Origin of the sequence: Streptomyces sp. SudanB25_2051, assembly GCF_964272635.1 — a bacterium.
GTDB lineage: Bacteria > Actinomycetota > Actinomycetes > Streptomycetales > Streptomycetaceae > Streptomyces.
Genome location: NZ_OZ186787.1, coordinates 4,306,566 through 4,363,356, shown reverse-complemented (window position 1 = coordinate 4,363,356; position 56,791 = coordinate 4,306,566). Strand labels below are relative to the sequence as shown.

49 protein-coding genes and 3 pseudogenes (1 of these 52 running past the window's edge) are annotated in these 56,791 nt (G+C 72.8%); 19 read left to right on the top strand and 33 right to left on the bottom strand.

Translation table 11 applies throughout. The annotated features are described in order from the left end of the window. Positions 1-18: the 5' portion of a zf-HC2 domain-containing protein gene (locus ACSUPT_RS19770; protein WP_399216889.1), read on the bottom strand. 861 nt of this gene lie to the left of the window's left edge; the window shows 18 of its 879 coding nt (coding positions 1-18); its start codon is at positions 16-18; the stop codon falls past the left edge of the window. Continuing rightward, on the bottom strand, positions 15-806 hold the full coding sequence (gene sigE / locus ACSUPT_RS19765; protein ID WP_351965684.1) for an RNA polymerase sigma factor SigE: 792 nt from the start codon (positions 804-806) through the stop codon (positions 15-17). The genes ACSUPT_RS19770 and sigE overlap by 4 nt, the downstream gene beginning before the upstream one ends. A gap of 273 nt (positions 807-1,079) precedes the next feature. Here sigE and ACSUPT_RS19760 point away from each other — a divergent pair, with 273 nt between their 5' ends. Next, entirely contained in the window at positions 1,080-1,616 is a 537-nt protein-coding gene (locus ACSUPT_RS19760; protein WP_028963846.1) for an O-methyltransferase, read from the top strand. Between the two features lie 245 nt (positions 1,617-1,861). Here the strand turns inward: ACSUPT_RS19760 and ACSUPT_RS19755 are convergent, their stop codons facing one another. Further along, positions 1,862-2,029 carry a DUF3117 domain-containing protein gene (locus tag ACSUPT_RS19755; protein ID WP_010474836.1) on the bottom strand — a complete coding sequence of 56 codons (168 nt, stop codon included), beginning with the start codon at positions 2,027-2,029 and terminating at the stop codon, positions 1,862-1,864. A gap of 312 nt (positions 2,030-2,341) precedes the next feature. Here ACSUPT_RS19755 and ACSUPT_RS19750 point away from each other — a divergent pair, with 312 nt between their 5' ends. Then, positions 2,342-3,124, top strand: coding sequence for an enoyl-CoA hydratase/isomerase family protein (locus ACSUPT_RS19750; RefSeq protein WP_351965683.1), 783 nt, complete (start codon positions 2,342-2,344; stop codon positions 3,122-3,124). On the opposite strand, the gene ACSUPT_RS19745 is transcribed toward ACSUPT_RS19750, so the two are convergent. Next, positions 3,121-3,723, bottom strand: a complete 603-nt coding sequence (locus ACSUPT_RS19745) for a DNA-3-methyladenine glycosylase I (RefSeq protein WP_436945131.1) — start codon at positions 3,721-3,723, stop codon at positions 3,121-3,123. The two genes, ACSUPT_RS19750 and ACSUPT_RS19745, sit on opposite strands and share 4 nt — an antisense overlap. Next, positions 3,720-4,214: a DivIVA domain-containing protein gene (locus tag ACSUPT_RS19740; RefSeq protein ID WP_436945129.1), complete on the bottom strand. Its 495-nt coding sequence runs from the start codon at positions 4,212-4,214 to the stop codon at positions 3,720-3,722. Before ACSUPT_RS19740 ends, ACSUPT_RS19745 begins: the two co-directional genes overlap by 4 nt. Positions 4,215-4,351: 137 nt before the next feature. Here ACSUPT_RS19740 and folP point away from each other — a divergent pair, with 137 nt between their 5' ends. Further along, the gene (folP, locus tag ACSUPT_RS19735; RefSeq protein ID WP_361656778.1) at positions 4,352-5,212 is read left to right on the top strand and encodes a dihydropteroate synthase; all 861 of its coding nucleotides are present in this window, start codon (positions 4,352-4,354) and stop codon (positions 5,210-5,212) included. Positions 5,213-5,398: 186 nt separating this feature from the next. On the opposite strand, the gene ACSUPT_RS19730 is transcribed toward folP, so the two are convergent. Both ACSUPT_RS19730 and dapE read right to left on the bottom strand, forming a co-directional pair. Continuing rightward, the gene (locus tag ACSUPT_RS19730) at positions 5,399-6,154 is read right to left on the bottom strand and encodes a TIGR00730 family Rossman fold protein (protein WP_351965680.1); all 756 of its coding nucleotides are present in this window, start codon (positions 6,152-6,154) and stop codon (positions 5,399-5,401) included. 79 nt (positions 6,155-6,233) lie between these two features. Beyond that, a complete protein-coding gene (gene dapE, locus ACSUPT_RS19725; RefSeq protein WP_361656784.1) occupies positions 6,234-7,337 on the bottom strand; it encodes a succinyl-diaminopimelate desuccinylase in 1,104 nt (367 codons plus the stop codon). Between the two features lie 38 nt (positions 7,338-7,375). Between dapE and ACSUPT_RS19720 the strand changes: the two genes are divergently transcribed. Then, a complete protein-coding gene (locus ACSUPT_RS19720) occupies positions 7,376-8,407 on the top strand; it encodes a hypothetical protein (protein WP_351965678.1) in 1,032 nt (343 codons plus the stop codon). A gap of 442 nt (positions 8,408-8,849) precedes the next feature. After that, positions 8,850-9,263 (top strand): ATP-binding protein, encoded by a 414-nt coding sequence (locus ACSUPT_RS19715; RefSeq protein WP_351965677.1) that lies wholly within the window; start codon positions 8,850-8,852, stop codon positions 9,261-9,263. Positions 9,264-9,370: 107 nt separating this feature from the next. Here the strand turns inward: ACSUPT_RS19715 and ACSUPT_RS19710 are convergent, their stop codons facing one another. Further along, on the bottom strand, positions 9,371-10,465 hold the full coding sequence (locus tag ACSUPT_RS19710; RefSeq protein ID WP_365729439.1) for a bifunctional succinyldiaminopimelate transaminase/glutamate-prephenate aminotransferase: 1,095 nt from the start codon (positions 10,463-10,465) through the stop codon (positions 9,371-9,373). 111 nt (positions 10,466-10,576) lie between these two features. Beyond that, a complete protein-coding gene (fdxA, locus tag ACSUPT_RS19705; RefSeq protein WP_010474859.1) occupies positions 10,577-10,897 on the bottom strand; it encodes a ferredoxin in 321 nt (106 codons plus the stop codon). Between the two features lie 114 nt (positions 10,898-11,011). Here fdxA and ACSUPT_RS19700 point away from each other — a divergent pair, with 114 nt between their 5' ends. Continuing rightward, a complete protein-coding gene (locus ACSUPT_RS19700) occupies positions 11,012-12,007 on the top strand; it encodes a GNAT family N-acetyltransferase (RefSeq protein ID WP_404144471.1) in 996 nt (331 codons plus the stop codon). A 16-nt stretch (positions 12,008-12,023) separates the two neighbouring features. Continuing rightward, positions 12,024-12,860 carry a transglutaminase family protein gene (locus tag ACSUPT_RS19695; RefSeq protein WP_436945127.1) on the top strand — a complete coding sequence of 279 codons (837 nt, stop codon included), beginning with the start codon at positions 12,024-12,026 and terminating at the stop codon, positions 12,858-12,860. Positions 12,861-12,929: 69 nt separating this feature from the next. Here ACSUPT_RS19695 and ACSUPT_RS19690 read toward each other — a convergent pair whose 3' ends face one another. From ACSUPT_RS19690 to ACSUPT_RS19675, 4 genes are all read right to left on the bottom strand, one after another. Next, entirely contained in the window at positions 12,930-15,068 is a 2,139-nt protein-coding gene (locus ACSUPT_RS19690) for a hypothetical protein (RefSeq protein ID WP_436945126.1), read from the bottom strand. Between the two features lie 127 nt (positions 15,069-15,195). Continuing rightward, positions 15,196-15,582: a DUF6113 family protein gene (locus tag ACSUPT_RS19685; protein WP_436945125.1), complete on the bottom strand. Its 387-nt coding sequence runs from the start codon at positions 15,580-15,582 to the stop codon at positions 15,196-15,198. Next, complete coding sequence (gene mshB, locus ACSUPT_RS19680; RefSeq protein WP_351965671.1) at positions 15,579-16,469, bottom strand: N-acetyl-1-D-myo-inositol-2-amino-2-deoxy-alpha-D-glucopyranoside deacetylase; 891 nt, start codon at positions 16,467-16,469, stop codon at positions 15,579-15,581. The genes ACSUPT_RS19685 and mshB overlap by 4 nt, the downstream gene beginning before the upstream one ends. Positions 16,470-16,543: 74 nt before the next feature. Further along, positions 16,544-16,738: a hypothetical protein gene (locus ACSUPT_RS19675; RefSeq protein WP_351965670.1), complete on the bottom strand. Its 195-nt coding sequence runs from the start codon at positions 16,736-16,738 to the stop codon at positions 16,544-16,546. 156 nt (positions 16,739-16,894) lie between these two features. Between ACSUPT_RS19675 and ACSUPT_RS19670 the strand changes: the two genes are divergently transcribed. Further along, complete coding sequence (locus tag ACSUPT_RS19670; protein WP_436945122.1) at positions 16,895-19,123, top strand: prolyl oligopeptidase family serine peptidase; 2,229 nt, start codon at positions 16,895-16,897, stop codon at positions 19,121-19,123. Positions 19,124-19,290: 167 nt separating this feature from the next. On the opposite strand, the gene ACSUPT_RS19665 is transcribed toward ACSUPT_RS19670, so the two are convergent. The 12 genes from ACSUPT_RS19665 to ACSUPT_RS19610 all read right to left on the bottom strand — a co-directional run bounded on the left by ACSUPT_RS19665 (position 19,291) and on the right by ACSUPT_RS19610 (position 36,951). After that, positions 19,291-20,358, bottom strand: a complete 1,068-nt coding sequence (locus ACSUPT_RS19665) for an ABC transporter ATP-binding protein (RefSeq protein ID WP_365726359.1) — start codon at positions 20,356-20,358, stop codon at positions 19,291-19,293. Then, positions 20,345-21,340: an ABC transporter ATP-binding protein gene (locus ACSUPT_RS19660; RefSeq protein ID WP_351965667.1), complete on the bottom strand. Its 996-nt coding sequence runs from the start codon at positions 21,338-21,340 to the stop codon at positions 20,345-20,347. The genes ACSUPT_RS19665 and ACSUPT_RS19660 overlap by 14 nt, the downstream gene beginning before the upstream one ends. A 12-nt stretch (positions 21,341-21,352) precedes the next feature. Next, positions 21,353-22,408: an ABC transporter permease gene (locus tag ACSUPT_RS19655; RefSeq protein WP_399216896.1), complete on the bottom strand. Its 1,056-nt coding sequence runs from the start codon at positions 22,406-22,408 to the stop codon at positions 21,353-21,355. Next, the gene (locus ACSUPT_RS19650; RefSeq protein WP_351965666.1) at positions 22,401-23,324 is read right to left on the bottom strand and encodes an ABC transporter permease; all 924 of its coding nucleotides are present in this window, start codon (positions 23,322-23,324) and stop codon (positions 22,401-22,403) included. Before ACSUPT_RS19650 ends, ACSUPT_RS19655 begins: the two co-directional genes overlap by 8 nt. Before the next feature lie 31 nt (positions 23,325-23,355). Then, a complete protein-coding gene (locus tag ACSUPT_RS19645) occupies positions 23,356-24,984 on the bottom strand; it encodes a peptide ABC transporter substrate-binding protein (RefSeq protein WP_351965665.1) in 1,629 nt (542 codons plus the stop codon). Between the two features lie 187 nt (positions 24,985-25,171). Continuing rightward, positions 25,172-26,275, bottom strand: coding sequence for an ABC transporter ATP-binding protein (locus ACSUPT_RS19640; protein ID WP_351965664.1), 1,104 nt, complete (start codon positions 26,273-26,275; stop codon positions 25,172-25,174). A gap of 14 nt (positions 26,276-26,289) precedes the next feature. Beyond that, positions 26,290-27,351, bottom strand: a complete 1,062-nt coding sequence (locus ACSUPT_RS19635) for an ABC transporter ATP-binding protein (protein ID WP_351965663.1) — start codon at positions 27,349-27,351, stop codon at positions 26,290-26,292. Between the two features lie 10 nt (positions 27,352-27,361). Continuing rightward, entirely contained in the window at positions 27,362-28,339 is a 978-nt protein-coding gene (locus ACSUPT_RS19630) for an ABC transporter permease (protein ID WP_351965662.1), read from the bottom strand. A 104-nt stretch (positions 28,340-28,443) separates the two neighbouring features. Continuing rightward, the gene (locus tag ACSUPT_RS19625; RefSeq protein WP_351965661.1) at positions 28,444-30,243 is read right to left on the bottom strand and encodes an ABC transporter substrate-binding protein; all 1,800 of its coding nucleotides are present in this window, start codon (positions 30,241-30,243) and stop codon (positions 28,444-28,446) included. A 98-nt stretch (positions 30,244-30,341) separates the two neighbouring features. Beyond that, positions 30,342-31,385: an ABC transporter permease gene (locus ACSUPT_RS19620; RefSeq protein WP_351965660.1), complete on the bottom strand. Its 1,044-nt coding sequence runs from the start codon at positions 31,383-31,385 to the stop codon at positions 30,342-30,344. Between the two features lie 1,024 nt (positions 31,386-32,409). Further along, a complete protein-coding gene (gene typA / locus ACSUPT_RS19615) occupies positions 32,410-34,317 on the bottom strand; it encodes a translational GTPase TypA (RefSeq protein ID WP_351965659.1) in 1,908 nt (635 codons plus the stop codon). A gap of 192 nt (positions 34,318-34,509) precedes the next feature. Continuing rightward, a complete protein-coding gene (locus ACSUPT_RS19610; protein ID WP_436945120.1) occupies positions 34,510-36,951 on the bottom strand; it encodes an ABC transporter family substrate-binding protein in 2,442 nt (813 codons plus the stop codon). Positions 36,952-37,199: 248 nt separating this feature from the next. Between ACSUPT_RS19610 and ACSUPT_RS19605 the strand changes: the two genes are divergently transcribed. After that, positions 37,200-39,506 carry a TPM domain-containing protein gene (locus ACSUPT_RS19605; protein WP_436945118.1) on the top strand — a complete coding sequence of 769 codons (2,307 nt, stop codon included), beginning with the start codon at positions 37,200-37,202 and terminating at the stop codon, positions 39,504-39,506. Positions 39,507-39,658: 152 nt separating this feature from the next. Further along, the gene (locus ACSUPT_RS19600) at positions 39,659-40,372 is read left to right on the top strand and encodes a PspA/IM30 family protein (RefSeq protein WP_436945117.1); all 714 of its coding nucleotides are present in this window, start codon (positions 39,659-39,661) and stop codon (positions 40,370-40,372) included. Positions 40,373-40,471: 99 nt separating this feature from the next. Here the strand turns inward: ACSUPT_RS19600 and ACSUPT_RS19595 are convergent, their stop codons facing one another. The 7 genes and pseudogenes from ACSUPT_RS19595 to ACSUPT_RS19565 form a co-directional block, all read right to left on the bottom strand. Next, positions 40,472-43,012, bottom strand: coding sequence for a SpoIIE family protein phosphatase (locus tag ACSUPT_RS19595; RefSeq protein WP_351965655.1), 2,541 nt, complete (start codon positions 43,010-43,012; stop codon positions 40,472-40,474). A 146-nt stretch (positions 43,013-43,158) separates the two neighbouring features. Beyond that, positions 43,159-43,587: an ATP-binding protein gene (locus ACSUPT_RS19590; protein WP_436945116.1), complete on the bottom strand. Its 429-nt coding sequence runs from the start codon at positions 43,585-43,587 to the stop codon at positions 43,159-43,161. A gap of 377 nt (positions 43,588-43,964) precedes the next feature. Next, positions 43,965-44,357: pseudogene (locus tag ACSUPT_RS19585) on the bottom strand ((deoxy)nucleoside triphosphate pyrophosphohydrolase); the annotation flags it as partial. Positions 44,358-44,384: 27 nt separating this feature from the next. Continuing rightward, a complete protein-coding gene (locus ACSUPT_RS19580) occupies positions 44,385-44,564 on the bottom strand; it encodes an SPOR domain-containing protein (RefSeq protein ID WP_351965653.1) in 180 nt (59 codons plus the stop codon). A gap of 319 nt (positions 44,565-44,883) precedes the next feature. Continuing rightward, positions 44,884-45,639 (bottom strand): GntR family transcriptional regulator, encoded by a 756-nt coding sequence (locus ACSUPT_RS19575; RefSeq protein WP_436945113.1) that lies wholly within the window; start codon positions 45,637-45,639, stop codon positions 44,884-44,886. Between the two features lie 307 nt (positions 45,640-45,946). After that, positions 45,947-47,038 carry a DUF4190 domain-containing protein gene (locus tag ACSUPT_RS19570; RefSeq protein ID WP_436945111.1) on the bottom strand — a complete coding sequence of 364 codons (1,092 nt, stop codon included), beginning with the start codon at positions 47,036-47,038 and terminating at the stop codon, positions 45,947-45,949. 322 nt (positions 47,039-47,360) lie between these two features. Next, on the bottom strand, positions 47,361-48,938 hold the full coding sequence (locus ACSUPT_RS19565) for a S8 family peptidase (RefSeq protein WP_351965650.1): 1,578 nt from the start codon (positions 48,936-48,938) through the stop codon (positions 47,361-47,363). Positions 48,939-49,143: 205 nt separating this feature from the next. Between ACSUPT_RS19565 and ACSUPT_RS19560 the strand changes: the two are divergent. The 8 genes and pseudogenes from ACSUPT_RS19560 (at position 49,144) to ACSUPT_RS19525 (ending at position 54,205) form a co-directional block, all read left to right on the top strand. Further along, positions 49,144-50,128 (top strand): annotated as a pseudogene (locus ACSUPT_RS19560) (pyridoxal-phosphate dependent enzyme). Positions 50,129-50,292: 164 nt separating this feature from the next. Beyond that, positions 50,293-50,553: a hypothetical protein gene (locus tag ACSUPT_RS19555; protein ID WP_351965756.1), complete on the top strand. Its 261-nt coding sequence runs from the start codon at positions 50,293-50,295 to the stop codon at positions 50,551-50,553. A 2-nt stretch (positions 50,554-50,555) separates the two neighbouring features. Then, on the top strand, positions 50,556-51,026 hold the full coding sequence (locus tag ACSUPT_RS19550; protein ID WP_436945110.1) for a hypothetical protein: 471 nt from the start codon (positions 50,556-50,558) through the stop codon (positions 51,024-51,026). 301 nt (positions 51,027-51,327) lie between these two features. Then, positions 51,328-52,308 (top strand): hypothetical protein, encoded by a 981-nt coding sequence (locus tag ACSUPT_RS19545; RefSeq protein ID WP_403499980.1) that lies wholly within the window; start codon positions 51,328-51,330, stop codon positions 52,306-52,308. 377 nt (positions 52,309-52,685) lie between these two features. Next, positions 52,686-52,895 (top strand): prevent-host-death protein, encoded by a 210-nt coding sequence (locus tag ACSUPT_RS19540; protein WP_403499983.1) that lies wholly within the window; start codon positions 52,686-52,688, stop codon positions 52,893-52,895. Then, positions 52,888-53,150 (top strand): annotated as a pseudogene (locus tag ACSUPT_RS19535) (type II toxin-antitoxin system RelE family toxin). The gene ACSUPT_RS19540 and the pseudogene ACSUPT_RS19535 overlap by 8 nt, the downstream one beginning before the upstream one ends. Positions 53,151-53,561: 411 nt before the next feature. Next, the gene (locus ACSUPT_RS19530) at positions 53,562-53,813 is read left to right on the top strand and encodes a hypothetical protein (RefSeq protein ID WP_018845686.1); all 252 of its coding nucleotides are present in this window, start codon (positions 53,562-53,564) and stop codon (positions 53,811-53,813) included. Continuing rightward, entirely contained in the window at positions 53,813-54,205 is a 393-nt protein-coding gene (locus ACSUPT_RS19525) for a DNA-binding protein (protein ID WP_403499985.1), read from the top strand. The genes ACSUPT_RS19530 and ACSUPT_RS19525 overlap by 1 nt, the downstream gene beginning before the upstream one ends. A gap of 132 nt (positions 54,206-54,337) precedes the next feature. Here the strand turns inward: ACSUPT_RS19525 and ychF are convergent, their stop codons facing one another. Beyond that, a complete protein-coding gene (gene ychF, locus ACSUPT_RS19520) occupies positions 54,338-55,426 on the bottom strand; it encodes a redox-regulated ATPase YchF (RefSeq protein WP_351965647.1) in 1,089 nt (362 codons plus the stop codon). Positions 55,427-56,264: 838 nt separating this feature from the next. Here ychF and ACSUPT_RS19515 point away from each other — a divergent pair. Then, positions 56,265-56,750: a DUF6542 domain-containing protein gene (locus ACSUPT_RS19515; protein WP_399217113.1), complete on the top strand. Its 486-nt coding sequence runs from the start codon at positions 56,265-56,267 to the stop codon at positions 56,748-56,750. Positions 56,751-56,791 lie beyond the last annotated feature (41 nt).

Sequence of the window (56,791 nt, the reverse complement as noted above, 5' to 3'; positions counted from 1 at the left end):
CGGACGTGTGCCACTCACGCGGCTCCGCCCTCCGCCCCCACGGCGACGAACGCGCGCTCGGGCCGTGCGATGACGCGCTGCGCTCCGGCCCGCGCCTCGGGCGAGCGGTGCTTGAGCGCCTTGCGCAGATGCGACCGGCCGCGGTGGATGCGGCTGCGGACCGTGCCGAGCTTCACGCCGAGCGTCGCGGCGATCTCCTCGTACGACAGGCCCTCGATGTCGCAGAGCACGACGGCGGCGCGGAACTCCGGCGCCAGCGTGTCCAGCGCCTGCTGCACGTCCGCGTCGAAGTGCGTGTCGTGGAAGGCCTGCTGGGGCGACGGCTCGCGGCTGGGCAGCCGCTCGGCCGCGTCCTCGCCGAGCGCGTCGAAGCGGATGCGCTGCTTGCGCCGCACCATGTCCAGGAACAGGTTCGTGGTGATGCGGTGCAGCCAGCCCTCGAACGTGCCGGGGGTGTAGGTCGACAGCGAGCGGAAGACGCGGACGAAGACCTCCTGGGTGAGGTCCTCGGCGTCGTGCTGGTTGCCCGTCAGACGGTAGGCGAGGCGGTACACGCGGCCGCTGTGCGTGCTGACGATCTCCTCCCAGGTCGGGGGAGCCCACGCCTGCGATTCCGCATCCGATGCGAAGGTCGCCGTCGTGGCTGCGGTCTCGGTGGCGGCATGGGTGCTGTCAGCGGTGTCGGTCACGGATTTCGGCTCACCCGCCGACCTGAGGAAGCGCCGCAAACGCGCTCCTCTCCGATCCACAGGCGCAGCCGCACCTCCCCTGTCGGCTCTGGTGGTGTCCAGTGGAGCCCCTACCATAGCCACCTCGCCCGTTAGCTCCGGATAAGAATCTTTACGAGAATTTGGGACCGACTTCGGGTCTTGGGTCCGCCCGGCCGCCCCCACCCCTTCCCAACGCCTGGTCCCATCTGCGGGTTCCCGACCGCGAGCGACTACAGTCACCGTTGCCAACTACGGGAACAGGAGAGGGTCATTACCGCCAACCGGCAGACGAGCTGGGCCTTCGCCGACGCCTTCGCGGCCGAGGACGACGCTCTGCGCTGGGCCCGGGACCGGGCCCGGGAGGCAGGGGTGCCCTCGGTGTCCCCCGGCACCGGTGCCGCACTGCGGATGCTCGCCGCCACGGCGGACGCCAAGGCCGTCGCGGAGATCGGCACGGGCACCGGCGTCTCCGGGATCTACCTCCTGCTGGGCATGCGGCCGGACGGGGTGCTCACCACCGTGGACCCGGAGCCGGACCGGCAGCAGTTCGCCAAGCAGGCGTTCCGCGCGGCGGGCTTCGCCGGGAACCGGGCCCGCTTCATCCCCGGCCGGGCGCTGGACGTGCTGCCGAGGCTGGCGGACGGCGGATACGACGTGGTCTTCTGCGACGGCGACCGCACCGAGTACCTGGCGTACCTCGACGAATCGTTGCGGCTGCTGCGGCCGGGCGGCCTGGTGTGCTTCGAGGGCGTCTTCGCGGACGGCCGGACGGTCGACTCGGGCGTCCAGCCGGTGGAGGTGCTGACGCTGCGCGAGCTGCTGCGGACGGTCCGGGAGAGCGACGCGCTGGTGCCGTCGCTGCTGCCGGTGGGCGACGGGCTGCTCTGCGCCGTACGCCGGGGCTGAACCTCCCGGTGGCGCGGAGCGGAGTCCACGCGGGCGTCAGGCGCGACGGGGCGGGCCGAACGGGGCCGGGAGGTCCACGCGTGTGCGGGAGGCCGGTCGGGAGCCGCGCGCCCGCCGGGCGGGCACCCGCCGCGGCGCCCGCGCCCGGGACCGGAGCCCTCGGGGACGTACGGCCCCTGCGAGCGAAAGCCCCGGCGCGGTGCGGGCACCGGCCGGGGCGATCGGGAAAACGTGGGGCGTAAGCGTCAGCTCGTGACCTTCTTCAGCTCCTCGCCGAGGGCTACGGCCTCGTCCGGGGTCAGCTCGACGACAAGCCGACCGCCGCCTTCGAGCGGAACGCGCATGACGATGCCCCGCCCCTCCTTGGTCACCTCGAGCGGGCCGTCGCCCGTCCGCGGCTTCATGGCCGCCATGCTCGTTCCCCTTCCTGAAACCAGCTCATCGTTCAGCCGATGGCCCTCGGGAAAGGGCGCGGACCGGCGTCGAACACATTGCTTCCAGGTCATTATCCCGCATGGCGACACCCGATGACCAACATCGGGCCGGACAGCTTGGGCAACGTGATCTCGCAAAACCCCTCATTTCGGCGATCCTCCTGCCATACTTCGCCGCTGCCGCGTCCCGCGCGGGCGCCCGTCGTTTGACGCAGGTCACATGCCGGAGCCCGATGATCTCCGCCATGCTGGGCGGGACACGACCGCCGGAGCCGCAAAGGGGACCCTGCCATGGCCGACACCGTGCTGTACGAGGTGAACGACGGACTCGCCACCGTCACCATCAACCGGCCGGACGCGATGAACGCGATGAACACCGAGGCGAAGGTCGCCCTGCGGGACGCCCTGCAGGCCGCCGGCGCCGATCCGGCCGTGCGCGCGGTGCTGCTGACGGCGACGGGCCGGGCCTTCTGCGTGGGCCAGGACCTCAAGGAGCATGTGCGGTCGCTGACCGGCGAGGACGCCATGCGGACCGTACGGGAGCACTACAACCCGATCGTCCGGGCGATCACCGGCATGCCCAAGCCCGTGGTGGCCGGGGTGAACGGGGTCGCGGCGGGTGCCGGCTTCGGCTTCGCGCTGGCGGCGGACTACCGGGTCGTCGCGGACACGGCGTCGTTCAACACCTCGTTCGCCGGGGTGGCGCTCAGCGCCGACTCGGGCCTCTCCTGGACGCTGCCCCGCCTGATCGGCGCCAGCCGGGCCGCCGACCTGATGATGTTCCCGCGCTCCCTGTCGGCTAGCGAGGCGTACGAGCTGGGCCTGGTGAACAAGCTCGTACCGGCCGCCGACCTGGCCGCCGAGGCGCTGAGGACCGCGCGAGCCCTGGCGGAGGGGCCGACGCTGGCGTACGCGTCGATCAAGGAGGCCATGGCGTACGGCGCCGGGCACACCCTGGAGGAGTCGCTGGTCAAGGAGGACGAGCTGCAGACGCGTGCGGGCGCCTCCGAGGACCACCGGATCGCGGTGGAGGCGTTCCTCGCCAAGGAGAAGCCGAAGTACGTCGGCCGCTAGGAGGCGGGGACGGCCGGGCGCGTGGTGCGGGCGACGCAGTCCGCGAGGTGGTCGTCGACCAGGCCGCACGCCTGCATCAGCGCGTATGCCGTGGTGGGGCCGACGAAGCGGATGCCGCGCTGCTTCAGGGCCTTCGCCAGGGCCGTCGACTCCGGCGTGACCGCGGGGACGTCCGCGAGGGTGCGGGGCACCGGGCGGGTCGCCGGGTCCGGGGCGTGGGACCAGATCAGCCGGTCCAGCTCCCCGGGTTCCCACCCGGCGAGGACCCGCGCGTTGGCGAGCGTCGCGTCGATCTTGGCCCGGTTGCGGATGATGCCCTCGTCGGCGAGGAGCCGCTCCCTGTCGGTGTCCGTGAACGCGGCGACGGCCGCGATCCGGAAGTCCGCGAAGGCCCGCCGGAAGCCCTCCCGGCGGCGCAGGATCGTGATCCACGACAGACCGGACTGGAACGCCTCCAGGCAGAGCCGTTCGAACAGGGCGTCGTCACCGTGGACGGGGCGGCCCCACTCGCCGTCGTGGTACGGCAAGTAGTCGGGGGTCGACACGCCCCACGGGCAGCGCGGCGCGCCGTCCGGTCCGGGCACGGCCCCGCCGGTCACCGGTGCCCCTCCCCGTCCCGCGCGTCGCCGCCGTCCCGTACGCCGCCGTCCTGGCGCGTCCCGCGGTCGCCGTGACCGGCGCTGTCGCCGGGCGCGGCCGTGTCGTCGTACGCGGTGGTGCCGGGCGCGGCCGTGTCCTCGTACGCCGTCGCGTCGTCGTACGCGGGCGGCTCGGGGGCCGGGTGCTTGGCGAAGAGGTCCGTGCGGCCGGACGCGGTGGCCTGGGCGCCGGCCAGCGCGGACTCCAGCTCCGCGATGCGGGCGTCCCGCTCGGCCAGTTCGGCGGCCAGCCGGTCCAGCACGTCGTCGACGTCGGTCATCCGGTAGCCGCGCGGGGCGAGCGGCAGCCGCAGCGTCTCCACGTCGGCGCGGGTGACGGGCCGGGTGAGCGGCAGCGGGTCGGCCAGGTGCTCGGGCGGCGCCTCGGGCAGCACCTCGTTCTCCGGGCCGCCGACCACCGCTAGGGTCACCGCGGCCACGACGACGACCATGGCTACAGCCAAGAACCAGAACACAGTGCGCCTCTCCCGGGGCCGGAAACATGGAGCGTAGAACGTCCGGTGCCGATCGTGCCATGCGGTCGCTGCGGTTAGGGTCGCAGGGACGTTACGCGAGGAGGACTTACGGGATGCTGCGCCTGGGACGACGCGAATTCGACGCGCACGAGCCGGTGGTCATGGCGATCGTGAACAGGACCCCGGACTCCTTCTACGACCAGGGGGCCACGTTCCGCGACGAGCCCGCGCTGGAGCGGGTGGAGCAGGCCGTGGCCGAGGGCGCGGCGATCATCGACATCGGCGGGGTGAAGGCGGGGCCCGGCGAGGAGGTCGACGCCGACGAGGAGGCGCGGCGCACGGTCGGCTTCGTGGCCGAGGTGCGGCGCCGCCACCCCGACGTGGTGATCAGCGTGGACACCTGGCGGCACGAGGTCGGCGAGGCCGTGTGCGAGGCCGGCGCGGACCTGCTGAACGACGCGTGGGGCGGTGTGGACCCCAAGCTCGCGGAGGTCGCCGCCCGGTACCGGGTGGGTCTGGTGTGCACCCACGCGGGCGGCGCCGAGCCGCGCACCCGGCCGCACCGGGTCACGTACGACGACGTGATGGCGGACATCCTGCGCGTCACGGTCGGGCTGGCCGAGCGGGCGGTGGAGCTGGGCGTGCCGCGCGAGTCGGTGCTGATCGACCCGGGTCACGACTTCGGGAAGAACACCCGGCACTCGCTGGAGGCGACGCGGCGGCTCGGGGAGATGGTGGAGACGGGGTGGCCGGTGCTGGTGTCCCTGTCGAACAAGGACTTCGTGGGCGAGACGCTGGACCGGCCGGTGAAGGAGCGGGTCCTCGGGACGCTGGCGACGACGGCGGTGTCGGCGTGGCTGGGCGCCCAGGTGTACCGGGTGCACGAGGTCGCGGAGACGCGGCAGGTGCTGGACATGGTGGCGAGCATCGCCGGGCACCGGGAGCCGGCGGTGGCCCGGCGCGGGCTGGCGTGAGCCGTCCCGCCGCACGGCCCGCGCGCACCGGCGCCTGCCGGTCCGGATCGCGACCCACGCGGCGCGAGCCGGCCGGCCGGGGCCCGCGGGGCCGGCGGTGACCGGTCCGGTCGCGTCGGCCCCCTGACCGCCGCGCCCGCCGGGAGGCGGAAGCCCGGGCGGGCGCCTCCCGGCGGGCGCGGGGGTTCAGCGGCCGGCTTCCTTGCTGACCAGGGCGACGGCCTCGTCCACGTCGTCCGTGACGTGGAACAGCATCAGGTCCCGCTCGGCGGCCTTGCCCTGCGCGATGACGGTGTCGCGCAGCCAGTCGACGAGGCCGGACCAGTACTCCGTGCCGAACAGGACGATCGGGAAGCGGGTGACCTTGCGCGTCTGGACGAGGGTCAGCGCCTCGAACAGCTCGTCGAGCGTCCCGAGGCCGCCGGGCAGGACGACGAAGCCCTGCGCGTACTTGACGAACATCGTCTTCCGCACGAAGAAGTAGCGGAAGTTGATGCCGATGTCGACGTGCGGGTTGATCCCCTGCTCGAACGGCAGCTCGATGCCGAGGCCGACGGAGATGCCCTTCGCCTCGCGCGCGCCCTTGTTCGCGGCCTCCATGGCGCCCGGCCCGCCGCCCGTGATGACGGCGAAGCCCGCCTCGACGAGCGCCCGGCCGAGCTTCACGCCCGCCTCGTACTCGGGGGTGCCGGCCGGGGTGCGGGCCGAGCCGAAGACGCTGATCGCGCTGGGCAGTTCGGCCAGCGCGCCGAAGCCCTCGACGAACTCGGACTGGATGCGCATGACCCGCCAGGGGTCGGTGTGGACCCAGTCCGAGTCGCCCGCCGTGTCCAGGAGCCGCTGATCGGCCGTGCCGGGCTGGACCTGATCCCTGCGGCGGAGCACCGGCCCCAGCCGCTGCTCCGCCAGTGCTCGCAGTCCCTCGGCCTCGGGCTTCCCCATGATCTGCTCCCTCCGCTGAACATCGTTTGCCAGGGTCAGCGTAGGGCGGGAAATGTGAAGAGTGGCGAAATTGTGGTCGTCAGGCAGTGAGCCAGTCGTACAGGCGCCGCTCGCAGTGGGTGATCCGCTCGGTCACGACGTGCTCGTCCCGCTTGTGCGCGAAGATCGGGTTGCCGGGCCCGTAGTTGACGGCGGGCACGCCCAGGGCGCTGAAGCGGGAGACGTCGGTCCAGCCGAACTTGGGCTTGGCCGTGCCGCCGACGGCCTCCATGAACGCCGCCGCGGCCGGGTGGGACAGACCGGGCAGGGCGCCGCCGGAGTGGTCGTCCACCACGAACTCGTCCACACCGCAGTCGGCGAACACCTCCCGTACGTGCTTCTCCGCCTCCTCCGGGGTGCGGTCGGGGGCGTAGCGGAAGTTCACGACGACGGTGCACTCGTCGGGGATGACGTTGGTGGCGACGCCGCCCGTGATGCCGACGGCGTTGAGGCCCTCGTGGTACTCCAGGCCGTCGATGACGGGGCGGCGCGGTTCGTACGAGGCGAGGCGGGCGAGCACGGGGGCGGCGGCGTGAATGGCGTTGGAGCCCATCCAGGAGCGGGCGGAGTGGGCGCGCTCACCACGCAGGGTGAGGCTGACGCGCAGGGTGCCCTGGCAGCCGCCCTCGACCTCGCCGTCGGACGGCTCCAGCAGGACGGCGAAGTCGCCCGCGAGCCAGTCGGGGTGGGCGGCGGCCACATGTCCGAGACCGTTGAGGTGTGCGGCGACCTCCTCGTTGTCGTAGAAGACGAACGTGAGGTCGCGGTTGGGCTCCGGCACGGTGGCGGCGATGCGGAGCTGGACGGCGACGCCGGACTTCATGTCGGACGTGCCGCAGCCCCACAGGACGCCGTTCTCGTCCAGCCGGGAGGGGACGTTGTCGGCGATCGGGACGGTGTCGATGTGCCCGGCGAGGACCACCCGCTCGGCGCGGCCGAGGTGGGTGCGGGCGACGACGTTGTTGCCGTACCGGTCGACGGTGAGGTGCGGGAGGGCGCGCAGGGCCTCCTCGATGGCGTCCGCGAGGGGCTTCTCGGTGCCGCTGACCGACGGGAAGTCGACCAGGGCGGCGGTCAGTGCCGGACCGTCCAGCGTCAGGTCCAGAGCGGTGTGGAGGGGCGCTTCGGGCAGGGAGTCGGGCATGTGACGACCCTATCCCGGCCCCTAGTACGGTTGTCCGCGTGTCCGAGTCCGCCGCTCCTGCTTCCCGTCCCCGCCGCGGCCGCCGTGTCCGGGTCGCGGCGTCGTTCGCCGTCCTGCTGGCCGTCGCCGGTTATGTGGCGATGCGGTACGAGTCGGGCGGCGGCGGCACCCCGACCTGCGTGGTGGGCAGCGGAAGCCACACGTACACCCTCTCGCCCGAGCAGGCGGCGAACGCCGCGACGATCTCCGCCGTGGGCACCACCCGGAAGATGCCCGAGCGGGCCGTGACGATCGCGCTGGCGACCGCGCTCCAGGAGTCGGCGCTGCGCAACATCGACTACGGCGACCGCGACTCGCTGGGCCTGTTCCAGCAGCGGCCGTCGCAGGGCTGGGGCACGCCGGAGCAGATCATGGACCCGGTGTACTCGGCCGGCATCTTCTACGACCGGCTGGCCGAGGTGCCGGGGTACTCGCGGCTGCCGCTGACGGTGGCCGCGCAGCGGGTGCAGCGCAGCGGCTTCCCGCAGGCGTACGCGAAGCACGAGCCGGACGCGGCGCTGCTGGCGGCGGCGCTGACGGGCCGCTCGGCGGCGTCGCTCACCTGCGCGCCGATACGCGGGGCGAAGCCGGGCGACCCGGAGCGGGTGCGCGGCGAGCTGGTGCGGGCGTTCGGCCCGGCCGTGCTGGGCGGGGCGCCCGGGGCCGGCGCGGCGGACGGGCCCGAGGACGGCAAGGGCGGCGGCACGGGGCCCGGCGGTACGGCACCGGGCGGCGCGGGCGGTACGGCTTCGGCGCGGCCGGAGGGCGGGGGCGACCCCCGCACGGTGCGGCTGCCGGTGCCCGCGCAGGTGGACTCCTCCGGGCCGGAGGGCGGCGCGGCGGACGGCGGGTCGCGGCGCGGCTGGGAGCTGGCGCAGTGGGCGGTGGCCCAGGCGCAGGCGCTGCGCGTCACCGAGGTCGCGTACGCGGGCCGGGTGTGGAGCGCCCGCGAGGCGGACGAGGGCTGGCGCGAGGACGGTTCGGGCGGGCGGCCGGACACGGCCGAGGTCGTCATCCGCGTCGCGGAGTAGGCGCGCCGGGCCCCGGAGCGGGGGCGGCCCCCGGCCCGCCGGGCGTGGGCGCCCGCGCCCCGGGCCGCCGGAGCGTGACGGCGCATCGTAGCCGTCGCTTATCACAGCGTAATCACGGCGCACCCGGACGCCATTCGCTCAGCCGTCCGGCCGTTCGCCCGACCGGGCCGCTTGGGCCCCGCCGGAACCCCCGGCGGCCAGGGGCTCCACGCGGCACCGGCGGGTCGGGCGATCACCCGGCGGGGACTGCGGAGGGACGATTCTGCGGACGCTCGCCCGGCACTTTGTTTGCCCGGTTTTGGGCGGTGCCGATCATTGGGCGCATTGCCAACTCTTTACCCGGCGTCACCGCAACCTCCCCCCGCCTCCCAGCGGTTGTCACAGCGTCCGATCGTCGGACAGGCATCACAGCCACACGACACTTCCCCGTCGAAGGAGCATCATGTCCCTCCCCCTGACCCGCCGGATCGCCAGTGCCGCGCTGCTCACCGCAGCGGGAGCGGCCTCCGTGGTCGGTGCGGCCGGCTCCGCGAGCGCCGTGGACCTCCCCCAGACCAGCGACCTCGCCGGCGGCGTCACCGCCCTCGACACCGCGCAGGTCACGGACACGGTCGGCGCCGCATCGGAGAACGCCACGGGCCTCGCGGGCGGTGCGGGCGGCGAGACCGTGGAGAAGGCCGTACCGGTCGCCGGCAAGACCCTCGGCCGCGCGGCCGACCAGGCCACGCCGACCGCCAAGAAGGCCGTCGGCGAGGTCGCGCGCGGCGCGGGCCAGGCCGTCGGCGACACCGCCAAGAAGGGCCTGCCCGGCGACGGTCTCCTCGGCGGCCTGCCGGTCTCCACGCCGCTCGGCTGACCCCCGCTCCCCCGGTACGGCGAGGGCCCGGATCGCACCGCGCGATCCGGGCCCTTCCCGTGTCCGTGCGCCCGTGCCCGGCGGCGGCACCCGCCCCGGGCCGGCCGTCAGCCCAGGCGCTTGACCGCGGCCGAGACCCGCTCGTCCGTCGCGGTGAACGCGACCCGCACGAAGCGGTCCCCGGCCGTCCCGTAGAAGTCGCCCGGCGCGACCAGCACGCCCAGCTCCGCCAGGTACCCGACGGTGTCCCAGCAGGGCTCGTCGCGGGTCGCCCACAGGTAGAGGCTCGCCTCGCTGTGCTCGATGCGGAAGCCGTGCGCCACCAGTGCCGTCCGCAGCGCGTCGCGCCGCCGCGCGTACCGCTCGCGCTGCTCGCGCACATGGGCGTCGTCGCCCAGCGCGGCGACCGTCGCGGCCTGCACCGGGGCGGCCGTCATCATGCCGCCGTGCTTGCGGATCTGGAGCAGCTCGCCCAGCACGGCCGCGTCGCCCGCGATGAACGCGGCGCGGTAGCCCGCCAGGTTGGACCGCTTGGACAGCGAGTGGACGGCGACGATCCCGTCGTACGAGCCGCCGCACACGTCCTCGTGGAGCACGGACACCGGGTCGGCCTCCCAGCCGAGCTCCAGGTAGCACTCGTCGCTGAAGAGCAGCACGCCGTGCTCGCGCGCCCAGGCGACGATCCGGATCAGCTCGTCCTTGGCGAGGACGCGGCCCGTCGGGTTGGACGGGGAGTTGAGCCACAGCAGCCGCAGGCCCGCCGGGTCCAGCTCCGTCGGGTCGTCGTACACGACCGGGGTCGCGCCGGCGAGGCGGGCGCCGACCTCGTACGTCGGGTAGGCCAGGCGCGGGTAGGCGACCTTGTCGCCGGGGCCGAGGCCCAGCTGCGTGGGCAGCCAGGCGACCAGCTCCTTGGAGCCGACGACCGGCAGGACGTTCGGATGGGCGATGCCCCGGGCGCCCAGCCGGCGCTCGCACCAGCCGGTGAGGGCGTCGCGGAGGGCGGCCGTCCCCCACACCGTGGGGTAGCCGGGCGAGTCGGCCGCCTCGACCAGGGCCCGGCGGATCAGCTCGGGTACGGGGTCCACCGGGGTGCCGACCGACAGGTCGACGATGCCGTCGGGGTGGGCCGCTGCCGTCTTCTTGTAGGGCTCCAGCTTGTCCCAGGGGAAGACGGGAAGGCGGGAGGAGACTGCGGACACGGTGCTCACTTTCTCGTGGATGCGGCGCCTGACGGGCCCGCCGCGGGCACGAACGACGCGGTCCCGTACGGCTGGAGGGCCGTACGGGACCGACGACGATGGATCAAGCGATCAGCCGTTCTGCGGCGGCAGGGCGGCGATGAAGGGGTGGTCGCGCTCGATCAGACCGAGCTTGGAGGCCCCACCCGGCGAGCCGAGCTCGTCGAAGAACTCGACGTTCGCCTTGTAGTAGTCCTTCCACTCCTCCGGGGTGTCGTCCTCGTAGAAGATCGCCTCGACCGGGCAGACCGGCTCACAGGCCCCGCAGTCGACGCATTCGTCCGGGTGGATGTACAAGGACCGCTGGCCCTCGTAGATGCAGTCGACGGGGCACTCCTCGATGCACGCCTTGTCCTTCACGTCGACACAAGGCTGCGCGATGACGTAGGTCACGCTGTCGTTCCTCCTTGGTAGGGCTGGCTCTGCGCGGGAGCGCGGCGTCGTCGATGCCCGCACCTAGTATCTCCGTTCTTGGAGACGAACCGAACAGGAGGGGCGGACAGAGCTGTGGAGTTCACTGCGGGCGGACGCCTGGAAGTCCAGATCACACCCTCTGACGTGGGCAAACGGGTGTCTGTCCGCCGCCTGGGCGATCCGGGTTCCCAGGCGGAGACGTTCACGGACACGGTCGGCGTTCTCACATCCTGGGCAGAAGGTGTGCTGCTGATCACACGACGGACCGGTGAGACGGTGCGGATCGCCGAGTCGTCGCTGGTCGCGGGCAAGGTCGTCCCGGCCGCCCCGGCCCGCAGGCGCGGCCCCGCGGCGGGCTTCGAGGAGCTGGCGCGGGCCCAGGCGCGGGCCTGGCAGCCGGTGGAGAGCGAACCGCTCGGAGGGTGGACACTGCGCGCCGCGCACGGATTCACCCGGAGGGCCAACTCCGCCCTGGCGCTCGGCGACCCCGGCATGCCCCTCGACGACGCGCTCGCCCGGGTCCGCGACTGGTACGCCGCGCGCGGCCTTCCCCCGTACGTGCAGGCGGCGACCGGCGCGGAGGGCACCCAGGAGGCGCTGTGCGCGGCGCTGGAGGAGCGGGGCTGGCGGCGCGAGGTGTCGGCGGAGGTGCGGATCGGGGGCCTCGCGGCCGTCGCGGACCTGGCCGCCGGGACGGGCCGCGTGACGCTGTCCCGTACGCCGGACGAGGCATGGCTGCGGCGGTACCAGCGGGTGGGCGAACCGGGCCCGCATGTGCTGAGCGTCCTGTCCGCGGGGCCCTCGGTGTGGTTCGCCTCGATAGCCGGCGAGGGTGAGGTGCCGGTGGCGATCGGCCGCTGTGTGGTCGACGCACGGTGGGCGGGGTTCATGGCGGTGGAGGTCGACCCGGCGCACCGGCGGCAGGGGCTCGCCCGGGCGGTGATGGCCGCGCTGGCCGGCCGCGCGCTGGAGGAGGGCGCGTCGGCGGCCTGGCTGCAGGTGGAGACCGACAACGACGCGGCCCGCGCCCTGTACGAGGGCATGGGCTTCGCGGTCCACCACCGCTACCACCACTTCCGCGTCTCCTGAGGGGTACCCGAGGCGTATGCACGAGGACACCGCACCCGACCCGTGGCGGACCCGGTTCGCCGAGGCGGCCCGCGAGGAGCGGCCCGACCTGGCGGAGCTGTGCCTGCTGATCGGCGCCGTCGCCGAACCGGGGCTGGACCAGGCCGCGATGGACGCCGCGGAGATCGAGCTGGACCGGCTGGCCGGCCTCCTGCCGTACGGGCCGAAGACGCCGCGGGGCTGGGCGGAGGCGCTGGCCTCGCTGCTCGGCGGGCGGTACGACTTCCACGGGACGCCGGGCGACTACCGGCGCCTGGAGTCGTCGCTGCTCCACCAGGTGCTGCGGCGCCGCCGGGGGCTGCCGATCCTGCTGTCCGTGGTGTGGATGGAGGTGGCGCGGCGGGCGGGCGCGCCGGTGTACGGGGTGGCGCTGCCGGGGCACTTCGTCGTCGGGTTCGGGGACCCGGGCGAGCGGGTGCTGGCGGACCCGTTCGCGGGGGGCCGGCCGATGACCGAGGCGGACACGGAGCTGCTGGTGGCGGGCGCCACCGGGGAGCCGCTGCGGCCCTCGATGCTGCTGCCGGCGGACCCGCTGGAGATGGTGCTGCGCATCCTCAACAACATCCGCGCCTGGGCGGCCGGCCGGCCCGAGCGCTCCGACGTGGCGCTGTGGGCGGTGGAGCTGGCGCTGCTGCTGCCCGCCCACCCGGCGCGGCTGTGCTACGAGCGCGCGCAACTCCTCGTGGAGCGCGGGGAGTTCCTGGCGGGGGCCGCGGAGATCGAGCGTTACGCGGACGTGGTCGCCGCGGTGGAGCCGACCACCGCCGCCACCCTGCGCGCCCGCGCCCGGGCGGCCCGCGCCCGGCTCAACTGACGCGCGACGCGAGGAGGGCCGCTCCCGCCGCGGCGGGGGCGGCCCTCCTCGTGTCCGGGGGCGGAACGGTCAACCCTGCGGGTCCAGTTCGATGGTGACGGTGCGCTCGGCCTCCGTCTTGCCGACGAGGGCCTTGTGCATCGCCGCCGCCACGTCGTCGGCGGACAGCTGGTGCTTCTTGCCGTCCCCCTTGGTGATCATGACGCCGTCGAAGGTGCCGTCGAGGAGGCGGTTGATGGCCTCCTTGTCGTAGTACGGCTCCAGGCGGTTGCCGACCGCCTTCATCGACAGGATCTGCGGCAGGGACCGCTGCGGGCCGAACTGGATCTGCTTGCCGCCCGCCTTGATGGTGATCAGGCCGGACATCGCGGGCTCGGCGAACTCCCGCATGGCCCGGTCGATCTCGGCCTGCTGGATCATCGGCTCGCGGGTGGCGACGGGCAGCTCCACGACGTTCGGCCGGCCGGTCTCGACCTGGGCGCGGTAGGCGTCCCTGACGAAGAGCATCGAACGCCGCACGTCGATCACCGTGCCGGCCTTGCCCGGTACGGGGACGGCCTTGCCGGGCTCGAACTTGACCGTGCCCTCGGTGACCGCTCCGGAGCCGCCGCCCAGACCGGACAGGGCGACCCCCAGCTTCTCCTCGTCCACCGGGATCACCGGCTGGGCGACCCGCTCGGCGCCGAACAGGGAGCCGATCACGGTCACCGGGTTGTAGTCGCTGCCGGCGGCGGCGCGCACGGTCGCCTGGCTGTCCAGGGAGAGGCCGGCCTTGTCGGGGGCGAGGGTGCGGCTGCGCCCGCCGACCTCCAGCTGGAGCGGCCGCGCGGCGCGGGGGCCCAGCGCGGCGTCCAGCTTCTGGACGGCCTCCTCCTTGGTGGAGCCGCCGATGTCCACTCCGAGCACGGTGGTGCCCTTGGGGACGTCCGCCTGGTTGAGGAGCAGCCCGGCGCCGTAGGCGACGCTGGCGGCGACGACCACGCCGACGGCGAGGAGGACCAGCTTGGAGCGGCCCTTCTTGGCGGGGGCCGGCGCGGCGCGGGTGGCCGGCGGCGGGGTGGGCGCGGGCGCCTCGGGAGCGGGCTCGTCCAGCGCCGGCGGGTACGCGTCGAACGTGTCGTCGTACCCGTCGGGCCGTCCGGCCGCGCGGGCGGGGCCGGACATCGGGAACGGCGACGGCGCGGGCGCGTCGAGATCGTCCTGCGAGACGACGGGGATGCCGCTGGTGAGCGTGTCGCCCGAGACCTGGCCGGGCGGCGGGCCGGGGTGCGGCTCGGGGGCCGGGTGGGGCTTCTGCGGGGTGAGGATCGCGGTGTCGTCGGACATGCCGCCGCCCGGCGCGGGCGCCGGTCCGGTCCGGGGGGCCGTGGCGGCGGCACCTCCGGTGGCGCGCAGCGCGGCGGTGCCGAAGGCGGGTCCCGACGTGGGGCCGGTGGGGCCGGTGGGACCCGAGGGGCCGGGGGAGCCGCCGGGGCCGGTCGGGCCCGTGAGGTCGGCCAGGGCGGAGATGCCCGAGGTGGCGGGGGAGCCCGAGGCGCCGGGGCCGCCGGGCGCGTCGGAGAAGTGGGGCATGCCGGGGGCACCGGCGCCGTCCCGGGGCCGGGTCTGCGGACCGCCGGGCGCGCCATCGCCGGAGGCGGCGGACGTCGCGGCGTATCCGGCGCCGTTGCCGCCCGCGCCCGGGGCAGGGCCGGTGGCCGCGCCGGTCACCGGGGACCCGTCGGTGCCCGCGCCGGGCGCGGCGGCCGGGCCGGGACCGGCGGCCGGGCCCGCGTCGGGCGCTGCCGGACCCTCGGCGGTGGCATCGGCGGGCGCGGCGGTGGGCGCCTTGCGCGGTGCGAACCAGTCGCTGGTGGGCTTCTCCCGTACGGCGGCGCCCGGCGCCGGGTCGTCCATGTCCGGGCGGGGCGTCTGGGCCGTCCGCTCGGCGGGGCTCTCCTGCTCCGGCTCGTCGGCGGGAGCGTCCTGGCCGCCGCCGTTCACCGGCTTGCGCACGACGACCGGCGGGATGGGCCGCGACCCCGGAATGTTGATCCGGATGCGGGTGGTCAGGGTCGTCTCGGTCTTCTTCTCCTCCGGCTGCGCGGGCGCGCCGGCCCCGGAGGCGTCCTGGTACTGGGGCGACCCGTACGGCGGGGTTCCCGAGGGGTACGCGGCTCCGCCACGTCCCTGGGGCCCGGAGGACGAAGTGTCAGTTTCACGACTCAAAGCAGGATCTCCCGGTTGGCTCCGCCGCCCGCTCTCACACCCACGGGCGCCCGGCGGCGCGCACCACCATACTGGCCACGGTCACCGCGCCACCCCCTGCCAGGGGAACATCACCGGGCAATGCGACTCAAGTTCGGGCACGTCCACCGTCAAGTGGCCCGCCCCGCCCGTGCTGTTGCGGCAGCAGCGAGAGGGTGGCGCACATCACAGCGATCGCCATCCCGCCGAGGACGAACACCAGATCGGTCATACCGCCCCACAGGACCTTGTCGCCCTCGCCGCGCCCGAAGCCGATCGCCACGACGGCGGCCAGCCAGCCCGCTCCGGACGACAGGACGCCCGCCTGCCCTCCGACGGCGCGCAGGCCCCCGTAGAAGAGGGCGGCCGTCGCCAGCAGGGCCAGCAGCAGCCCGGCGGGGAGCCACGCGGCCTGGAACAGCGCCCCGGCCAGCCCGACGAGGACGCCCAGCACGACGAGGACCGCGTGGGTGAGGGCCTTCACCACCGTGCTCATACCGCGACCCCCGCGAACAGGTCGGTCTCCCGCTCCCCCGCCGGAGCGCCCGACGCACCGCGCGCCAGCTGGTAGAACTCACGCTCGAAGAGGGGCTGTCCGAGGTCGTTGGACAGGGCGAAGAACCGGTCCCGCACCACGATCTGGGTGGCGTGCGCGCGCATGGCCGCTGCCTTGCGGCCGGCGTACGCGGTGCCGTCGATCTCGGCGGTGACCAGCTCGTCGTCCACCACGCCCGGTACGTCCCCGATGTCGGCGATGCCGGGGAAGGCGACGTCGGTCGCGGCGCGCAGGGCGGCGAAGCCGTCCTCGGCAACCGAGCGGGGCACCCGGTTCCAGTAGATCTTCGCGATGGTGTGCGGGGCGCCCAGGCCGGGCGCGTACGCGGGGTCGGCCGCCAGGTCGGCGGCGCGCATGGCCACGCGGTGGGCCTGGATGTGGTCGGGGTGGCCGTATCCGCCGTCGGGGTCGTAGGTCACCAGGACCTGGGGGCGGACCTCCCGGACGACCTCCACCAGGTGCGCGGCGGCGGCGTCCACGGGGGTGCTCCAGAAGGCCCCCTCGCGGTCGTTCTGCGGGAGGCCCATCATTCCGGAGTCGCGGAAGCGGCCGGGGCCGCCGAGGAAGCGGTGGTCGGTGACGCCCAGCTCCCGCATGGCGGCGGCGAGTTCGCCGACGCGGTGGGGTCCGAGCCGGTCCTCGCGGTCGGGCGCGAGATGGGCGAGGCCGGGCGGGATGACCTCGCCCTCCTCGCCCCGTGTGCAGGTCACCAGGGTGACCAGGGCGCCCTCGGCCGCGTACCTGGCCATGGTGGCGCCGTTGTTGATCGACTCGTCGTCGGGGTGCGCGTGCACCAGGAGCAGACGACGGGCGGGGAGATCCGTCATACGGACACCCTACGAGGTCCGCTCCCGGAGCCGGTTCTCCACGGCCGCGGCGGGGCGGCCCGCTGACCGGGGGCCTAGAACTTCAGGTTGCCGATCATGCCCGCCACGCTGGTGGTCAGCTGGCTGACGGTGGGGGCGATGGAGGAGCTCGCGATGTAGAAGCCCAGGAGCATGCAGACGATGGCGTGCCCGGCCTTCAGCCCCGCTTTCCGGATGAGCAGGAAGACGACGATCGCCAGCAGCACCACCGCCGAAATCGAGAGTGCCACGGCGGTTCACCTCCATACATGTCGGTCGGGAACGGGCAGCGCGCATGTGCCAGGAGGTTCATACCCACCTTGCGCTACGGATCATAACTTTCCGTTCCCTCGCATCGATCGGTGCACGGCAGCATTGGGGGGCGCACAGCCGCTAGTTTCGGTCACATGACCTCGCGACAGCAGCGCAACTTCCCCCGCCAGTACGCCCGTACGCGGCGCTTCACCCTGGGCGCACCACGGTCGTTCACCGTGGCGCCCGACGGCTCGCGGCTCGTCTTCCTGCGCTCCCCCTCGGGGGCCGACCCGGTCAACCGGCTGTACGTGATGGACCTGGACGGGGACGGGCCGGCCCGTGAGCGGATCGCCGCCGATCCGGCGCTCCTGCTGGGGGGTTCGCAGGAGGACCTGTCGCCCGAGGAGCGCACGCGGCGGGAGCGCGGCCGCGAGATGGCGGGCGGTGTCGTGGGCTATGCCACGGACGCGGCCGTCGAGTTGGCGGCCTTCGCCCTCTCGGGGCGGTTGTTCGTGGCGGAGTTGCGCGCCGGGACGGCGCAGGAGGTGGCGGTGTCGGGCCCGGTGGTGGACCCGCGGCCCTCGCCGGACGGGCGCCTCGTGGCGTACGTGGCGCGGGGCGCGCTGCGGGTGGTGCCCGTGGAGGGCGGCGACGGCGCCGACCGGGCGGTCGCCGAGCCCGAGGGCGAGGACGTGGCGTACGGGCTCGCGGAGCACGCGGCGGCCGAGTCGATGCACCGCTCGCGGGGCTTCTGGTGGTCGCCGGAGTCGGACCGGCTGCTGGTGGCGCGGGTGGACGACGGGCCGGTGCGGCGGTGGTGGATCTCCGACCCGGCGCACCCCGACCGGGAGCCGCGGCGGGTGGCGTACCCGGTGGCCGGGACGGAGAACGCGGACGTGCGGCTGTTCCTGGTCGGCGTGGACGGCGCGGGGCGCACGGAGGTCGTCTGGGACCGGGAGCGGTTCCCGTACCTGGCGCGGGTGCACTGGTCGTCGGCGGGTGCGCCGCTGCTGCTGGTGCAGGCCCGCGACCAGCGCACTCAGCACTATCTGGCGGTGGACGCGGAGTCCGGCGCGACGCGCCTGGTGCGGGCCGAGGAGGACGGGCGGTGGCTCGAACTGATCCCGGGCGCGCCGGCGTGGGCGGCGGACGGGCGGCTCGTGCGCGTCTCGGACGAGGGCGGGGCGCGCGTCGTGGTCGTGGGCGACCGCCCGCTCACGGACGGCGCGTTGCACATTCGGGGCGTACTGGACGTGGGGGACGGTGACGTACTGGTTTCGGCCTCGGCGGGTGAGGCGGCCACCGATCCGGAAATTGGCGCGATCCATGTGTACCGGGTGAGCGGGTCGGGTGTGGAGCGGATCTCCGAGGGGCCCGGTGTGCACACGGCGGTGCGCGGCGGTCCGGTGACCGTGCTGGCGTCGGCGGTGCCGGACCGGCCGGGGGCGCGGGTGCGGGTGCTGCGGGACGGGAAGCGGGTGGCCGAGGTCGCCTCGTACGCCGAGACGCCGGTCCTCTCGCCGCGCGTCGCGCTCACCGTGTCGGGGCCGCGGCGGGTGCCGTGCGCGGTGCTGCTGCCGCGCGGGTACGAGGAGGGGGACGGGCCGCTTCCGGTGCTGATGGACCCGTACGGCGGCCCGCACGGGCAGCGGGTGGTGGCCGCGCACGACCCGTATCTGACGTCCCAGTGGTTCGCGGACCAGGGGTTCGCGGTGGTCGTGGCGGACGGGCGGGGCACGCCGGGCCGGTCGCCCGACTGGGAGAAGGCCGTGGCGGCGGGGCTCGCGCCGGTGCTGGACGACCAGATCGAGGCGCTCCGGGGGCTCGCCGAACGCTTCCCGCTGGACCTGGGGCGGGTGGCGATCCGGGGCTGGTCGTTCGGCGGCTGGCTGGCCGGGTTCGCGGTGCTGCGGCGCCCCGACGTGTTCCACGCGGCCGTGGTGGGCGCACCGGTGACGGACCAGCGGCTGTACGACACGCACTGGGCCGAGCGGTACTTCGGCGGGCGCCCGCAGGATGTGCCCGACGCCTACCGGGCGAGCTCGCTGGTGTGGGACGACGGGCTGGTGGAGGCGCGGGAGCCGGCCAGGCCCATGATGATCATCCACGGCCTGATGGACGACAACGTGGTCGTCGCACACGCCCTCCGGCTGTCCTCGGCGCTGCTGGCGGCGGGCCGCCCCCATGAGGTGCTGCCGCTGACGGGCGCCACCCATATGCCCACGCAGGAGGCGGTCATGGAAAACCTGCTGCGGCTTCAGCTCGACTTCCTGCGGCGCTCCCTGGGCCTGGAGCGGTCGGCGGGCCCGGAGACCTCACCTGGTGCGGGCCCGGACACCTCAGCCGGTGCGGGCCCGGACACCTCACCCGGTGCGGCGTAGCCGCAGCGGGGCGACCGGCCGGGGCCGTGTGGTCCCGGCCGGTCCACGGCACCCGCACGGCCGTACGCCCTTCAGGGTGGCGTGTCCGTATATCGGGACGGGGTCGGCTCGGTGTCCTGCTTGTTAAGCGCCCCCGGGCGGCGGGCCGGGGCGGCGGGCAGCCCGCGTCACACCGCCGTCGCCCCGCTCGGGGGCGGCGGCTGCTCCCCCGGTACGACATGGATCTCCTCCGCGAAATGGCACGCCGAGTCGTGCCGGGCCGGGCTGTCGACGTCCCGGAACACCGCCGGCACGGCCAGCAGCGGCACCTCCAGGGCGCACCGCTCGCGCGCCTTCCAGCAGCGGGTGCGGAAGCGGCAGCCGGAGGGCGGGTTCGCCGGGGACGGCACGTCGCCGGAGAGCAGGATGCGCTCACGGTGCTCCCGCGCCTCCGGGTCCGGTACGGGCACCGCGGACAGCAGGGCCTGGGTGTACGGGTGGGTGGGGTGGTCGTAGATCTCCCGGTCGGTGCCGGTCTCCACGATCCGGCCGAGGTACATGACGCCGATCCGGTCGGAGATGTGGCGCACGATCGACAGGTCGTGCGCGATGAAGACGTACGACAGGCCGAACTCGTCCTGGAGCCGCTCCAGCAGGTTGACGACCTGCGCCTGGACGGAGACGTCGAGCGCGGAGACCGGCTCGTCGGCGACGATCACGCGCGGCTGGAGGGCGAGGCCGCGGGCGATGCCGATGCGCTGGCGCTGGCCGCCGGAGAACTGGTGCGGGTAGCGGTTGATGTGCTCGGGGTTGAGGCCGACCACCTCCAGCAGCTCGCGCACCCGGCGGCGGCGGTCGCCCTTGGGCGCGACCTCGGGGTGGATCTCGTACGGCTCCCCGACGATGTCCCCGACCGTCATCCGGGGGTTGAGGGAGGTGTACGGGTCCTGGAAGACCATCTGGATGTCGCGCCGCACGGCCCTCAGGGCCCGCCCGGACAGCCGTGTGATGTCCTCGCCCTGGTAGCGGATGGCGCCGGCGGTCGGCCGCTCCAGGTTGACCAGCATCTTCGCGACGGTCGACTTGCCGCAGCCGGACTCCCCCACGATGCCGAGGGTCTCGCCCGGGCGCAGGTCGAAGGAGACCCCGTCGACCGCCTTGACGGCGCCGACCTGCTTCTTGAACAGCACGCCGCGGGTGAGCGGGTAGTGCTTGACCAGCTCCCGCACCTCGAGGATCGGCTCAGCGGACGGCATCGACGGGCTCCTTGTGGAGGGTCTCGCGCCAGAAGTGGCAGGCGCTGCGCCGGTCGTCGGAGACCTCGTAGAGCGGGGGCACGTCGGTGCGGCACACATCGCGGGCGCGGGGGCAGCGCGGATGGAAGGGGCAGCCGGGCGGGATGGCCGTGAGGCTGGGCGGCAGGCCCGAGATGGCGTACAGCTCCTGCCCCTTCTGGTCGAGGCGCGGGATGGAGTCGAGCAGGCCCTGGGTGTAGGGGTGGGCGGGTGCCTTGTACAGGTCGTGGACGGGCGCGGTCTCCACGATGCGGCCGGCGTACATGACGGCGATGCGGTCCGCGACGTCCGCGACGACGCCGAGGTCGTGGGTGATGAGGATCAGGCCCATCCGCAGTTCCCGCTGGAGCTCGGCGAGGAGCTCCATGACCTGGGCCTGGACGGTGACGTCGAGGGCGGTGGTCGGCTCGTCCGCGATGATCAGCTCCGGCTCCAGGGCCATCGCCATGGCGATCATGATGCGCTGGCGCATGCCGCCGCTGAACTGGTGGGGGTACTGGCCGACGCGTTCGCGGGCCGCGGGGATGCGGACGCGGTCCATCAGCTCGACGGCCCTGGCGCGGGCGTCCTTCTTCGACATGCCCCGGTGGACGGTGTACATCTCGGCGAGCTGGTCGCCGACGGTGAGGACCGGGTTCAGCGCGGAGAGCGCGTCCTGGAAGATCATCGCCATCCGCGCGCCGCGCACCTTGCGCCGCTCCTCCTCCTTGAGGGTGAGCAGGTCGCGGCCCTGGAAGAGGATCTGCCCGCCGGTGATGCGGCCGGGCGGCATGTCGAGGATGCCCATCACGGCCTGGGCGGTGACGGACTTGCCGGAGCCGGACTCCCCGAGGACGGCGAGGGTCTCGCCCTCGCCGACGGAGTAGGTGACGCCGTTGACGGCCTTGGCGACGCCTTCGCGGGTGCGGAACTCGACGTGGAGGTCGCGTACTTCGAGCAGCATGGCGGCGGCTCCTCAGCGCAGCTTGGGGTCGAGGGCGTCGCGTACGGCGTCGCCGAGCATGATGAAGGCGAGCACGGTCAGGCTCAGCGCGCCCGCGGGCCACAGCAGCATGTGGGGGGCGTTGCGGATCTGGGGCGCGGCGTTGGAGATGTCGATGCCCCAGGAGACGGTGGGCGGGCGCAGTCCGACGCCGAGGAACGACAGGGTGGCCTCCAGGGCGATGTAGGTGCCCAGCGCGATCGTCGCGACGACGATGACGGGTGCGACGGCGTTGGGGGCGACGTGCCGCAGCAGCAGCCGTCCGCTGCCGGCTCCCAGCGAACGGGCGGCCTGCACGTAGTCGTGCTGCTTGGCGGTGATGACGGAGCCGCGCGCGATGCGGGCGATCTGGGGCCAGCCGAGCAGGACGATGAACCCGACGACCGGCCACACGGTGGTGCTGGTGACGACGGAGAGGAAGACCAGGCCGCCCAGGACGACGGGGATGCCGAAGAAGATGTCGGCGGTGCGGGAGAGCAGGGCGTCGCTCCAGCCGCCGAAGAAGCCGGCGAGCCCGCCGAGGAGGCTGCCGAGCAGGGCGGCGCCGAGGGTGGCCGCGATGCCGACGGTGATGGAGGCGCGGGCCCCGTGGACGGTGCGGGCGTACACGTCGCAGCCCTGGGTGTCGTAGCCGAAGGGGTGGCCGGGCTCGGAGCCCTGCTGGGACTTGGCGAGGTCGCAGCGGAGGGGGTCGGTGTCGGTGAGGAGCTGCGGCCAGATCGCGATGAGCACCAGGAAGACGATGAGCAGCGACGAGACGATGAAGACGGGGTTGCGGCGCAGCTGGTGCCAGGCGTCGGTCCACAGGCTGCGGGGCCTGCCGCCGGGGCCGGGCGGGGCGCCCTCCTCGCCGGTCGGCTCGGTCTCCGGCCTGTCGAGGGTCTCTGCTTCGCTCATGGCCAGGTCCATGGCGCCGCCGGCGCCGGTCGGGGCGATCGCCTCGCGCGGGTTCTCGTAGGGGCTCTTCCCGTAGGGGTCCTTGTCCTGCGGGCCCGTCTCGTACGGGCCCCTCTCGTACGGGTCAGGCATAGCGGATCCTCGGGTCCAGGACCGCGTACAGCAGGTCGACGAGCAGGTTCGCCACCAGGAAGACGATCACGAGGATCGTCACGAAGCCGACGACGGTGGGCGAGTTGTTGCGGAGGATGCCCTGGTAGAGCTGGTAGCCGACGCCGTGGATGTTGAAGATCCGCTCGGTGACGATCGCCCCGCCCATCAGGGCGCCCACGTCGGCGCCGATGAAGGTGACGACGGGGATGAGGGAGTTGCGCAGCAGGTGCCGGGTGATGACACGGCGGCGCGGGAGGCCCTTGGCGACGGCGGTGCGGACGTAGTCGGCGCGGGTGTTCTCGGCGATGGAGGTGCGGCTGAGGCGGGTGACGTAGGCGAGGGAGACGAGGGCGAGGACGACGCCGGGGAGGATCAGCTCGTCGAAGCGGGCCTCGGAGGAGACCGAGGGGTGGATCCAGCCCCACTTCACGCCGAGGAGGAACTGCAGGAGGTAGCCGGAGACGAAGGTGGGGACGGAGATGACGACGAGCGTGAGGATCAGCAGGCCCGTGTCGAGGGGGCGGCCGCGCTTGAGGCCGCTGACCACGCCGAGGGTGATGCCGACGACGATCTCGATGGCGATGGCGACGAGGGTCAGGCGGAGCGTCACCGGGAAGGCGGAGGCCATCAGTTCGGTGACCCGCTGGCCGTTGAAGGCGGTGCCGAAGTCGCCCTGGAAGATCGCCCCCATGTAGAGGAGGTACTGCTTCCACAGCGGCTCGTCGAGGTGGAGCTCCTTCCGGATGCGGGCGACGGTGGCGGGGTCCGGCGCCTTGTCGCCGAACAGGGCCGCGACGGGGTCGCCGAGCGCGTACACCATGAGGAAGATCAGCAGGGTGGTCCCGATGAACACGGGGATCATCTGGAGCAGCCGCCGGATGACGTAACGCCCCATGTGGCCTCCTCCGGGGGGTGCGGGCGGTGGCTCAGCCGACCTTGATCTGGTCGTACACGGGGACGCTGAACTGGTTGAGCTTCACGTCGGAGAGCCGCTCGGAGTAGCCGGCGTTGCCGTTCTGGTACCAGAGGGGGATGGCGGGCATCTGGGCGGCGAGGATCTTCTCCGCGTCCTGGAAGTGCCTGACCGCCGCGGCCTGGTCCGACTCGGCGTTGGCGCGGTCGATGAGGGCGTCGAAGCGCTGGTTGCTGAACTTGCCGTAGTTGGAGGAGGCGCCGGTGTAGAAGAGCGGCTCCAGGAAGTTCTGGATGAGCGGGTAGTCGGCCTGCCAGCCGGAGCGGAAGGGGCCGGTGAGGCGGGCGCTGGTGACCTGGTTGCGGAAGTCCGCGAAGGTGCCGACCGGGTTGACGGTGCAGACGGGGCCCCGGCCGAGGACGTTGTTGATGCTGTTGCAGACGGCGTCCATCCACTGGCGGTGCGAGCCGGTGTCCACATTGGAGGTGAGGGTGATCCGGCCGCCGGGCAGCCCGCCGCCCTCGTTGATCAGCCGCTTGGCCTCGGCGGCGTCGTAGGTGCAGGCGTCGCCGCACAGGTCCGCGTAGCCGCCCTTCTCGCCGAGGGCCGGGGAGGTCCAGTCCTTGGCGGGCGTGCGGGTCTTCTGGAAGATCTGCTGGGTGATCTGCTCCCGGTTGATCGCCTTGGAGATGCCGATGCGGACCTTCTCCATGCCGGGCTTGGACCACTCGGGCCGGTAGAGGGGGAAGGCCAGCGTCTGGAAGATGAGCGCGGGCTGGTTGATGTAGCGGTCGCCGAGGTCGCTCTCCACGTTCTTCAGCTGCTGGGCCGGCACGTCGTCGACCAGGTCCAGATTGCCGGAGATGAGGTCCTGGTAGGCGGTGTTGTTGTCGGTGTAGACCCGCAGGTCGACGCCGGCGTTCTGCGCCTTGTCGGGGCCCTTGTACCCGTCCCAGCGGCGCAGCCGCATCTCGCTGCCCTTGGTGTACGACTCGACGGTGTACGGGCCGTTGCCGACGGGCTTGTCCAGCCAGGCGGCGTGGTCGGTGAAGAAGGCGCGCGGCAGCGGCATGAAGGCGTTGTAACCGAGGGTGTCGGGCCAGGTGGAGAACTTGTCCTTCAGGGCCACGGTGAAGGTCCGCTCGTCCTTGACGACCAGTCCGCGCATGGTCCTGGCCTTGGCGGCGCCGGACTCGGGGTGGACGTCGTCGTAGCCGACGATGTCGGAGAAGAACGGGGCGTTGTTCTGCTTGTTGTCGACGTGCGCGGCGTAGTTCCAGGCGTCCACGAAGGACTTGGCGGTGACCTTCTCGCCGTTGCTGAACGTCCAGCCGGGCTTGAGGGTGACGGTGAAGTTCTGCGAGTCGGTCGTCTCGATCTTCTCGGCGACCATGTCCTGCGCCTGGCCGGTTCGCGGGTCGTACCGCTTGAGGCCGCGGAAGACCATGTCGAGGACCTTGCCGCCCTGGACCTCGTTGGTGTTCGCGGGCTCCAGCGGGTTCTGCGGGTCGCCCCAGGAGGAGCTGAGGACACCGTCGCCCCCGCCGCTGCCGCCGCCCCCTCCGCAGGCGGTCGCGGTGGCCGCGAGGACGACGGCGACGGCACAGGCGGCCCACGTGGTGGGGTGGCTGGCTCCGCGCATGGGGTGCCTCCTGGTCTTTCGGGCCACGAGCAGGACTTAGGCCCAAATATCACCGCATACGGCACACCACGCACTCCACGCACCCCCAACGGTGTACGGGCCCCTCCCGCCGCCGCGCCGGACGCGCGAAGGCCCCCCGCCGGGGGCGGGGGGCCTTCGGGGCGTGATCACGCGCGGGGGGCGCGGGTCACTCGGAGTCGGACTCCAGGGATGCCAGGGCGGGGTCCATGACGACTTCCTTGCCCGCCTTGATGGTGGGCTCCTCCGGGAAGTGGCACGCGGTCAGGTGGCCCTCGGTGCTGCCGGAGAGCTGCACCAGCGGCGGCTCCTCGGTCGCGCACTTCTCCTGGGCCTTCCAGCAGCGGGTGCGGAACCGGCAGCCGGACGGCGGGTTGATCGGCGAGGGCACGTCGCCGGCGAGACGGATGCGCTCGCGCTGCGGGCCGTCGACCGTCGCCTCGGGCACCGCGGACAGCAGGGCGTGGGTGTACGGGTGGCGGGGCCGGTTGTACAGGGAGTCGCGGTCGGCGACCTCCATGACCTTGCCGAGGTACATCACCGCGACGCGCTGCGAGAAGTGCCGGACGACCGCCAGGTCGTGGGCGATGAAGAGGAAGGCGATGCCCATCTCTTCCTGGACCTTCTGCAGCAGGTTGACGACCTGCGCCTGGATCGACACGTCGAGCGCCGACACGGGCTCGTCCGCGACGATCAGCTTCGGCTGCAGGGCCAGCGCGCGGGCGACGCCGATGCGCTGGCGCTGACCGCCGGAGAACTCGTGCGGGAAGCGGTTGTAGTGCTCCGGGTTCAGGCCGACGGTCTCCAGCAGCTCGCGCACGCGCTTCTCGCGGCCGCCGGGCGGGTTGATCCCGTTGACCTCCATCGGGCTCTTGATGATCGTGCCGACGGTCTGGCGCGGGTTCAGCGACGAGTACGGGTCCTGGAAGATCATCTGGATCTCGGACCGGATCGGCGCCAGCTGCTTGCGCTTGGCGTGCGTGATGTCCTGGCCCGCGTACTCGATCTTGCCGCCGGTGGGCTCCAGCAGGCGCGTGATCAGGCGGCCGGTGGTGGACTTGCCGCAGCCGGACTCACCGACCAGGCCCAGCGACTCGCCGGCGTGCATGGTGAGGTCCACGCCGTCGACCGCCTTGACGGCGCCGACCTTGCGCTTGAAGGGGAAGCCGCCGTAGATCGGGAAGTGCTTCGCCAGCCCTTCCACCTTCAGCAGCGGTTCTCCCTGCTGCTGCTTCGCTCCCTGCTGCTGCGGCAGAGTGACGTTCTCGCTCATGTCTCTGCGTCTCCCTAGCCCAGCCGGGGCTTGATCTGATCGATGAAGATGGACTGCTTCTGCTCCGCCGAGAGGTGGCAGGCCGCGGCGCGGCCGTCCGCCAGCAGCGGGCGCTCGGTCGAGCAGAGGCCACCGGGGACCTCGTCGACGAAGCGGCAGCGCGGGTGGAACCGGCAGCCGGCCGGCGGGTTCAGCAGGCTCGGCGGGGTGCCCGGGATCGGCACGAGCGCCTCGCTCGTGTCACCGCCGAGGCGCGGCATCGAGCTGAGCAGGCCCCAGGTGTAGGGGTGCTTGGGCTCCCGCAGCACCTCGCGGACGCTGCCGCGCTCCACGGCCCGGCCGGCGTACATCACCAGCAGGTCGTCCGCCATGTTGGCGATGACGCCCAGGTCGTGGGTGATGAAGATGATCGCGGAGCCGAACTCCTGCTGGAGGTCGCGCAGCAGGTCCAGGATCTGGGCCTGCACGGTGACATCGAGCGCGGTGGTCGGCTCGTCGGCGATCAGCAGCTCGGGGTCGCACATCAGGGCCATGGCGATCATGGCGCGCTGGCGCATACCGCCGGAGAACTGGTGCGGGTAGTCGTCGAAGCGGGTCTTCGGCTGCGGGATGCCGACCTTGGTCAGCATCTCGATGGCACGGTCCTTGGCCTCCTTCTTGGAGGCGCCGCGGTGCTTCATGAACGGCTCGGACAGCTGGCGGCCCACCGTGTAGTACGGGGAGAGCGCGGTCAGCGGGTCCTGGAAGATCATGGCGACCTTGTTGCCGCGGAGCTTCTCCATCTCCTTCTCGGAGGCGGTGGTGAGCTCCTGGCCGTCCAGGTTGATCTCGCCCTGGATGTCGGTCGTCTTGCGGTTGTGCAGGCCCAGGACCGTCAGGTTGGTGACGGACTTGCCGGAGCCCGACTCGCCGACGATGCCCAGCGTCTTGCCGCGCTCGATGTCGAAAGAGAGCCCGTCGACGGCCCGGACGACGCCGTCCTCGGTGGAGAAGGCCACGCGCAGGTCGCGGACCGAGAGGAAGGCCTCCGGCCCGGTCGGGGCCGGCTTGTCTTCGGTCTTGGTCAGTGTGGTCACGGTCGTTCTCCTAGGCGAGGCGCACGCGCGGGTCGATGTAGGCGTAGGCGAGGTCCACGATGACGTTCAGGAGCAGGATGAAGAACGCACCGAACAGCATCACGCCCATCGTCAGCGGCAGGTCCTTGCTCACCGAGGCGTCGACCGCGAGACGGCCGATGCCGGCCAGGTCGAAGGTCTGCTCCGTGACGACCGCGCCGGCGAGCAGCGCGCTCAGGTCCATGCCGATGATCGTCACGATCGGCGTCAGCGAACCGCGCCAGGCGTACCGGAAGAATACGTACCGCTGCGGCATGCCCTTCGCGCGGGCGGTGCGGACGTGCTCCTCCTGGAGCTGCTCGATCATGGTCGAGCGCGCCATACGCGTGTACTGGGCGGTGAAGATGGTCGCCATCACGGCCCAGGGGATCAGCAGGCCGGTGGCCCAGGCGAGCGGGTCCTCGGTGAACGGCGTGTAGCTGGGGTTCTCCATCCAGCCGGTGGAGTAGACCATGACGCCGAGCACGATGGCGCCGAGGAAGTAGATCTGGAACGAGCTGAGCACCATCGAGGCGCCACTGACGAACTTGTCCACCTTGGTGCCGCGCTTCCAGGCGGCGAGCATGCCGGAGCCGAGGCCGAGCACCAGGAAGATGACGAGGCCGCCGACGGTGAGCGACAGGGTCAGCGGGAAGCGGTCCATGATGGATTCCCACACGAAGTCGCCCGAGTCGAAGGACATGCCCAGGCACGGCGCCGCGCAGTGCCCTTGCGCGAAGTCACGGCCGGCCACGATACCCACCATGAAGGTCCAGAACTGCGTGGTGATGGGCTTGTCGAGACCGAGGTTCTCCCGGATGACGGCCAGGTTCTCCGGCGAGCAGTTCTTGCCACAGGAGAGGGCGGCGAAGTCCTGGGGGATTGTGTAGAACAGGAAGAACGTGAAGGCGCCGATCAAGAACATGATCACGACGGCGCCGGTCAACCTGCGGATGAGGAACTGAAGCATGGCGGGCAGCTGCTCTCTTCGGAAGCGGCGGGCGGTGAGGGGTGGGGCCCGCGGGGGTGCGCTCCGCCTGGCGCGCACCCCCGCGGGTCAGCCGATGTTCGTGATTACGGCTGCTTCAGGTACAGGTCGTTGATGTTGATGTAGCTCGAGTTGGTGCTGTACCGGGCACCGCCGACGTTCGAGCCGAAGAGCTGCATCTGCTTCGAGTAGTAGACCGGGGCGGCCGGGTTGACCTCCTCGACGATCCGCTTGTGGGCCTCCTCCCACTTCTTGGCGGCCTGCTCCGGCTGGAGCTTCAGGGCCTCCTCGATGAGGGCGTTGACCTTCGGGTCGTTGATGTGCGAGTAGTTCGAGGCACCGTCGGCGATCAGCTTGCCGTCGTAGACCGGGGTGACGACCGTGGACGGGGAGGACCAGTCCTGGCCCCAGCCGGTCATGTACAGGTCGTACGGGTTCTTGACCTTGCCGATCTGCTCGTAGTAGCTCGCGCGGTCGATCTCCTTCAGCTGGAGGTCGATGCCGATCGCCTTGAGCGCGTCCTTGATGATGACGGACTGCTTCTGGCCACGCGGGGTGTTGGAGTAGGCGTAGGTCAGCTTGGTGCCCTCCTTGACACCCGCCTCCTTCAGCAGCTGCTTGGCCTTCTCCACGTCGCCGTTCGGCTTCTTCTTCTTGCCGAACGGGTCGTAGTTCGGGTCGTGGCCCGGCAGGGTCGGGGCGAACAGACCGCCGGCGATCTCACCGCCGAACTTGCCGCCGTCCGCCTGGACCATGCGCTCGTTCGGGATCGCGTAGGTGATCGCGTCGCGGATCTTCTTGTCCTTGACGCGGTCCATGTTGAAGGTCAGCTGCCACACGTAGGGCTGGTAGCCCTTGACCGTGCGCTTGTTGACCTCGGGCTTGGTGACGACGTCGCGGACGAGCGTGGTCTCGACCGAGTCGGTGAACTGGATGGCGTTCTTCGCCTCACCCTGGTCGGCGATCAGACGCTTGGTCTGGCTGGCCGAGTCGATGGTGTTGGTGAAGTTCCAGCCGTCCACGTACTGGTGGCGGACCGCGTCGGTCTTCGGGTCCCAGTTCGTGTTGCGGACCAGCTTGAGGGACTTGCCGGCCTTGTACTCGGCGATCTTGTACGGGCCAAGGGCCTTCGGCGCCTTGTCGTACTTCTCCTTCGTGTCCTGCTTCGCGGGCACGATGCCGTAGCCGGCCATGGCCAGGGCCTGCGGCAGGTCGGGGCGCGGCTGGTTGAACTTGAAGATGACCGTCTTCGCGTCCGGGGTCTCCAGGACGGTGTTCGGCAGGTGCTTGCCCTTGTACGGGCCGTCAGGAAGCGCCTTGCGGTACTCGTTGCCGGACAGCCAGGTCTGGACGAACGTCGGGCCGTCGAAGATGACCTTCGAGTACAGGCGCTCGATGGAGTGGCGGACGTCGGCGGACGTGATGACGTTGCCGTCCTCGTCCTTGATGCCGTCCTTGAGCGTGTACTTCCAGGTCTTGCCGCCGTCGGTGGTCTGGCCGGAGTCGGTGGCGATGTCACCGACGACGGTCAGGTTGCCCTTGGCGTCCTCCTTGTAGTTCGTCAGCTTGCGGTGCACCAGGTTGGCGAACTGACCCGCGTCGGAGACGTAGATCTGACCCGGGTCCATGTGGCTCAGGTCGGACTGCTGGTAGACCTCGATGAAGCCGCCGGACTTGGCGCCCTTGACTTCCTCGGCGGGACCGGTGGAGGCAGCGGCGTCACCGTAGACGACCGGCTTCGACTGCTCCTGGGCCTCCTTGGCGCCCGGGGCGGCCTTGCCCGTGTCCTTGCCCTTTTCGTTGGTGCTGCAACCGGTCAGCACCAGAGAGCCGGCCGCGAGGGCGACGACTATGGCGCGCGCGGAGCGCGATCGGATGGACTTCATGATGCTCTTTGCACCTACCTGTGAGTTGTTGTCCAGAAAAGTGCTGCCTGCCGTCCGGTTGCCCGGTGCGGGGGCGGCAGCTCCCCCGCACTTGGACGTCACCGTCCGGTCTTGGGGTCGAACGCGTCGCGGACCGAGTCGCCCAGCAGGTTGAAGGCGAGGATGAAGAGCACCATCGCGATGCCGGGGAAGAACATGAACGCGGGGTTCTGCTCGTAGATCTCCGCACCGATGGCGAACATGCGGCCCCAGTCCGGGGTCTCCTCGGTGAAGCCGACGCCGACGTAGGAGAGGAACGCGATCGACAGGATGGCGCTGGGCAGCATGTACGTGCCCTGCACCAGGATCGGGGTCACGATGTTGGGCAGGATCTCCTTGCGGACGATCCTCCATCGCGAGGCGCCGGAGACCAGCGCGGCCTCGACGAACTCCCGCTCACGGATGGTCAGTACGGAGCTGCGCACCAGACGCGCCATGCCCATCCAGCCGAGGAACCACATGACGAGGACGATCGCAACCGCCCGGAGGTAGGTCGGCGTCTCCTCCCGCGGGTCCACGAACAGCGCGGTCACGACGGGCATGAAGGCGATGAAGAACAGCTGGCTCGGGAAGGCGAGGAAGAAGTCGGTGACCCGGCCGAGCCAGTAGTCCACCTTGCCGCCGAAGAACCCGCCGACCATGCCGATGAGGACACCGGTGGCCACGGAGAGCACCGTCACGACCACGGCCAGGTACAGCGACGTGCGGATGCCGTAGAGCAGCATCGTGAACACGTCGCGGCCCAGGTTCGGCTCGACGCCGAACCAGAACTCGCCGGACATGCCGCCGAAGGTGCCGTACGGCATGCCGAAGTCGTCGAGGAGGTCCTCGTACCCCGGCACCGACGGGTACAGCGTGTACGGGTCCTTGCCGTAGAGCGCGGAGATGACGGGGGCGAGGGCGCCGATCGCGAAGAAGAAGATGACCACGAAGGCGGAGGCCACGCCGACGCGGTCGCGCTTGAAGCGCATCCACATCAGCTGGCTGGGCGAACGGCCCTGGTGGCCCTGCTTGTTCTCCTCCGCGGCTTCGGTCTTGGCCGTGGTGTCTTTGTCCAAGGTGACGGAGGCTGCGGAGCCCTCGATCTCAGTTGGACTGGTCATGGTGTGTCCATTTCACGGGTGTCGGATGACCCGCGATCCTGCGCGTGCGGCGGCGACGGCCGGGTGGTGGGCACCCGGTCGGTCACGGTCGCTGCCTGACATCCTCTCGGACGTTCCGGACATGCCGGGCACCCGTGGCCGGGTACGACGGCGGCACCGCACACCGGGCGGGAGGCGTCCCGCGGGCATGGGCCGGAAGGATGGTCAGCAGGGGTGGTTTACCCCCCGAGGAGCGCGAGCCGAGCGGTTGACCGGGTCTCAGAATCGCCGACCGCTGCAGGCGGCCTGACCGGTTGACGTACACGGGTGACCGGCCGTTGGAGCCAGCTGCGACGACCCGACCCCACTGGCGCTCGTGGCACCGCGCATGGGTTCCTCCTCATGAGTCCACGTATTCACTGCATGGTTGGGTACGGTGCACTCCGCCGACACCCCTGACGGCGAAGTGCTGTACCACGTGTGCTCGCGAGTCGGCGCTCCCCACAGCGCGTGACCCATCGACCCGAGCTCAGTGGAGCCAACTATTAAGTACGACCGGGCTGTAAACCACACTTAAAGGGTCTCGTTTTGACAACATCGCCCAAGTGTCACTGACCGAAATCCAGACAAACTGAGCACAGACAGACACCCGCGAAACGGACTGTTAACACAAGTTCCGGAGAGCAACGATCGATAACCGGACGCTTCGCAGGAGAAAACACGTTGACGCGTACGCGTCGGACATGTCCTCGCGAAGGGCGCTCCGGGTGTCCGGGCGGTGGCTGAAAAGTGCCGTTCGAGAGGTCGGTCACACCCCATATGAGCGTGCTCGCCGCGCCGGGTGCGTACGGCCGGCGCGACCCGAGCGTGCCCACGGGGTGGTCGGGGCCGGCGCGTCATGCGGGCGGCCCGTGCCCCGCCCGGTCGGCCGCTCCTTCCCGGGAGCGGAAACGGCCGACGGCCGCCGGGCGGGTGCCCGGCGGCCGTCGGTCGAAGGGGCGCGGAAGCGGCCCGCGCCGTACGCGTGGACCCACGCGCGAGGGGGTCAGCCGTGCTTGGCGCGGGAGGCCGCGCGGGCGCGCTCGCGCGCGTCCAGGTTGACCTTGCGGATGCGCACGGCCTCCGGGGTCACCTCGACGCACTCGTCGTCGCGGCAGAACTCCAGGGACTGCTCCAGCGACAGCTTCCGCGGCGGGACGATCGACTCGGCGACGTCGGCCGTGGAGGAGCGCATGTTGGTGAGCTTCTTCTCCTTGGTGATGTTGACGTCCATGTCGTCGGCGCGGGAGTTCTCACCGACGATCATGCCCTCGTACACCTCGGTGCCCGGCTCCACGAAGAGGACGCCGCGCTCCTGGAGGTTGGTCATCGCGAAGGCGGTGACCGCGCCGGCCCGGTCGGCGACGAGCGAACCGTTGTTACGGGTCGTCAGCGTGCCGAACCAGGGCTCGTGGCCCTCGTGGATGGAGTGCGCGATGCCCGTGCCGCGGGTCTGCGTCAGGAACTCCGTGCGGAAGCCGATGAGGCCGCGCGACGGGACGACGAACTCCATGCGGACCCAGCCGGAGCCGTGGTTCGACATGTTGTCCATGCGGCCCTTGCGGACGCCCATGAGCTGCGTCACGGCGCCCATGTGCTCCTCGGGCACGTCGATCGTCATGCGCTCGACCGGCTCGTGGAGCTTGCCGTCGATCTCCTTGGTGACGACCTGCGGCTTGCCGACCGTCAGCTCGTAGCCCTCCCGGCGCATCGTCTCGACGAGGATGGCCAGCGCCAGCTCGCCGCGGCCCTGCACCTCCCAGGCGTCGGGGCGCTCGGTCTCCAGGACGCGCAGCGACACGTTGCCGATGAGCTCGCGGTCGAGGCGGTCCTTGACCTGGCGGGCGGTGACCTTGCGGTCCTTGACGGCGGACTTGGCGTCGGCGCCCTTGCCCGTGCCGCCGCGGCCGACCAGCGGCGAGGTGTTCGTGCCGATGGTCATGGAGATGGCCGGCTCGTCCACCGTGATCAGCGGCAGCGCGATCGGGTTCTCCGGGTCGGCCAGCGTCTCGCCGATCATGATGTCGGGGATGCCCGCGACGGCGCAGATGTCACCGGGGCCGGCCTTCTCGGCGGGCTTGCGGGTGAGCGCCTCGGTCATCATCAGCTCGGAGATGCGGACGTTCTGCACGGAGCCGTCGCGCTTCATCCAGGCGACGGTCTGCCCCTTCTTCAGCTCGCCCTGCTGGACGCGCAGCAGCGCGATACGGCCGAGGAAGTTGTCCGCGTCGAGGTTGGTGACGTGGGCCTGGAGGGGGGCGTCCTCGTCGTAGACGGGGGCGGGGATGTGCTCCAGGATCGTGGAGAAGAACGGCTCCAGGTTGGTGGAGTCCGCCGGGACCGTGCCGTCCTCCGGCTTGGTCAGCGAGGCGACGCCGTCACGGCCGCAGGCGTAGACGATCGGGAACTCGATCTGGTCCTCGTCGGCGTCCAGGTCGAGGAACAGGTCGTACGTCTCGTTGACGACCTCGTCGATCCGGGAGTCGGGGCGGTCCGTCTTGTTGATGCAGAGGATGACCGGCATCCGCTTCTGCAGGGCCTTGCGGAGCACGAAGCGGGTCTGCGGCAGCGGACCCTCGGACGCGTCCACGAGGAGAACGACGCCGTCCACCATCGACAGGCCGCGCTCGACCTCACCGCCGAAGTCGGCGTGGCCGGGGGTGTCGATGATGTTGATGGTGATCGGGGACCCGCCGTCCTTGGGGTGGTACTTCACCGCCGTGTTCTTGGCGAGGATCGTGATGCCCTTCTCACGCTCCAGGTCGTTCGAGTCCATCATGCGGTCGTCGACGGAGTCGAGCTGGTGGGCGGCGAAGGCACCAGCCTGCTTGAGCATGGCGTCGACGATGGTCGTCTTGCCGTGGTCGACGTGGGCGACGATGGCTACGTTACGGATGTCGTGGCGCGTGGGCATGGGTGGCTGGCGCTTCTCTCGGATCGTGGGTGCGGCGTCTCTTTTTCCTCAGTACGCCCGCCGGGCGGACGCGCCACGGCTCTGTCCATGGTACGGGGCCGACGCACACTCGGCCTCCCGGGCATGATCGTGCCCGCCGGGGGCCCGGCGGGCAACGGATCTGAGCGCTTTCTGAGCTTGTTCGCTACGGCTTCACCTCTTCTTCGGCGCCGCGAATCCGATGTTCTCGTAGTCCGGCGTCGCGAAGCCGAAGGCACCCGCGTTGACCACGTTCTTCCGTACCGCGACCAGCTCGGGCCGCTGGAAGAGGGGGATCGATCCGGCGGCGGCCCAGATGCGGGCGTCGGCCTGGCGCACCAGGTCGCGGGCGGCCTTCTCGTCCAGCTCGGCGGCGGCCCGCTCGAAGAGCTGGTCGATGTGGTCGGTGCCCACGCGCGTGTAGTTCTGCTCCACCAGCAGCGAGCCGTCCGTGGCGGGCTCCGGCTTGGCGTAGATCGGCCGGCCGTCGGTGGCGGGGTAGGCCGTGCCGGGCCAGGAGTAGAGGGCGAGGTCGTAGTCGCCGGACGCGATGTGGTCCTTGAAGAAGCTCGCGTCCGGGACCTTGGTGATCTCCGTGCGGACGCCGATGCGGTCCAGCATGGCCGCGATCCGGTCGCCGACCGCGCGCAGCGACTCGGAGCCGGGGCCGGACGGCAGGACGAAGCGGAGGGTGAGCGGCTGCCCGTCCTTGCCGAGCGGCCCGGCGGGCGCCCCGGCGGCGGCGCTCGGCGCGCCCGTGGCGGGCGTGGCGGGCGCGGCGGTGCCGGCGGGCGCGTACGCCCCGGGGGCACCGCCCTGGGCCTTGGGCCGCTGGAGGGCGGGGGCGTCCTGGGAGTCGGCGGTGAGGGCGCCGGTGAGGGCGCGGGCCTGGCCGGTGACGAGCCGGCTGTGGACGGCCGGGGCGGGCGCGGGCGCGAGGACGCGGGTGCCGGGCCTGCTGTCGGCGGCGGGCTTCTCGTCGCCGACGACGTACCACCCCTCGTCGGACGGCAGGTCGGCCGTCCGCGCGGTGCCGGACGTCCCGGCGGGTGCGGCGGCGGGCGACGCGCCCCGCGACGGCGCCTTCGACGGGGAGCCCGCGGGCCGGGCGCCCCGGGAGGCCGCGTCGTCCGAAGCTGCGGCCTTCGGGGCGGCGCCCTTGGAGGCCGTGCCCTTCGACGGGGCCGCGGTCGCCTCCGCCCCCGCCTTCGTGCCGTCCTTCGGCGCGGCGCCCGCCCGCGCGCCGTCCTTGGTCCAGCCCGCGTCGGCGAGCAGGGCGAGGGCCTCCTCCGTGTCCTGGCTGCCCAGGGCGCCGCTGCTGTCGGCGTACGCGTCCTGCCCGGCCAGCGCCAGGTGCGAGCCGACCGGCTCCGCGGGCAGCCCCAGCGGGGCCAGCACGGACTGGGCCAGTTCGCGCCGGTCCAGCGCGCGGGCGACCGCGCGGCGCACCCGCTCGTCGGCGAGCGGCCCGGACTCGCCGTTCAGGGCGAGCTGCGTGTACGCGGGCTCCAGGGTCTTGCGCACGACGTAGGCGCGCAGGGCCCGCCGCTCGGCCTCGTCCGCGGCTGCCGCGCGCCGTTCGCGCAGCCGGGCGGCGCGCTCGGCCGCGGCCTTCGCCTTGTCGGAGCCGTGCGCGGTGGCCCAGGACTCCAGGGCGGCGGACGGCGCCTTCCCGGAGTCCGGCGCGAACAGGGGCGCGGGGCTGCCGGGGGCCGGGCTGCCGGGCGCGCCCGCCTTGCCCTCGCGCGCGGCGCGGGTGACGCGCGCGGCGAGGGCCGCGTCGACGTCGGCGATGTCGACGGTGTTCGCGGTGAGCGCCTGGGCGCGGCGGTCGCGCGGGACGGCGCGCAGGACGAGGCTGTCGAGCTTCGCGGGCGCGCCCCACCAGCGCGGGTCGCGGACGAGGGTGAGGGTGCCGGCCTTCTTGTCGACCGTCTTCAGCCGGAAGGGGCCGGCGGTCTTGGGCAGGGTGGTGCGGGCGCCGTCGTTGAAGGCCGCGGGCGAGCCGGTGATCTCCTTCGGGTAGAGCGGGGTGAACAGCGACTTCCAGTCGGCGTACGGCTTGGCGAAGGTGACCCGGACCTCCAGGTCGTCGGCGCCGCGCTCGATCTTCTCGATGCGCTCGTACCCGGCGTTGCGCGCCGTCCAGTAGGCGCTGTCGCGGCCGCGCAGGGCCCGCCACTGGGCGACGAAGTCGGGAGCGCCGATCTCGCGGCCGTCGCTCCACACGGCCTGCTGGTGCAGCCGGTAGCGGACGACCTGCCGGGGTTCGCGTTCGATGATCTCCGCGGACTCCAGGTAGTCCCGGTTGAGCTGCGGCCGGCCGCGCTCGTCGAGGGTGAAGAGGGACGGGAGCACGGCGTCCGCGACCCGGGCGGTGGCGGCGTCGGCGTCGGCCTGGAAGGCGTTGAAGGTGGCGGGCAGCGCGTCGACCGCCCAGCGCAGGGTGCCGCCGTCCGCGACGGAGGCGCGCGGGGCTGCCGCGATGTCGGCGGGCACGGCCGGCGCGCCGCCCTCGTCGTCCCCCGAGCTGCAGCCGGCGAGTACGGATACGGCGAGCGCCCCGCTGGTGAGGAGCGCGGCGGACCGGAGTGCGCGGACGCCGACGTGGGACATGGCTTGTACCTCTTCGTCCGGATTCTTGAATTTCGCGATGATCACACCTATGGCCTGTCCACTGAACGGGACGGGCCCCGCGCCCCCGCGGCGACACGTCGGCCGGCACCCGAAACCCCACCCGTGCGGCCCAACGCGCGGGGGCGGCACGGGGTGGCGGGTGCCTGCCGCCGCGAGGGCCGGACGGCGGGCGGCCGGGGACGTCCGTCCGGTCGCGGCCCGCCGGCGGGCGGCCTAGCCTCGCTTCTGTGACGCGCGGAGCCCCCCGGGCCCTGGTGGCCCTCCTGACCGGGCTGTTGGCGGCGGTGTGCTGGCTGGCCGGGCCCGCCGCCCCCGACGGGCGCGCGGAGGAGCCGGGGCCGCTGGACCGCCGGGGCCAGATCACCGACCGGGTGGACGCCCTCGGGGTGCGCGCCCCCGAGGTGGCCCGCGCGCTGGACCGGCTGTACGACGAGCACCGGCTGCAGCTGTTCGCCGTGTACGTACGGGACTTCTCCGGCCGCTCCCCGCGGGAGTGGGCCGACGCGACGGCGGACCGGAACGGGCTCGGCACCGACGACGTGCTGCTGGCGGTGGCCACGCGGGAGCGCCGGTACGCCTACACGGCCGACGCGGCGGGCCGGCTCACCCAGGCGCGGCTGGACGAGGTGGCGCGCACCGCCGTGGAGCCCGCGCTGCGCGCAGGTGACTGGGCGGGCGCGGCGATCGGCGCGGCGGACGGGTACGCCGCGGCGCTCTCCGGGCGGCCCGTCCCGGTCCCGGCCCTCACCCCGGGCGTGCCCGACCCCGGTGGCGGCGGGAGTCCGGCGGTGGATCTGCTGGTCCCGGTGGTGCTGGTCGCCGGGGCGCTGGCGGTGGCCGGGTACGCGTACACGAGCCGCCGCAGGCGGGCCCGGACGCGGACGACGCCCCACGGCGGGGTGTCCGTGCCGGCGCCGCCGGAGCTGGACGAGCGGGCGCGGCGGGCGCTGGTGGAGACGGACGACGCGGTGCGGACCAGCCAGGAGGAACTCGGCTTCGCGCAGGCGCAGTTCGGCGAGGCGGCGGCGAAGCCGTTCGCGGAGGCCGTGGCGTACGCGCAGGGCGAGCTGACCGCGGCGTTCCGGCTGCGCCAGCGGCTGGACGACGCGGAGCCGGAGGACGAGGTGACGCGCCGGGCCATGCTGGAGGAGATCGTCGCCCGGTGCGCGGACGCGGGACGGCGCCTGGACGAGGAGTCGGCGGCCTTCGACGCGCTGCGGGACCTGGAGCGTACGGCTCCCGGGGCGCTGGCCGCGGCGGAGGCGGCGCACCGGGAGCTGGAGGGCCGGCTGACGACGGCGGAGGCGGCCCTGTCGGCGATGCGGGACCGCTACACGGACGCGGCGGCCGCGCCGGTGGCCACGGCACCGTCCGAGGCCCGCGCCCGCCTCGCGTTCGCGGCGGCGAACCTGTCGCGGGCGGGGGAGGCCCTGGAGGGCGGCGCGGGCGGCGCGGGCGGCACGGACGCGGGCGGTGCGGGGACGGGCGCTGCGGGGTCCGGTGCGGAGGCGGGCGGTGCGGGGTCCGGTGCGGAGGCGGGCGGTGCGGGGTCCGGTGCGGAGGCGGGCGGTGCGGGGTCCGGTGCGGAGGCGGGCGCTGCGGACGCGGGTGCTGCGGGGTCCGGTGGCGGTGCGGGGACGGGCGCGGCGGGGTCCGGTGCGGAGGCGGGGACGGGCGGTGCGGGGTCCGGTGGCGGTGCGGCGGGCGGGGGCGGTGAGCGGGTGTCCGTGGCGCTGTACCTGCGGGCCGCCGAGGGGGCGCTCGCGCAGGCCGCGCGGCTGGTCGAGGCGGTGGACCGGCGGGCCGTGGAGCTTGCGGAGGCCGCCGGCCGGCTGCCGGGCGCCCTCGCGGAGGCCGAGGCGGACCTGGCGGAGGCGCGCGGGGTGCTGGAGGGCACGCCCGGCGGGACGGCGGCCGGACTGCGCGGCCGGACGGCCCGGCTGGAGTCCGTCGTACGGGACGTGCGGCGCGCGGCGGAGGCCGGGCGGTACGACCCGGTCGACGCGCTGCGCCGCACCGAGGAGGCCGACGCGGCGCTGGACGAGGCGCTGGAGCGGGAGGGCGGGCTGCGCAGGGCCCGCGCGTTCCTGGACCAGGCGCTCCTGGCGGCCCGGTCGTCGGTGGGCGCGGCGGAGGACTACCTGGCGACGCACCGGGGCGCGGTGGCCAGCGTGGCCCGCACGCGGCTGGCGGAGGCGCGGCGGCACCTGGCGGCGGCCGAGGCGGGCGCGGGGCCGGGCGCGGGCGGTACGGGACCCGGTGCGGACGCGGACCCGCGCGCCGCGCTGGCGGACGCGCAGCGTGCGGACGCGCTGGCCCGGCAGGCCCAGGCGCTGGCCGAGCAGGACGTACGCCTGCGGGGCGCACCCGGCGGCCCGGGCGGCCTGGGGGGTGCCGTACTGGGCGGCATCCTGCTGGGCGGACTCATGGGCGGCGGGAGGAGCGGCGGGATGCCCGGCGGGTTCGCGGGCGGCCCGGCGAGCTTCGGCGGCGGGGGGACGCGGGGGCGGCTCGGCGGAGGGGGGCGCTTCTGACGGCACGACGCACCCGCGCGACGCGCACGCCCCGTACCGGCCCCGCGCACACGCCGTACCGGCCGCACCCCCGTACCGGGGCCCGCGTACACGACTCCGCACAGGCCCGCGTACACGACACGATCCACGCACGACCCGCAAGGAGAGGCGCCATGACCAAGCACTCCATCCTCGGCCGCGTCGCCCAGCTGGCGAAGGCCAACGTCAACGCCCTGCTGGACCAGGCCGAGGACCCGGAGCTGATGCTCGACCAGTTGATCCGCGACTACTCGGAGAACATCGGCGAGGCCGAGGAGGCGGTCGCGGCGACCATCGGGAACCTGCGCCTCCTGGAGGAGGACCACCGCGAGGACGTGGAGGCGGCGCGCGAGTGGGGCGAGAAGGCCCGCGCGGCCAGCGCCAAGGCCGACGAGCTGCGCGCGTCGCGGCGGCCGGAGCTGGCGGACAAGTTCGACAACCTGGCGAAGGTCGCGCTGGGGCGGCAGTTGCAGTCGGAGAAGGAGGCGAAGGCGGCCGAGCCGATGATCGCCTCCCAGACGGAGGTGGTCGAGCAGCTGAAGACGGGCCTGGACCGGATGCGGGAGAAGCTGGCGGAGCTGCGGAACCGGCGGGACGAGCTGGTGGCCCGCGCCCGCTCGGCGGAGGCCCGCAACCGGATGCTCGACGCGGTGCGCAGCATCGACGTCCTGGACCCGACGAGCGAGATCAGCCGCTTCGAGGACAAGGTGCGCCGCGAGGAGGCGAAGGCGCTGGGCAAGCAGGAGCTGGCCGCTTCGTCGCTGGACGCGCAGTTCGAGCAGCTGGACGCGGCGGGCGACGCGGCGGAGATCGAGGCGCGTCTGGCGGCCCTGAAGTCCGCCGCGTGAACCACCGCGCGATCCCCGGCCCGCGGCGCCGTGCGGACCACGCGCGTCGCTCCCGCCCGCGGCTCGTCGCAGGGACCGCGGGCGGGGTGCCGCGCCGGGTCAGAACATGCTCAGCAGCTGGTCCACCGTCGGTTCGGCGGTGCTCTCGCCGTCGGGGAGGGCCAGTTCGAACCAGACCGTCTTGCCGCGCGGGGTGCGCCGGGAGCCCCATCCGGCGCTGAGCAGCCCGACGAGTTGCAGCCCGCGCCCGCCCTCGTCGGTGTCGCGCGCACGGCGGCGGCGGGGCTGCACGAGGCCCGCGTCCCACACCTCGCACACCAGCGTCCGGTCGCGCAGCAGCCGCAGCCGGATCTCCCCCTCGCCGTAGCGCAGGGCGTTGGTGACCAGCTCGCTGACGAGCAGTTCGACCGTGTCGATCAGCGGGTCCAGGTCCCAGGCGGTGAGCTGGGCGCGGGCCAGTTCGCGGGCCCGGCCCACGGAGCGGGGCTCGCGCGGCAGCCGCCAGTCGCCGACCGCCTCGGCGGGCAGCCCCCGGACGCGGGCCATCAGCAGGGCGATGTCGTCCTGGCCGTGCCGGGTGTCCAGGGTGTTGAGGACGTGGTCGCAGGCGTCCTCCAGCGCCATCTCGGGCCCGGTGAGGACCCGCCGCAGCGCCTGGAGGCCCTCGTCCAGCGGGTGGTCGCGGGATTCGACGAGCCCGTCGGTGTAGAGGGACAGCAGCGAGCCCTCGGGCAGCTCGACCTCGACCTCCTCGAACGGCTCCCCGCCGACGCCGAGCGGCATCCCCGGCGGTACGTCGAGGAGCTGCGCCTCCTTGCCGGGTTCGACCAGCATGGGCGGCAGGTGCCCGGCGTTGGCGAAGGTGCAGCGCCGGGTGACGGCGTCGTACACGGCGTACACGCAGGTGGCGAGGTACACCTCGGACAGTTCGGGGCCGCGCTGCTTGTGGGCGGCGCGCGAGGACTGGGCGCCGATGGGCGCGCCGAGGCCGCGGGCGATCTCGTCCAGATGCGAGAGGACCTCGGCCGGTTCGAGGTCCAGCTGCGCCAGGGTGCGTACGGCGGTGCGCAGTTCGCCCATGGCGACGGCGGCGCGCAGGCCGCGGCCCATGACGTCGCCGACGACGAGGGCGGTGCGGTGGCCGGGCAGTTCGATGACGTCGAACCAGTCGCCGCCGACCTCGGTGGCGGCGTTGCCGGGGAGGTAGCGGCAGGCGATGTCGAGTCCGGCGGCCTCGGGGTCGCCCGGCGGGAGCAGGCTGCGCTGGAGGATGAGGGCGCGCTCGTGCTCGCGGCGGTAGAGGCGGGCGTTGTCGATGCAGACGGCGGCGCGGGCGGCGAGCTCGACGGCGAGGGCCCGGTCGCGTTCGCCGAAGGTCTCGCTGCCCTTGGTGCGGGAGAACTGGACGAGGCCGACGACCGTGTCGTGGGCGACCATCGGCACGGCGAGGGTGGAGTGGACGAGCCCGCCGTCGTCCGCGGGGACGAGGACGGGCCGGCCGGTGCGCAGCGCCTTCGCGCAGGCCGAGCCGAACGGGTAGCGGTGCACGGCGCCGACGAGGGTGGGGCCGGTCTCGCAGCAGCCGGGGCCCGTGGGCGGGCCGACGAGGGGCGGCGCGTCGGACACGGCGCTGGCGAAGGCGACGCGGCGCAGTTGTGCGGTGCGCCCGCCGGCCTGGCCGGGCGGGGCCTCGTCGCCGGTGAGGAGGCCCTGGTAGAGGTCGACGGACGCGAGGTCGCAGAAGCCGGGGACGGCGACGTCGAGGAGTTCCCGCGCGGTGGTCTCCAGGTCGAGGGAGGTGCCGATGCGCGCGGTGGCCTCGTTGAGGAGCGCGAGGTTGCGGCGGGCGCTGGCGGCCTCGCGTGCGGCGTTGTGGCGGCGGGTGACGTCGGTGGTGACCCCGGCGACGCCGATGGGCCGGCCTGAACCGCTGTGCACCCGGTAGAGGTTGACGGACCAGTGGCGGCGGTCGGTGTCGCCGGGGACGGTGCCGGTGACCTCCATGTCGGTGACGGCCTCGCCGGTGTCGAGGACGCGGCGCAGCGCGGCGGTCATCCGCTGGGCCTCGCCGCGTGTGAGGTAGTCCTCGACGGTGCGGCCGCGGTGGTCCTCGGCGGTCCCGCCGAAGACGGTGGCGAAGCGCTGGTTGGCCCGCTGCACCGTCAGGTCGGTGCCGAACAGAAGGAAGCCAAAGGGAGATTGACCGAATATCGCCTGCGATGAGGCCAAGTCGGTCTCAATCCGGCGCAAGGCGCGTACGTCGACGGCGATGCAGACGGCGCCGCGCCGGCCGTCCCCGGTCTCGCTGGGCATGACGTAGACCTCGGCCAGGCCGCGCGCGTGGCGTTCGCCGGGTATGCGGAAGGGGACGAGGCCCGTCCACTCCTTGCCGTCGAGTATCTCGGCGATCTTGCGGTGGCCGCGCGGGCGCAGCTCGGCGGGGATGAACGCCTCGACGGGGTCCGTGCCCCGGATGTCCCGTGCGGGTATGCCGAACATCTCGGCGGCCCGCAGGCTCCACTGGTCGACCAGCCCGTCGGGGCCGATGGAGAACGACGCGACTCTGATGTAGTCGTAGATCGAGCCAGGTGGGTTGCTCTGCCACACGACGCCGTCCGCCGTTCCAGGTATCTCGCTCACGCGACCGTCCCCTCCAGCTCACCGCACCGGACCGGCCATTCCCGCAGTATTCAGCACTACGGCCCCCGTCGGCACGCCGTTCACGATCACAGGGTGGTCTCGTTCGTTTTGAGCCGAGCCTAGGTGATCGTCGTCCCTTCCCTCTTCTAACCCGGCAGGGGCAGCTCGAACCACACGGTCTTACCCGTCAGACCCTTCCTCGTACCCCATCGGCGGGCCGCGCAGGCGACCAACTGCAGTCCGCGTCCGCCCTCGTCGTCGGGCCCGGCGGGGCGGGCGCGCGGCGGGTCCGGAACCGGGTCGGAGACCTCCACGAGGAGGGCGTGGCGGGGCGGGAGGGAGCCGTGCGGCTCGGGGACACGGGTGAGGCGGAGGCCGACGGGACCGTGGGCGTACCGCAGGGAATTGGTCACGAGTTCGCTGACCAGGAGGGCGGCGAGCTCGGCGAGTTCGGGGTCGAGCCGCCAGTCGCGGAAGGTGTCCCGGACGGCGCGGCGGGCGGTCCGCGCGGAGTCGAGCCGCCCCGGAAGGGTCCACTCGACGCACGCGTCGCCGTTGTCGCTCACGCTGATCACTTCCCGGACCAGGTACAGAGTCGCGCCCGACTTGTGGGGGTTAATAAGGACATACCCGATATCGAGCGCGCTGTATCGCGGGGCCCGGCGTCACCCTGTCGGCCACCGGGACCGACCGCGCGCGACCCGCGCCCGGCGGCCCGGCACGGTCCGGGAGCTCATCGCGAGCCCGGCGGGCCGCCGCCGCGGTCCGCGTCCGCGGCCGGACCGGGGGCATCGTCGGCGGTGCGCTGGGGGTCGTCGTCCGCGGCCGGCCCGGGGGCATCGTCGGCGGCGGGCGGGAAGGCGTGGCGGGAGGCGGATTCGGGGGCGCCGCCGGCGGTGGGCCCGGAGGCGTGGCGGGGGGCCGGTCCGGGGGCGTCGTCCGGGGCGAGGTCGCCGCCGGGGAGGTGGCGGAGGGCTTCCACCACGGCGGGGACGTCCTGTTCGAGCCAGTCGACGGTGTCCCATTCGGCGCGGGCGAGCCAGCGCACCTCGTCGTGGTCCTGGAGCGGCCGGGGCTCACCGGCGAGCACGCGGGCGGTCCACACGTGCAGCACATGTCCGCGTCCGAGCGGCCACGCCCCCGGAACGCGCCTTTCCGTCTCGGCCTCGATGCCGAGCTCCTCACGCAGCTCGCGTACGAGCGCGTCACGCGGCGACTCGCCGGGCTCCACCTTGCCGCCGGGCAGCTCCCAGCGGCCGGCCAGCTCGGGCGGCGCGCTGCGGCGCGCGGCGAGCAGCCGCCCCCGGTCGTACACGGCCCCGGCGACCACCACACGATCCGTCATGCGCCGGAGCGTATCGGTCCGCGCCGGTCAGCGCGCGGGCTCCCCGATCCGCTCGACCCAGTAGAGCTGCCGGTTCGCGGGCGAGACGAGGCTGTCGGCGACCTTCTGCGCCTCGTCACGGGTCGCGTACCGGCCGACCCGGTAGTGGTTGCCGTTGTCGTCCTGCCGGATGACCTGCCAGAGAAGAGTCGTACCGCTGTCGGGCATCACGCCGTTCCCCCCGCCCGGTCGCCTGTGTCCAAGGATTCCGCTGAAACCGCAATCCGCATATGCCCGAGCTTACGCCTGACCTTTACGGTGCGGATACGCATTTGCACAAAGAGATACGGTTCCGGCCAGGAATCCCACGGAAAAAGGGGGCGCACTCGACCGAATGCGCCCCCATGAACCACCACGAACGGGTACTTTCCCCCGCGCCCCCTCCCGCCCCTCCCGCTTCGCCCGCTCCTGTCGCCCCCTCGACCCCGACGCCCCCCTCCCCCGCCCGATGCCCTCCGCCCCGCTCCGCGCCCGCCCCTCGCGCGGCTCAGCGCACCGGCAGGTGGTACGCGACGCGGTAGCGGTCGGCGGGGACGACGACGTCCGCCGTCTCCACCGCCCGCCCGGAGGCGTAGTACGTGCGCTCGACCACGATCACCACGTGTCCGGGCACCCCGCCGAGCGTCAGCAGCTCCTCCGCGAGTCCGGGGCGGGCGCCGACCTCCTCGACGACGTTGTCCACGACGAGGTCGATCGCCGCCATCCTCTCGACCACCCCGCAGCCGCCCAGCGGGCCCTCCTCGGGCAGCATGACGGGGGTGCGCCCGGTGAGGGCGAGCGGCTCCCAGGAGGTGGAGAGCATCATCGGCTCGCCCCCGTCCCGGAAGACGTACCGGGTGCGCATCACGGGGTCGCCGGCCGCGATGCCCAGCCGCTCGGCGATCGGCGCCGGCGCCCGGTCCTGCTCGCTGCTGGACTCCCAGGTCCCGCGCGCGCCCTCGGCGGCCTGCTCCTGCCGGAACGGGTTCACCGTCCCGTGCGCCGGGCGGTACCCGGAGCGGGCGATCCGGCGCGGCACGGGACGCTCCCGCACGTACGTCCCCGAGCCGGAGCGGCCCTCCACCAGGCCCTCCGCCATCAGGACCTTGCGCGCCTCCAGGGCGACGGTGTCCGAGACGCCGTACTCCTCGCGGATGCGGGCCTGGGAGGGGAGGCGGGTGTGCGGGGGCAGCGAGCCGTTGACGATCTTCTTGCGTAGATCGCTCGCAACGCGCAGATAGGCGGGCTGCTCGCCGAATGTCACAGGCCACTCCCATCAGGTTGACAGACAGCGACAGCCTGACAACCGCGCGTTGGCCCCCGCAAGCATGGGCCAGAACCTGACGGACGGTGAAGTCCGCTGGATGGCGGGCGACCTGCCGGGGGCTTACCTCCGGTACGGGCCCACGCGCGGCAGGGGCGCGCGAGCGGGCGCACGGGGAGGGCGCGCGAGCGCGGCGCACGCGGAAGGCCGCATGCGGAAGGCCACACGGGAAGGCCGCACGGGAAGGGCGCACAACGGCGGATGGCCGTCGTGCGCCCTCGGGTGCGTCTCCCGCCGTGCGGCGGCGTCAGCTGGTCGGCTCGACCGGCGCCTTGGTGGACAGCTTCAGCGCGGCGCGCGCGTCCTTGCCGAGGTCGAGCGGCAGGGCGTCGTAGCCGGGCTCGTAGTGCGTCCAGAAGGTGTCGGAGTCCTTCGAGGCGGCGGCCTTCGCCCAGTGCTTGCGGGCCTTCTCCAGCTCCTTCACCACCTCCGCGACGGGCGCGGCGGAGGCGCCGGGGAAGGTGTGGCCCTTCAGCTGCGCGATGGTGCCGTCGAGGGCCTCCTCGACCGAACCGGCCCAGGTGACGTTGGCGTCCAGGTCCTCCTCCGGGTCGGCCTCGGGCTCGGCGAACAGCGCGGCGTCCAGCGCGTTCATCGCCTTCAGGTACGCGACCTGGTCGGCGTCCAGCGTGGTGGCGTCAGCGCGCAGCGAACCGGTCAGCTTGCCCTTCTCGGCGGCGAACGCGCAGGTCACCGTGCGGTCCTTCTGCAGCTTCCAGCTGTCCTCGGTCGGGTGGTAGTAGAACGTGACCGCGTTCTCCGGGACCGCCCAGGAGTCGAGGGAGTACTGCTCGCTGATGGTCAGGCAGCGGTCCTCGGCCTGCTTCTCGATGGCCGGGACACCGGGGTACGCGCCGTCGGCGAGCTTGAAGGAGCCGGTCACCTCGGCGTCGTGCGGCTTGGCGCAGTCCACGCTCTTGACCGTCATGACCTCCTTCTCGCTGACCGCGCCGCCGGGCTGGTTGAAGCAGTCGCCGGTGCGCAGGGCGAAGGCCGAGTCGGTGCTGGCCACCTCCTCCTGCACCTTGCGGGCCCCGTCCGCGAAGTCCTTGAACGCGCCCGTGGCGAAGCCCGCCGCGACCAGTAGGGTGCTGATCAGCGACAGGATCATGCCGGCGATGGCCAGGCCCTTGCCGTTCTGGCCCTTGCGCTTGATCGACGCCAGGGCGAACGCGCCGAGGACCAGGCCGAGCGGCGGCACGAGGCAGACGATGCCGGTGATGAGCGAGGCGATGGCCAGGCCGCTGGTGGTGGGCGACGGCTGCGGCGCCCCGGGCGGCGGGGGCACCGGCGGGTAGGGCTGCTGCGGCGCGGGCCAGCCCTGCGGGGACGATGACACGGGTACGGTGCTCCTGTCGGGGCGGGATGCGAACAAACGTATGAGCGGCGCGCATCGTACGCCGTGCCGGACGCGGGACCTAATGCGGTCCGCGAACCGGACGTTCCGGACACCCGACCGCCCCGCGGACCGGCGGGCGCCCGCGCGGGACAACCCGCTTGCGCCGCGGGCGGGTTCGGCGCACTCCCGCGCCCCGGCACGCGGAAGGGCGGCCGCCGGAACCGGCGGCCGCCCCTGTCGGACCCTCGGGTCGGATCCGATCAGCTCAGATCGGACCGGACCAGGTCCGGCTCGATCGGATCGGACCCGATCGGCGGAAGCGTCAGAACTGCAGCGCCCACGCGTCGATCTTGCCCGTGTCGTAGCGGTAGTTGTCGGTCACCCGCAGCTTCCAGGTGCCGTTGGCGACCTCGGAGGAGGCGTCCACGGTGTACGTGGTGTTGATGTTGTCGGCGCTGCCGCCCGTGCTGTAGTCCTTCAGCGTGTAGGCGGTGCCGTCGGGGGCGACGAGCTGGACGCGCAGGTCACCGATGTAGGTGTGCTGGATGTTCACCTCGACCTTGAGGCCGGAGGGCGCGTTGCCCGAGACACCCGTGACGGTGACCGGCGACTCGACGGTGGCGAGGTCGTTGATCGCGTAGTCGCCGGTGTTCTCGAAGCGGGAGCCGGTGGGCGGGGGCGTGGTGCCGCCGTCGCCGACGTACAGCAGGCGGTTCGGCGAGCCGGTGCCCGGGCTGGTGACCACGCCGGTGGTGGCGTTGGAGGTCAGGGCCGTGGCGACCTGGGCCGGGGTGGCGGCGCGGTTGTTGGCCAGGTACAGGGCGGCCGCGCCCGCGACGTGCGGGGAGGCCATCGACGTACCGGAGATGGTGTTGGTGGCCGTGTCGCCGGTGTGCCAGGCCGACGTGATGGAGGAGCCCGGCGCGAAGATGTCCACGACGCTGCCGTAGTTGGAGAAGCTGGAGCGGGCGTCGGAGCTGGTCGTCGAGCCGACCGTGATCGCCTCGGTGACGCGCGCGGGCGACTTGGTCGAGGCGTCGGTGTTCTCGTTGCCGGCCGCGACGGCGTAGGTGACGCCGGACGCGATGGAGTTGCGGACGGCCGCGTCCAGCGTGGAGTCGGCGCCGCCGCCGAGGCTCATGTTGGCGACGGCGGGCTTCACCGCGTTGCGGGTGACCCAGTCGATGCCGGCGACGACACCGGCGGTCGTGCCGGAGCCGCTGTTGTTGAGGACGCGGACGCCGACGATCTTGGCGTTCTTGGCCACGCCGTAGGCGCTGCCCGCGACGGTGGCGGCGACGTGGGTGCCGTGGCCGTTGCCGTCCTGGGCGGTGTTGTCGTTGTCCACGGCGTCGTAGCCGTAGGAGGCGCGGCCGCCGAAGTCGCTGTGGGTGATGCGGACACCGGTGTCGATGATGTACGCGGTGACGCCCGAGCCGCCCGGGTCGGGGTAGGTGTAGCTCTGGTTGAGCGGCAGGTTGCGCTGGTCGACGCGGTCGAGGCCCCAGGTCGGGTTCGGCTGCGTACCGCTGATGGTGAAGACGCGGTCCTGGACGACGGACTCGACGGCCGGGTCCGCCGCGAGCTTCTTCGCCTGGGCCTCGGAGAGCTGCACCGCGTAGCCGTTGAGGGCGGCGGTGTACGTCTTCTTGATCTTCGCGCCGTACTTGGCCGCGACCGCCTTGCCGGACTTGGCGTCGGAGTCGGCGGCGGACTCGTCGAGCGTGACGATGTAGCTGCCCTCGACGGCGTTGGGGTCGTCCGCGTACTGGATGACGCCTTCCGCGGCCGTGCCGGCGGCGGCTGCCGGGTAGGCGGCGAGGGTGCCCAGTGCGAGCGCGGCGACGGTTATCGCGCTGGCGGCGGCTGCTCTGCGCCGCGAGGTACGCATCACGTGCATGTGAGGGGTCCTCCTCATTGGTGGTGCGCTGCTGTGGGGGAATAGCGGCAGGTGCATGACAACCCCTGATGTATGCATGCACGACGGAACGCGCCACGTGAACGCGGCGCCAACCACCTTGGCCTGCCAGGCGAAAGGTTGGCCGATCCATAGGAATCCCACAAGGGTGCCGAACCGCCGTTAACAGATGTGCCACACAACTGTCATGCTGACGGCCACGCCTGAGAGAGCCTCACACCTCCACGAGGATTGCGGAGCTCGATCTTCCGCTTCTTCGCTGACCTGGTGCTGCCCGCGCTGCGACGGGCCGTGGGACCTGGACTTCACCGCCGCGCCCGTACCGCTGGAGGCGCTGGCGGGCCGGGTGGACTCGCTGTGGCGCCACAAGGAGGCGCTGCCGCTCTCGGAGCCGTACGCCTCGCTCGGCGAGGGCCGCACCCCGCTCGTCCGGCTCACCGGGAACGTCTCCGCGAAGCTCGACCACCTGATGCCGACGCTGTCCTTCGAGGACCGGGGCGCCTTTGATAGAGCTGGCCCGGCGGCTCGGCCCCAGGCGGGTCGCGCGGGCCGTCGCGGACAGCAGCGGCAACGCGGGCACGGCGGCGCGGGCGGCGCGCGCGGCGGCGGACGAACCGGGCGTCTTCTACGCGTCGCACGTGTACAACCCGTACTTCCCGCACGGCACGAAGACCTACGTGTACGAGCTGTGGCAGGACCTGGGCGGCCGGCTGCCGGACACACTGGTCGTCCCGGTGGGCAACGGCACGCTGCTGCTGGGCGCCGACCTGGCGGTGACCGAGCTGCTGGCGGCCGGCCTGGTGGAGCGGCGCCCGGAGCTGGTGGCGGTGCAGGCCGGGCCGGTGGCCCCGCCGGCGCGGGCGTTCGCGGCGGGCGCGGCGGACGCGGAGCCCGTACCGGCCGCGCCGACCCTGGCGGAGGGCATCGCGATCCCCAGCCCGCCGGGCGCGCGCCGGATCCTGCGGGCGGTACGGGAGTCGGGCGGGACGTTCCGGACGGTGTCCGACGAACAGATCCGCGACGCGCAGCGCGACCTGGCGCGACGGGGCCTGTTCGTGGAGCCGACCGGGGTGGCGTGCTGGGCGGCGGTGACGGCGGACCCGCCGCGGGGCGAGAGCGTCGTACCGCTGTGCGGCGCGGGCGCGAAGACGGGACTGGCGGCACAGGCGTAGCTCCCGCCACTCCCCCGCCGGGTAGGAATCCGGACGCGGCAGGGCGCAGATCCGGACGGACGGCGGACGAGCGAAGCAGGGATCTTGCCGTGGCGGAGGGGTGCGGGGCACCGTTGGGGCCGCACTCGGCACTCGAACCCCGTTGTCACCCCTGGGAGTTGAGAATGAGGAAGTCCACCCTGCGCTCCGCCGCCGCGGCCGCGGCCCTGGCGACCGGGCTGGCGGCGGCGTCGGTGACCACGGCGTCGGCGGCCCCGCGCACGTCCGACCGCCCGGCCGCGGCCCGCATCGCGACCCCGGAGCAGCTGGCGGACAGCGTGCGCCAGGCCGTCGAACGGGAGCTGAGCGAGGGCGGCGCGGTGGCGGAGGGCAACGTGGTGGGCTTCGTCGCGCCCCAGTCCGACACCGGCGTAAGGCCCTGCTGACGGTGGCCGCGGAGGAACCGGCCGTCCGGTGGTGCCCGAGCGGCGCGCCCGACCGCCCGGAGGCGGTGGTGCTGGGCGTGCGGTCGGGGCCGGACGGCCAGGTCGCCTACCTGGCCACGCCGGTGGCCGCGGCGGAGGTCGTACCGACCCTGCCGGAGGGGGTGCCGCCCACGCGGGTGCTGCGGTTCGCGTCCCACTGCGTGAGCGAGTGCGCCCACCGGGTGGGCCCGGACTGCGGCCTCGCCGACCGGATGCTGGCCGTGCCGGCCAGCGAGGACACCCGCCAGGTCCCCCGCTGCCATCTGCGCCCGCACTGCAAGTGGTGGCACCAGACCGGCACCTCGGCCTGCCACCGCTGCCCCGCCGTGGCGACGACGCCCCTGGCGGACGACACGTTGTCGGCCCTGGTGTCCGACCCGTCCACGACCCGCGAACAACTGGCGGCCCACCTGGCCGGGCAACCACCACCCTGACCCTGAGCGGGACGCGCGACGGTGCCCGCCGGGTGCCTGGCCCGAAGGGAGCCGATTCCCCAGCAGGCCCTCGTAGGCGTCGAGGGCGGCTGCTCGCACACCGAAGCCGCCGGCACCCTGCCAGGCCGCAGCTCCGGCCTCACGCCGGCTTTTCACACCGGCCAGCGGCGCCGGCCCCCGCACCCGTTCCGGCTTTCCGGAACTCCGGGTACGGCTCTCCGAGCCGAGTGGCAGCGCATACACGCGAGGGTCAGGCTGGGGGAAGGGGAAATCCCTTCGGAGTCGTCAGAGGTGACACTCGATGCTGGAAGTTGAACTGGACATATTTTCCGGCATGCCCAACCCGAGCTGGACATTGACGGACGAAGAAGAGAACCAGGTACTGGAGTTGCTCCGGTCGAACCCTGAGCAGACCTCACCGGTGATCACCGAGGAGGAGAAGTTCGGGCTGGGATACCGGGGCTTCCTCATTCGAGTGGCCAAAGGCGGAGACACCTGGGACCGACTGCGGGCGGGACTCGCCGAGCGCCTCCCCGATGATTTCGAGTTCCGCGTGGGCAGCCGGCTGGTCGAGGACGACGCCTCCATTGCCCGGTACCTGCTCGAGGGGCCGGCGCGACGCAACAGGCTCGACGACGAACTGCGCGAGACCGCCTCCCGAGGAGTCGCTCTCGTGCAGCCACCGCCTCCGGAAGGCGGATTCGACTCCCCGCCGATGCCACCGACCGCGAAGGGCGAGCCGGACACCTCGCCCGAGGCCGACGAAGAGGAGTATTTGCGAGGGTACACCTGGCACCGCCCGTGCCCGTCCGCGTACCTCTACTCGAATGCGGACATATTCAACCGGCCTGATTTCATCCGCCGGACAAACTGCTACGCGTACGCCTGCAATTACCTCTACGGGGGCAGATACGCACGCCCGGGCGCCTGGGGCGGGAAGCCGGCGTTCAGCATGACGGTCGACGCGATTCGCGGAGGTCTCTACGCCGACGGCTGGGCTGACAATTGCCAGCCTAAGTCGCTCACCATCGCGGCAGTCGTGTGGCCGGGCTACGACTACCACTTCTACCGCCTGGCAACGGGCAGCCCCTACTGGGTGTGGGGCCACAAGCAAGGCGCGACCGCCGCGGTGCACTACGACAACTGCGGCTACCCGATCCGCCGGACGCCGCACTACCTCGGAACGGTTTGGCAGCATCCAGCGAACTGCTGCAGGGGTGGATACCGGGACTGGGTGGGGTGGTTCTATCAGAACAACGACCAGGCCTTCTGCAGAGAGTGAACGTCCGTTCCGGCATCTCGGCACCGCCGACTGCCGCCACCCACCATGGAGGCGCAGGCCGACTCCCGGCGGGCCTGTGACGCCTTCCTGCCCCGACTGCCTTACGACAGCGGAGGGACCAGTTCCGGAGAGCCGGACCCTGGCGGTGTTACGGCTCCGCAACGAGGTGGTGGCGCGGCAACCGCTCAGACGGTTGCGCGGAGCTTCCGACCCTCGAAAAGCGAACGTCAGACGTGGAAGCGGAACGTCCACCCCGGCGCCCTGCCTGCGGAGACAAGCGCGCCAACGATCGCATCAGCACGGTGCCGGTTCAGGCGGCGCCTCAGCGCGACAATGAGGCATTGTGTACACATGCGACACTCGGCACCCTTGGGCGCATGACACAGCCGCTCCCCATAGAGTCCATCCGCGATGTCCGGGCGCACCTGGCCGAGGTCGTGGAGCGGGCTGACCGCGACGACCTGCGGAAATACCAGGAGTGGGAAGAGCGCGAGATTAACCGAATCATCGACGAGCGCATGGCCAACCCGGCTCCCGGCGTCCCGATCGAGGACATCATGAGGGAGACGCTGGCGCGCAGTGAGTGAGTATCGCACCGTCTTCCGACCCGAGGCGCAGGCCGAGCTCGCAAGGCCCCGCGCGACATGGCCCTCCGCATTCTGGCCAAGCTGACCGAGCTGGAGAGCGACCCGCGGGGGTTCAACACCACGGCCCTCGCCTCCCAGCCCGACCGGCGCCGCCTACGGGTGCGCGACTACCGCGTGATCTACACGGTCGACAACGGCGAGCTGGTGGTGTGGGTCGTGCACGTCGGGCATCGCTCCACCGTCTACGGCACCTGAGCGCTCCTGACGCCAGGTTCGAGAAGCCGGCACCGACCCCGGCACGGGATCGGCGAAGGGGCCGGGCTCCCACGAGCCCGGCCCCTTCTGACCTGCATGTCTGCTGCGTCGGACGTCCGCTCACGCGTCGAAGCGGAAGGTGTGAGGCCAGATCCTTACCTGCGGCGGAACCCCATGCAGGGCCCTGACCTGGGATTTCTCGTTGACATGCGTTGGCTCCCGACGGCTGTTTACAGGTCTCCTGCGGACTGGCTGCGGACGGGAGGGCACCCTCACTCAGCCGAGCAGGCTGTAGTACTCGGCGGAGCGACCTGCTCCGAGGACTCTCGCCCGACATCGCGGCCTGGGTGGACTTCGTACTCCGTCAGTCATTCTCGCCCCAGCCTTACTACCGCTGGTAGGATCAGCACCATGAGCGGTAGTAGGAAGTATTCGATCAGCCTGCCCGAGGATCTCGCCGAGGCCGTACGCGCCCATGTCGGGCCCGGCGGTTTCTCCGCCTACGTCGCCGAGGCCCTGGAACAGAGGGTCGCCATGGACAAGCTGCGGGAGATCGTCGCCGACTTCGAGACCGACAACGAAGCCCTCACCCGCGAGGAGGTCGAAGCCGCCCGGGCGCTGCTGCGCCACGACCACCGGCAGGCCGGCGGGGCCGCCGCCTGATGCCCGGCACCCTCCTGCTCGACAGCGAAGGACTCTCGAAGCTCTACCGCAAGGACCGCACCGTCGTGGCCATGGTCCAGGCGGCGTCGGAGGAAGGCGTCCGAGTCGCCACCAGCGCCATGACCACGCTTGAGGCCGACTACGAGCGCATTCACCCGGCCCGCATCAAGTGGGTCCTCTCCCGCGTCGACGTCCACGACGTCACCAAGGAGATCAGCGACCGGGCCGCCATCCTCCTTCGCACCCATCACCTTCACGGCCACAAGTACGCCATCGATGCCGCTCTCGCCGCCATCGCCCGCAACGCGCCCCGACCGGTCACCGTCCTCACCTCCGACCCCGAGGATCTGACACTCCTGTGCGGCCCTTCCGTGGAGGTCGTCAAGGTCTGAGACCGCCTCGCCGCCACGCCGCCCGGCCGAACGCTGTCACCGCATCGCGGGATCGAGGGCTCACGGCGGACACACAGCTGTGCCCGACCCCCCCAACAGGCAGGAGGGCCAGGCACAGGTATCGATGTGGCGTCAGACGTTGAAGCGGAACTCCACCACGTCGCCGTCCTGCATCACATAGTCCTTGCCCTCCATGCGGGCCTTGCCCGCCGCCCGGGCCTCGGCGACCGAGCCGGTGGCGACGAGGTCGTCGAAGGAGATGACCTCGGCCTTGATGAAGCCCTTCTGGAAGTCGGTGTGGATCACACCGGCCGCCTCCGGGGCCGTCGCGCCCTTCTTGATGGTCCAGGCGCGGGCCTCCTTCGGGCCGGCCGTGAGGTACGTCTGGAGGCCCAGCGTGTCGAAGCCGACGCGGGCGAGGGTGGCCAGGCCCGGCTCCTCGGCGCCGACGGACTGGAGGAGCTCCATCGCGTCCTCCTCGTCCAGCTCGGCGAGGTCCGCCTCCAGCTTGGCGTTGAGGAAGATCGCCTCGGCCGGGGCGACCAGCGCGCGCTGCTCGTTCTTGAACGCCTCGTCCGTCAGCTCCTCCTCGTCCACGTTGAAGACGTAGAGGAACGGCTTGGTGGTGAGCAGGTGGAGGTCGTGCAGCAGCTCCGCCTTCTCCGAGCCCTGGACGATGCCCTGCGAGAAGAGGGTGTCGCCGCGCTCCAGGATCTCCTTGGCCGCCTCGACCGCGGCGACCTTCGGCGCCACGTCCTTCTTGATCCGGGACTCCTTCTGGAGGCGCGGCAGGACCTTCTCGATGGTCTGGAGGTCGGCGAGGATCAGCTCGGTGTTGATCGTCTCGATGTCGTCCTTCGGCGAGACCTTGCCGTCGACGTGGACGACGTTCTCGTCCTTGAAGGCGCGGATGACCTGGCAGATGGCGTCCGACTCGCGGATGTTCGCCAGGAACTTGTTGCCCAGGCCCTCGCCCTCGCTCGCGCCGCGCACGATGCCCGCGATGTCCACGAAGTCGACCGTGGCGGGCAGGACGCGCTGCGAGTTGAAGATCTCGGCCAGCTTGGTCAGACGGGCGTCCGGCACGCCGACGACGCCGACATTCGGCTCGATCGTGGCGAACGGGTAGTTGGCCGCCAGCACGTCGTTCTTGGTCAGGGCGTTGAAAAGGGTCGACTTGCCGACATTCGGCAGGCCGACGATTCCGATCGTGAGCGACACGTTGGCGACTTCCCTAGAAGTGTGGATGGTGGGCCGACCCCCCAGTTTACGGGCGTGCCGGCGCCCCGGGCGACGGGCGGGCGGTCCGGGTCCGGGCGGTGGACTTCACGCCAAGGTCATCCCAAAGGTGTGTCTCGTACCGGTTTTCGGGTCGTCCCCCGCCTACTTTGTCACCGTGGAGCAGCACCGGAGCGGTATCCCCAGCCTCCCCAGGCCGCCGTGGCAGGCCGCCCCGACCGGGCGCGGCACCGCCGGGGCGCGCGCGGGCAGCCGGGCGGCCGCGGCCGGTGCGCCCGTCGCCGGGGGCGCGGGGGTCCGGTACGGGGCCCCGGCCGGCGGCCGGCCCGGCCGGTGGCCGGTGGCCCGGCCCGCGGTACGGCCGGACGCGCGGCGCGCCGGCCCGCGCGACGGCGGGCGCGACAGCCAGGAGCGCGACAGCCAGGAGGGTGCGCACATGGACGGGCAGTCCGGTGGACGGCATGGCGGGCGGCTCGACGCCCGGGCGGGGGTTCCGCGCGGGGGTCGGCCCGGCGGGCGGCCGCAGCGGCCCGACGGCCGGCCCGCCCCTGGAGGCGGCGCCCGCGCGGCCCGCGGCGACGGCGCCCCGGCGGCGGGTCCGCGCGGCGGTACGGCTGCCGGGGCCGGCGGTGGCGGCAAGGGCGGCGGCCGGTTCCCCGGTGGCGCGCCCGGCGGCGGGTGGGCTTCCGGGGGCGCGGGCGGTGCGGGACGGTCCCCCGGCTCGGGGGGCGGGCGGGGCGGACCGGGAGGGCTCGGCGGTCCGGGGCGGCCCGGAGGCCCTGGTGGACCGGGCGGGGCCCGCGGTGGCGGGCACGACGGGCTGCGGCGCGGCTCCGGTGCCCCGCGGGGCCTCTCCGGGGTCGTCGGAGCCGTACGGCGCCTGCCGCATCCCCGGCTGACCGGGCTCGGCGGCGGTCTGTTCGCCGCCGCCTCCATGCTCGCGGTCGGGTTCCTCGACCGGCTGCTGTTCGGCGGTTCGCCGTTCGTGTACGGGCTGCTGTTCCTGCCCGTCAGCGCCGCGACCGCGCTGTGGGTGCGGGGCGCCGACCTGGTGACGGCGCCGATCAGCGTGCCGATCGCGTTCGCCGTCGGGGTCGTCCCGATCGCCGGCGGCGAGGGCGGGTTCGGCGGCCACGCGATGGCGCTGGTGACCGCGCTCGCCGTGCACGCCGGGTGGCTGTACGGCGGGACGCTCGTGGCCGGGCTCATCACCTGCGTACGGAAGGTGCGGCTGATGGGGCGCCGCCAGCGGGCGGCCGCCGCCGCGCCGCCCCGGGCGGCGGCCACCGCGCAGCGGCGGCCCTGAGGCACAGGCAAGACGGCCCCGCGGCACCAGGGGGGATGGTG

What these genes read in the sequence shown, in the direction of transcription:
- sigE (WP_351965684.1), bottom strand. Translation starts at nt 806, where the DNA reads ATGGTAGGGGCTCCACTGGACACCACCAGAGCCGACAGGGGAGGTGCG.
- ACSUPT_RS19755 (WP_010474836.1), bottom strand. Translation starts at nt 2,029, where the DNA reads ATGGCGGCCATGAAGCCGCGGACGGGCGACGGCCCGCTCGAGGTGACC.
- ACSUPT_RS19750 (WP_351965683.1), top strand. Translation starts at nt 2,342, where the DNA reads ATGGCCGACACCGTGCTGTACGAGGTGAACGACGGACTCGCCACCGTC.
- ACSUPT_RS19740 (WP_436945129.1), bottom strand. Translation starts at nt 4,214, where the DNA reads ATGGTCGTCGTCGTGGCCGCGGTGACCCTAGCGGTGGTCGGCGGCCCG.
- folP (WP_361656778.1), top strand. Translation starts at nt 4,352, where the DNA reads ATGCTGCGCCTGGGACGACGCGAATTCGACGCGCACGAGCCGGTGGTC.
- ACSUPT_RS19730 (WP_351965680.1), bottom strand. Translation starts at nt 6,154, where the DNA reads ATGGGGAAGCCCGAGGCCGAGGGACTGCGAGCACTGGCGGAGCAGCGG.
- dapE (WP_361656784.1), bottom strand. Translation starts at nt 7,337, where the DNA reads ATGCCCGACTCCCTGCCCGAAGCGCCCCTCCACACCGCTCTGGACCTG.
- ACSUPT_RS19715 (WP_351965677.1), top strand. Translation starts at nt 8,850, where the DNA reads ATGTCCCTCCCCCTGACCCGCCGGATCGCCAGTGCCGCGCTGCTCACC.
- ACSUPT_RS19695 (WP_436945127.1), top strand. Translation starts at nt 12,024, where the DNA reads ATGCACGAGGACACCGCACCCGACCCGTGGCGGACCCGGTTCGCCGAG.
- ACSUPT_RS19685 (WP_436945125.1), bottom strand. Translation starts at nt 15,582, where the DNA reads ATGAGCACGGTGGTGAAGGCCCTCACCCACGCGGTCCTCGTCGTGCTG.
- mshB (WP_351965671.1), bottom strand. Translation starts at nt 16,469, where the DNA reads ATGACGGATCTCCCCGCCCGTCGTCTGCTCCTGGTGCACGCGCACCCC.
- ACSUPT_RS19670 (WP_436945122.1), top strand. Translation starts at nt 16,895, where the DNA reads ATGACCTCGCGACAGCAGCGCAACTTCCCCCGCCAGTACGCCCGTACG.
- ACSUPT_RS19665 (WP_365726359.1), bottom strand. Translation starts at nt 20,358, where the DNA reads ATGCCGTCCGCTGAGCCGATCCTCGAGGTGCGGGAGCTGGTCAAGCAC.
- ACSUPT_RS19660 (WP_351965667.1), bottom strand. Translation starts at nt 21,340, where the DNA reads ATGCTGCTCGAAGTACGCGACCTCCACGTCGAGTTCCGCACCCGCGAA.
- ACSUPT_RS19655 (WP_399216896.1), bottom strand. Translation starts at nt 22,408, where the DNA reads ATGCCTGACCCGTACGAGAGGGGCCCGTACGAGACGGGCCCGCAGGAC.
- ACSUPT_RS19650 (WP_351965666.1), bottom strand. Translation starts at nt 23,324, where the DNA reads ATGGGGCGTTACGTCATCCGGCGGCTGCTCCAGATGATCCCCGTGTTC.
- ACSUPT_RS19645 (WP_351965665.1), bottom strand. Translation starts at nt 24,984, where the DNA reads ATGCGCGGAGCCAGCCACCCCACCACGTGGGCCGCCTGTGCCGTCGCC.
- ACSUPT_RS19640 (WP_351965664.1), bottom strand. Translation starts at nt 26,275, where the DNA reads ATGAGCGAGAACGTCACTCTGCCGCAGCAGCAGGGAGCGAAGCAGCAG.
- ACSUPT_RS19630 (WP_351965662.1), bottom strand. Translation starts at nt 28,339, where the DNA reads ATGCTTCAGTTCCTCATCCGCAGGTTGACCGGCGCCGTCGTGATCATG.
- ACSUPT_RS19625 (WP_351965661.1), bottom strand. Translation starts at nt 30,243, where the DNA reads ATGAAGTCCATCCGATCGCGCTCCGCGCGCGCCATAGTCGTCGCCCTC.
- ACSUPT_RS19620 (WP_351965660.1), bottom strand. Translation starts at nt 31,385, where the DNA reads ATGACCAGTCCAACTGAGATCGAGGGCTCCGCAGCCTCCGTCACCTTG.
- typA (WP_351965659.1), bottom strand. Translation starts at nt 34,317, where the DNA reads ATGCCCACGCGCCACGACATCCGTAACGTAGCCATCGTCGCCCACGTC.
- ACSUPT_RS19610 (WP_436945120.1), bottom strand. Translation starts at nt 36,951, where the DNA reads ATGTCCCACGTCGGCGTCCGCGCACTCCGGTCCGCCGCGCTCCTCACC.
- ACSUPT_RS19600 (WP_436945117.1), top strand. Translation starts at nt 39,659, where the DNA reads ATGACCAAGCACTCCATCCTCGGCCGCGTCGCCCAGCTGGCGAAGGCC.
- ACSUPT_RS19580 (WP_351965653.1), bottom strand. Translation starts at nt 44,564, where the DNA reads ATGCCCGACAGCGGTACGACTCTTCTCTGGCAGGTCATCCGGCAGGAC.
- ACSUPT_RS19565 (WP_351965650.1), bottom strand. Translation starts at nt 48,938, where the DNA reads ATGCACGTGATGCGTACCTCGCGGCGCAGAGCAGCCGCCGCCAGCGCG.
- ACSUPT_RS19555 (WP_351965756.1), top strand. Translation starts at nt 50,293, where the DNA reads ATGAGGAAGTCCACCCTGCGCTCCGCCGCCGCGGCCGCGGCCCTGGCG.
- ACSUPT_RS19545 (WP_403499980.1), top strand. Translation starts at nt 51,328, where the DNA reads ATGCTGGAAGTTGAACTGGACATATTTTCCGGCATGCCCAACCCGAGC.
- ACSUPT_RS19540 (WP_403499983.1), top strand. Translation starts at nt 52,686, where the DNA reads ATGACACAGCCGCTCCCCATAGAGTCCATCCGCGATGTCCGGGCGCAC.
- ACSUPT_RS19530 (WP_018845686.1), top strand. Translation starts at nt 53,562, where the DNA reads ATGAGCGGTAGTAGGAAGTATTCGATCAGCCTGCCCGAGGATCTCGCC.
- ACSUPT_RS19525 (WP_403499985.1), top strand. Translation starts at nt 53,813, where the DNA reads ATGCCCGGCACCCTCCTGCTCGACAGCGAAGGACTCTCGAAGCTCTAC.